30 protein-coding genes, 1 tRNA gene and 2 pseudogenes (1 of these 33 only partly in view) are annotated in these 47,997 nt (G+C 56.6%); 12 read left to right on the top strand and 21 right to left on the bottom strand.

From position 1 onward, the window contains the following. From WJU23_RS10990 to WJU23_RS10980, 3 genes are all read left to right on the top strand, one after another. The coding region (locus WJU23_RS10990; RefSeq protein WP_346332605.1) for a hypothetical protein at positions 1–2,791 on the top strand (2,791 nt) is incomplete at its 5' end. A 45-nt stretch (positions 2,792–2,836) separates the two neighbouring features. Next, entirely contained in the window at positions 2,837–5,053 is a 2,217-nt protein-coding gene (locus WJU23_RS10985) for a ShlB/FhaC/HecB family hemolysin secretion/activation protein (protein ID WP_346332604.1), read from the top strand. Between the two features lie 79 nt (positions 5,054–5,132). Further along, positions 5,133–6,176 carry a hypothetical protein gene (locus WJU23_RS10980; RefSeq protein ID WP_346332603.1) on the top strand — a complete coding sequence of 348 codons (1,044 nt, stop codon included), beginning with the start codon at positions 5,133–5,135 and terminating at the stop codon, positions 6,174–6,176. 33 nt (positions 6,177–6,209) lie between these two features. Here the strand turns inward: WJU23_RS10980 and WJU23_RS10975 are convergent, their stop codons facing one another. Beyond that, positions 6,210–8,243 carry a serine/threonine-protein kinase gene (locus WJU23_RS10975; RefSeq protein ID WP_346332602.1) on the bottom strand — a complete coding sequence of 678 codons (2,034 nt, stop codon included), beginning with the start codon at positions 8,241–8,243 and terminating at the stop codon, positions 6,210–6,212. Positions 8,244–8,460: 217 nt separating this feature from the next. Here WJU23_RS10975 and WJU23_RS10970 point away from each other — a divergent pair. The 5 genes and pseudogenes from WJU23_RS10970 to WJU23_RS10950 form a co-directional block, all read left to right on the top strand. Further along, positions 8,461–8,757 (top strand): annotated as a pseudogene (locus WJU23_RS10970) (PAAR domain-containing protein); the annotation flags it as partial. 189 nt (positions 8,758–8,946) lie between these two features. Next, positions 8,947–9,492, top strand: a complete 546-nt coding sequence (locus WJU23_RS10965) for a DUF4123 domain-containing protein (RefSeq protein WP_346332601.1) — start codon at positions 8,947–8,949, stop codon at positions 9,490–9,492. Then, positions 9,489–12,626, top strand: coding sequence for an RHS repeat-associated core domain-containing protein (locus WJU23_RS10960; RefSeq protein WP_346332600.1), 3,138 nt, complete (start codon positions 9,489–9,491; stop codon positions 12,624–12,626). Before WJU23_RS10965 ends, WJU23_RS10960 begins: the two co-directional genes overlap by 4 nt. Before the next feature lie 57 nt (positions 12,627–12,683). Beyond that, positions 12,684–13,529: a hypothetical protein gene (locus WJU23_RS10955; protein WP_346332599.1), complete on the top strand. Its 846-nt coding sequence runs from the start codon at positions 12,684–12,686 to the stop codon at positions 13,527–13,529. Between the two features lie 112 nt (positions 13,530–13,641). Continuing rightward, positions 13,642–14,496, top strand: a complete 855-nt coding sequence (locus WJU23_RS10950; RefSeq protein ID WP_346332598.1) for a hypothetical protein — start codon at positions 13,642–13,644, stop codon at positions 14,494–14,496. Positions 14,497–14,604: 108 nt separating this feature from the next. On the opposite strand, the gene WJU23_RS10945 is transcribed toward WJU23_RS10950, so the two are convergent. The 3 genes from WJU23_RS10945 to WJU23_RS10935 form a co-directional block, all read right to left on the bottom strand. After that, positions 14,605–15,096 (bottom strand): hypothetical protein, encoded by a 492-nt coding sequence (locus WJU23_RS10945; RefSeq protein WP_346332597.1) that lies wholly within the window; start codon positions 15,094–15,096, stop codon positions 14,605–14,607. 61 nt (positions 15,097–15,157) lie between these two features. Further along, positions 15,158–15,559 (bottom strand): hypothetical protein, encoded by a 402-nt coding sequence (locus WJU23_RS10940; protein ID WP_346332596.1) that lies wholly within the window; start codon positions 15,557–15,559, stop codon positions 15,158–15,160. A gap of 159 nt (positions 15,560–15,718) precedes the next feature. After that, positions 15,719–17,248 carry a class I SAM-dependent methyltransferase gene (locus tag WJU23_RS10935; RefSeq protein WP_346332595.1) on the bottom strand — a complete coding sequence of 510 codons (1,530 nt, stop codon included), beginning with the start codon at positions 17,246–17,248 and terminating at the stop codon, positions 15,719–15,721. A gap of 237 nt (positions 17,249–17,485) precedes the next feature. Here WJU23_RS10935 and WJU23_RS10930 point away from each other — a divergent pair. After that, positions 17,486–17,557: transfer RNA gene (locus tag WJU23_RS10930), tRNA-Thr, on the top strand. 928 nt (positions 17,558–18,485) lie between these two features. On the opposite strand, the gene WJU23_RS10925 is transcribed toward WJU23_RS10930, so the two are convergent. Further along, positions 18,486–19,694, bottom strand: coding sequence for a hypothetical protein (locus WJU23_RS10925; RefSeq protein ID WP_346332594.1), 1,209 nt, complete (start codon positions 19,692–19,694; stop codon positions 18,486–18,488). Positions 19,695–20,058: 364 nt separating this feature from the next. On the opposite strand from WJU23_RS10925, the gene WJU23_RS10920 reads away from it, so the two are divergent. After that, positions 20,059–20,682, top strand: coding sequence for a hypothetical protein (locus tag WJU23_RS10920; RefSeq protein ID WP_346332593.1), 624 nt, complete (start codon positions 20,059–20,061; stop codon positions 20,680–20,682). Positions 20,683–20,919: 237 nt separating this feature from the next. Here the strand turns inward: WJU23_RS10920 and WJU23_RS10915 are convergent, their stop codons facing one another. The 4 genes from WJU23_RS10915 to WJU23_RS10900 all read right to left on the bottom strand — a co-directional run bounded on the left by WJU23_RS10915 (position 20,920) and on the right by WJU23_RS10900 (position 23,612). After that, positions 20,920–21,141, bottom strand: coding sequence for a hypothetical protein (locus WJU23_RS10915; RefSeq protein WP_346332592.1), 222 nt, complete (start codon positions 21,139–21,141; stop codon positions 20,920–20,922). 66 nt (positions 21,142–21,207) lie between these two features. Beyond that, positions 21,208–22,053, bottom strand: coding sequence for a zeta toxin family protein (locus tag WJU23_RS10910; RefSeq protein WP_346332591.1), 846 nt, complete (start codon positions 22,051–22,053; stop codon positions 21,208–21,210). An 18-nt stretch (positions 22,054–22,071) separates the two neighbouring features. Further along, entirely contained in the window at positions 22,072–22,818 is a 747-nt protein-coding gene (locus WJU23_RS10905; RefSeq protein WP_346332590.1) for a hypothetical protein, read from the bottom strand. A gap of 29 nt (positions 22,819–22,847) precedes the next feature. Beyond that, positions 22,848–23,612: a hypothetical protein gene (locus tag WJU23_RS10900; protein ID WP_346332589.1), complete on the bottom strand. Its 765-nt coding sequence runs from the start codon at positions 23,610–23,612 to the stop codon at positions 22,848–22,850. A gap of 100 nt (positions 23,613–23,712) precedes the next feature. Here WJU23_RS10900 and WJU23_RS10895 point away from each other — a divergent pair, with 100 nt between their 5' ends. Next, positions 23,713–23,934 (top strand): helix-turn-helix transcriptional regulator, encoded by a 222-nt coding sequence (locus WJU23_RS10895; RefSeq protein WP_346332588.1) that lies wholly within the window; start codon positions 23,713–23,715, stop codon positions 23,932–23,934. Positions 23,935–24,222: 288 nt separating this feature from the next. Then, a pseudogene (locus WJU23_RS10890) lies at positions 24,223–24,559 on the top strand (type I restriction-modification system subunit M N-terminal domain-containing protein); the annotation flags it as partial. Between the two features lie 134 nt (positions 24,560–24,693). Here the strand turns inward: WJU23_RS10890 and WJU23_RS10885 are convergent. The 12 genes from WJU23_RS10885 to WJU23_RS10830 all read right to left on the bottom strand — a co-directional run. Further along, complete coding sequence (locus tag WJU23_RS10885) at positions 24,694–26,031, bottom strand: hypothetical protein (protein ID WP_346332587.1); 1,338 nt, start codon at positions 26,029–26,031, stop codon at positions 24,694–24,696. 402 nt (positions 26,032–26,433) lie between these two features. After that, on the bottom strand, positions 26,434–28,506 hold the full coding sequence (brxL, locus tag WJU23_RS10880; protein WP_346332586.1) for a BREX system Lon protease-like protein BrxL: 2,073 nt from the start codon (positions 28,504–28,506) through the stop codon (positions 26,434–26,436). Between the two features lie 6 nt (positions 28,507–28,512). Next, entirely contained in the window at positions 28,513–31,041 is a 2,529-nt protein-coding gene (locus WJU23_RS10875; RefSeq protein WP_346332585.1) for a PglZ domain-containing protein, read from the bottom strand. Positions 31,042–31,047: 6 nt separating this feature from the next. Further along, positions 31,048–32,631, bottom strand: coding sequence for a hypothetical protein (locus WJU23_RS10870; protein WP_346332584.1), 1,584 nt, complete (start codon positions 32,629–32,631; stop codon positions 31,048–31,050). A gap of 39 nt (positions 32,632–32,670) precedes the next feature. Beyond that, on the bottom strand, positions 32,671–35,184 hold the full coding sequence (locus tag WJU23_RS10865) for a DEAD/DEAH box helicase (RefSeq protein WP_346332583.1): 2,514 nt from the start codon (positions 35,182–35,184) through the stop codon (positions 32,671–32,673). 29 nt (positions 35,185–35,213) lie between these two features. Next, positions 35,214–37,034 carry a DUF262 domain-containing protein gene (locus tag WJU23_RS10860; protein WP_346332582.1) on the bottom strand — a complete coding sequence of 607 codons (1,821 nt, stop codon included), beginning with the start codon at positions 37,032–37,034 and terminating at the stop codon, positions 35,214–35,216. Continuing rightward, on the bottom strand, positions 37,031–41,452 hold the full coding sequence (gene pglX / locus WJU23_RS10855; protein ID WP_346332581.1) for a BREX-1 system adenine-specific DNA-methyltransferase PglX: 4,422 nt from the start codon (positions 41,450–41,452) through the stop codon (positions 37,031–37,033). The genes WJU23_RS10860 and pglX overlap by 4 nt, the downstream gene beginning before the upstream one ends. Positions 41,453–41,459: 7 nt before the next feature. Further along, entirely contained in the window at positions 41,460–45,086 is a 3,627-nt protein-coding gene (brxC, locus tag WJU23_RS10850) for a BREX system P-loop protein BrxC (protein ID WP_346332580.1), read from the bottom strand. A 9-nt stretch (positions 45,087–45,095) separates the two neighbouring features. Then, positions 45,096–45,671: a BREX protein BrxB domain-containing protein gene (locus WJU23_RS10845; protein ID WP_346332579.1), complete on the bottom strand. Its 576-nt coding sequence runs from the start codon at positions 45,669–45,671 to the stop codon at positions 45,096–45,098. Beyond that, entirely contained in the window at positions 45,655–46,449 is a 795-nt protein-coding gene (locus WJU23_RS10840) for a BrxA family protein (protein ID WP_346332578.1), read from the bottom strand. Before WJU23_RS10840 ends, WJU23_RS10845 begins: the two co-directional genes overlap by 17 nt. Then, positions 46,446–46,955, bottom strand: a complete 510-nt coding sequence (locus WJU23_RS10835) for a BrxE family protein (RefSeq protein WP_346332577.1) — start codon at positions 46,953–46,955, stop codon at positions 46,446–46,448. The genes WJU23_RS10840 and WJU23_RS10835 overlap by 4 nt, the downstream gene beginning before the upstream one ends. 289 nt (positions 46,956–47,244) lie before the next feature. Then, positions 47,245–47,997: the 3' portion of a tyrosine-type recombinase/integrase gene (locus WJU23_RS10830; RefSeq protein ID WP_346332576.1), read on the bottom strand. Its footprint extends 729 nt past the window's final position; the window shows 753 of its 1,482 coding nt (coding positions 730–1,482); its start codon lies off the right edge, out of view — the gene reads right to left on this strand; the stop codon is at positions 47,245–47,247.

Raw genomic sequence — 47,997 nt, 5'->3', positions numbered from 1 at the left:
CTCACTGACCGTGAACACCGGCGGAGTGACCGGCTTTGGCAACGGCGGAGCTGACAACGTGGGAGGCATCCGTGCCCTGGCAAGCCTGACCACGGATGACGCAGGCGTCATTGGGGAGCGGACGGTGTTCAACATCCTGGGCGGCACCTCGGTGACGACCACCACGACTCAGACTTACAACGATGCGGTGACACTGATGCTCGACACCGTGCTGGCCAGCACCGCTGCCGGCAACATCAGCTTCAATTCGACAGTGGATACGGATGCAGCGGCCCTGGCAGTGCGCTCACTGACCGTGAACACCGGCGGAGTGACCGGCTTTGGCAACGGCGGAGCTGACAACGTGGGAGGCATCCGTGCCCTGGCAAGCCTGACCACGGATGATGCGGGAGTGATTGGAGAACGGACGGTGTTCGACATTGCAAACACGGTGGTGACGCTGAATGCAGACGGAACGGTGGCAACGGTGACGACACCGTCAGTTATCACTACGGGAGCGCAGCTTTACGGAGATGCGGTGGTGCTTGCGCAGGACACGGTGCTGCGGAGCACGGGAGCCGGAGTGCTGGGCAACATCACCTTTAATTCCACGGTGGACAGCCTGACAGCCGGGAGCGAGCGGTTGCTGGCGATTGAAACATTGGGGACGCTTACTTTCAGAACATCGGTGGGAAGCCAGGTGGCTCTCTCAAGCCTTACGGCTGGAGTGGGTGCGGCACAGCCAGCTAGGGTCATTCTCAATGATGATCCAACGGATCTCCGAAATGTCGGATACGGGAGCGATGTTGTGACCATCCGCGGCCAGCGGTACAACTCTGCCAATATTGATTTGGGAATGGATCTGGTCTCGACAGAATCCTCCGGATTGCTGGGGGGCATTGTGCTGGGGAATCCCGGGGCTTCAATCGTTCTTGTTAACGATGCCAGTCTGACAAGCGGAAGTCCTGCCACACCTGCGGCAGCTCCCTTTGCACAGGGTAACATTGTGGTGAATGGAAATGTGACCAATCAAGCCGGTGAAACCCATGGTTTGTATATCAACACCTTAGATTCTGATGGGACCATCATTCTGAATGGCAATGTGGGAACGAATGCCAGCGGGTTGAGCTTCTTCGAAGTGAAGAGCAAAAGCACGGTTTCCATCCCGGCTATTGATGTGTTCGCCTCGCTGATCGGGCTGGTGAGCACGGCAGGCAATGTCTCCCAAGATATCACCGCAGGCCATTTCTTGGAAGCTGCGAATCTCTACGTCCAGTCTGGAACAGGGTTTGTGCAGTTGCGCCGTGCCGGAAATTCCTTTGGAAATGTGGCTGGCTCTGCCGAAACCCATATCGTGATCCGGGATGACGATACGGGTTTGGTTCCAGCAGGGTTGACCATTGGTGAGGTTGATTTTGCAGCAGGCCCTGATCTTGTCATTTCCAATGCCAATGTGGCCGGTGCTTCCGCAGGCACACTAACCGGACTGACCACTCCACAAGCTGTTGGAGTAAACTCCATTGCCTTGATCGCCAATGGCTCCGTGAGCACTCTTGGAGCGGCAGCGATTACCACCAATCATTTGGGGGTTTTCGCAGGAGGAGATGTTGACATCACTACCTCGGTGGCAAATCTCACCGTCCTCGCCCGGAATCAGGTCACGACACCAGAAAATGTGTCGTTCTTCAAGATGCCAACTGATGTTAATGTTGAAACGGGTGGTATCACGATTGCTGGCATTAAGGAAAATGGCGGGATCCGGTTTGACGATACCCCTGGTTCCCCCGCACTTCTGGCAGGGAACCTGACCGTCCGCCAGACAGGTGATCTCAAACTGGCGGGCATCGCTATTGGAGAAGGCAAGGTTTTTGACCTTATCACGACTGCTGGCACAGCTCAGACGGTGACTCAGAGTCACGGAATAACCGCTCCAACATTCAAGGTAACTTCTGCCAATGGAACCATTCAACTGGACCGTCTCAATAATGGACCAACTGGAAATCTTGGGTTCTCCCTCAACCGTATTGATACTTTGGGTGCCGTCATGGTCACTGCAGGAGACTTTGTCCTCTTTGATGGCGCGGGCGGCTTGGGTCTCAGCGGGAACATCACGACTGAGAATGGAGGCGTGAAGGTCGTCACCACCGGCGGTATGAAATTAGCGAATAGCCTGACACTGACAGCAGGCAATCAGTTGCTTGCGTCCAATGATCCTAGTGGGAATGCCATGGTTTTGGTGTCCAACCATAACAGTCCTGAAGGTATCGTGAACGGAAACAATAATTTCAATGCGGCTGGTAAGATTCTGACAATTAAATTGGCTAATAATCGCAAGGGTGTGATTTATGTGGATTCGCAATCAAAGAGTAATTTTAACGGGATCAACTTCAGCTCCTTCAGCCCCATTACTCCATATGACAACAACAGTGGTAATACTCTCAATTCGATCAGCTTCGGTGCTGGGAATTTGACCCTCGCCATCGCGGGCCGGCTGGATGTGGTTGACCTTGCAGGTCAGCTGGACACGGATGACATCCTGCGCCGTATCCGGGAACTGAGCGATCCAAGCCAGTATGTGAATGTGGACATTGATGAAGATGAGCTGCGCAAGCTGCGTCAGAAGCTTCAGGCCCAGGCCAAGCGTAAGGGCGGTATCGTCACCCCATCCTCCTACGGCGGCATCCAGCTGACGGGCTTCGATTACATGCTTCGCAGCAATGCTGAGGCGAAGAAAGAGCGCAACGAGCCGCTGACCCCGGAAGAGCAGAGCGATCTCCAGATCTCGGTGCTCCAGGGACTGCCGCTGAACTGATCAGGAAAACCCATCCGGCCCCTCAATGTTTTACTCCCGAAAACTATGAAAGTGACGATCCCATCCGCCTGGCTGATTTCCCTGCTGGCTCTCACGGCGCTGCATCCGCTGCCCGCCCAGCAAGGCCCCAAGCCCTCTGGCTTTCCCACGGCACCCCAGTTTGAGGTGAAGTCCCCCCTGCTGGATGTCATCAAGCCAGGAGAAACCAAGGAAGAGAGCTCCACTCCGGCTAAACAAGCTCCGGCTCCTTCTGCGGCAGAGAAGAAAGAAGTTCCGGCCAAAGCTGTGGAGACCAAGGAGAAGTCCGAAGGGGTGCCTGTCATGGCCAAGGCTCCAGCCGCTGGTGCCCCGGCAGAAGCGTCGGCCCAGGCCCCCAGTGCAGAAAAAATGGAACTGCTTCCCGAGCCGAACTCGCAACCAGTGGCCCTGCCGATCCCTGCTGCCGGGTCTTTGGATGAGCTTGCCAATGTGCCGGCTGCCGCCCCCTTTGTGATGACCAAGACCACGACGCTGGTTTCCTCGCTTGCGGGCATCACCCTTTACAAGGATTCGCGGGTGACCATTGATGACAAAGCCCCTCCGCCTCCCAGCTTTCTGAGTTCCGGCATTCAGCTTTTGGGATTGGATACACCCGCACCGGATGTGCTCAAAGACACGCTGAGCAGCCGCTACCTCGGCAAGAAGCTGACCTTCGCAGTCCTGGAGAAGATGGTGGAAGATATCATCAAACATTTTGCTGATAACGGGCGTCCTACCACCCATGTGTACATTCCTGAACAGGAGCTCAGCTCTGACAAGGTCTGCATCGCCGTGCTGGAAGGCCGCATCGGCCAGATCTCCATGAAGGCGGATGAAGAGGCGAAGCGGAGCTGGTATGACCATGAGAAGCTGCGCAGTGAACTGGCGGTGGAAAGCGGCTCCATCCTGGACAAGCGCCTGATCGAAGATTCCATTTACAATCTCAACCTCAGCCCCTGGTCACGCCTGGGCCGTGAGGATGCGCACCCCTTCCGCACTGCCAGTGTGGAACTGGCCCCCAGCGACAGCGTGCTGGCCACCACGGACCTGTCATTCAAGGTCACGGACCGGATGCCCGTGCAGGTTTTCGCCGGGTATGACAATACCGGTACCGTCCTTCTGGGTGAGCACCGGTTTAACCTGGGTGCCGTCTGGTTTGATGCGTTCAGCCTCGGCTGGAACCATCAGATGGCCGTGCAATTCCAGTCTGACGTCGAATATGAGCGTTTCCACTCAGCCCTGTTCAGCTACCAAATCCCGATCAAAAAGTGGAACCAGTATTTCCAGTTCTTTGCCGCTTACATGGACAGCTCCGTGGAGATCCCGGCTGCGGGTGTGGAGCAGGTGCTGGAGGGCACCACCTGGATTTTGGGTGTGCGCCATCACTTCGGCCTGCCTACCTGGAAGATTTCCAAGGATGAGTCCATCCTCAAAAACGACCGCCTGGCTCTTTATCATGAAGTGGGCATTGGCTTTGATTTCAAAGCCTCAGACAACAACCTGGCTTTCGGCGGCACAAACGTCTTCGCCGGTGAGAACGAGGTGGCCCAGTTCATGGCGGAGTACAATGCCCGGCAGACGGACCGCCTGGGTGAGACCACATTCAACCTGCAGTTCGTTTACAGCCCCGGCGGACTTACCGCCAATAACGACGATGAGGCCTTCCTGGCCGCCCGATCTGAAGGCACGGCCAATTACATCTACAGCCGCGCTACGCTGGGCCGTGTCTTTGAGCTGGGGAAAATGACGGATGTTCTCAATGACTTTAAATTCCACCTGCGTGCCACCGGCCAGGTGTCCAATGAAAACCTGATCGCGAGTGAGCAGCTTGGCCTTGGCGGTTTTGATTCCGTTCGCGGCTACCCGGAACGCGTTGCACGCGGTGATTATGGCCTTTATCTGCAGGCTGAACTTTACAGTCCGGCATTCCACCCGCTGAACAGGCTGGCCGGCCGTTTCCCCTCTGAGAAAAGCCGGGACATCAATGACGAACTCCGCTTCCTAGTGTTCTTTGACTACGGATACGGCGATGTCGTCACTGCCACACCTGCTGAGCCTGGTGACCTTACCCTGGCCAGTGTGGGTTTCGGTTTGCGCTACCGCTTCAACAAAGCCATGACGTTGCGCTTCGACTACGGTTTCCAGCTTGAGGAGCTTGATCCAGCCCAGGTCGGCATCATTGATCCTGTGTTCGGCCTTGGTGACAACGGCTACGCGCACCTTGGTCTCTCCATCAGCTTTTAATGGCAGGTTTTCGCAACTCGTTCGTGCGCGTTTCGTCATGCCGGGGTATGGTTTTGCCCCGAAGACGGTTTTTTAAGCCATGAATGAGACCAATGAGCGTGACTGGGCGGCGAAAACCGCCATGCGCCTGCGCATCGTGCAGGCGGCCATGGTGGAGTCCGAATCTGAGGATCGTGGCAGCGAGGTTTGGGCCTTCATCGCGGAGGCCATCAATGAGCTGGACACGGATGATGGTGAATACCAGCGCCGCTGCATGAAGGCACTGGATGAGGAATTTCCTTTTTTTGAGTCAAGGCCCGCATTGACCGAAGAAGCGGCTGAGCCACCCGCTGAGGCCCAGGAGCCCGCACCAGCCTCCACCTCAGCCCTGGACCTGGTCAGGCAGCTGTCCGGGATGTACTCCAGCATGAGTACAGAAGAGCGGGAAAAATCCTCCCGGATGCTCGCAGAGGCAGGCTTCCCCATCGGACAGGCTACTGCTGCGGCGGCACCCGGTTCCTTGACCGCCGCCATTACGTTGCCGGGTTTCGAAGAGGAGAATGTCCGGTTGAAGCGCACCGTGGAGCGCATTCTGGAGCGGCTCGGCCCTGGGAGCGCCAGCAGCACGAGCCACGGAGACCCCCGCCTCAGCCTCATCCGGTGCATGCAGATGCTGGGCCTCATGTCAGAGCAGTATCTGCTGGTGCATCCTCACATCTGGGCTTTGTGGGACCGTCTCTCATCCAGCCAGCATCACACCACTTCCTTCAACCGTCCCTCTTTGGAGCCCAGCCAGGCACTGGCAGATTTCCTCAAAGGCAGCTCCACCACCCGCCGCTCCGATGTCGGAGACATGGTGACCAAAAGTTTTTACCTGCTCAATGCGCTCGTCGCAGCTTCCGGGGATGCCGGCAAAGACTTCGCCCGCTGGTTCTTCCAGAAATTTGGCCCGGAAAACATCCAGTCCGTCATGAGCTTCGAAACCGGGGTCAGCCTCGCTGGCCCGGCCGAATACTGGAAGCGATACGTCGAGCTGACCCAGCTCCATAATGAAGATGAAATGAAGGAGCAGTTTAATAACCTGCTTGCAAAGGCCATGCAGCGGCATCTCCAGCGCCGCCCTGGCAGTACCTCTGCAGGATAGCGGGCAGAGCAACAGCTGCGGGGCCCTGCAATCTCAGGCGTGCCTCGTTCTGTTGCGATGGGCTGTCAGTGCCTGGGCTGGCAGACTTTCCATCTGCCACAGCCGCATCAGCAAGGATGCGCAGTCAGGCAGCAGCAGCTCTCCGGAGATCACTTTGCCTAGGAGCCGGTTGGCCTCCTCACCCAGGCCGGAAATGTAGCCCGCCCGGCCCCCCATCGCTGCGGCAGGCACGGGCAGACCGCTGAGGATGTGATACAAAAGCCTGGCAAACCGGCAGGGCAGATCCGTCTCCATCCCCATGAAAGCGGCCTCATAGTCCGGCTCCACCCGCAGGATGAAGGGTGGCCATTGATTGGCCGGCAAGGACAGCAGCTTCTGCGCCTCCCGCCCGCTGATCCGCGCACCCATCATGTGCGGGAACTGCAGCGTCAGCCGGTGTGCCGCCAGATCCAGGCTGTTCAGGCCCGCACTCATGGCCAGGTCACAGGCGTCCGCCAGTTGATACAGCACGCTGGCCGCCTCCAGCAGGTTCAGCTTCTGGCGCGCCTTCAGCACCGTCAGCAGGGAAAGACCGTCCACCATCTCTTCGATCAGCACCAGGTGGTCTGTAAATTTGATCAGCGAATTCGGCCGCACAACGTAAACCCCGTCGCAGCGGCTCGCCTGGACCACCATCTCCTCCAGGCCCCGCACCACTTGGCTGTCTGCCGCCAGGCTGCGCTGGATTTGAGTCAACTGCACCATGTCACCCGTGGAAGAGCGCCGCGCATAGAAGGTCCGCCCCAGATCCCCGTGGGCATCCTCACGTTCCTCCACCATGTCAAATTTGGCCGCCAGCGGCTGCTGGATCACCCGGATCCCCATTTTCGGCGACGGCGCTGGCCTTGCTTCTGCCCCTGCAGGCGGCCTCGGTGGCCGGGCATCTGGTGCCGTTTGCGGAGGCGGAGCAGCGTTCACATGGGCCGCCGGGACGGGGGTAGCATTTGCAGGAGTCTGGGTGGAGGATGGCGGGATGGGAGGCATGGTTCCCGCTGTCCCGTGGCCGGGCGCAGCCCCCCGCCGGGATGCCGTGGCCCCGGCTGCCCGTGTCGTGGTGCCCAGATGCGGTGCCGTCGTCGCACGGGACCTCGCTGGCGCTGACCCTTCGGGCAGTTTTTCAAACCGGGGACTCCCCACCAGCGCCCGCCCCGTCCGGTGCATTTGTACCAGGCATTCATCTATCCCCGTCAGCACGATGTGCATGTTGCGCACCCGCCGTTTCAGCTCCGGCTGCATCATTTCTGTCAGCAGCGCCCGCACTGCCGGGTGGATCCTTTTTGGCAGGAGTGTCCCCAGATTTTTCCCGGAAAGCCGCTGTTTGGTGACCTCCTCCGAATTGTTTTTCAGGGGCAGCTTCCCCTCCAGCAGGAACCACAGCGTCACCCCCAGGGCAAAGACATCCGCCCGCTCATCCAGGGTCTGCTCCCTGAGCTGCTCCGGGCTTGTGTAAAGGAGCGTCCCGCGGAACTGGCCGCGCTGAGTCAGCCCGCTAGCCTGGTGCAGGTTCTTCACCAGGCCAAAGTCAATCAGCTTCAGATTCGCCTCCTCTTTTCCCGGCACCATGGCCAGCATCAGGTTGGACGGCTTCAGGTCCCGGTGCAGATAGCCCTGGTCATGCACATGTGCCAGCGCCCGCGCTGCCTGCCGGGCCAGGTGCAGCACCGTCTCCTCCGGCAGCGGCCCCCGGCTCGCGGCCAGCTTCTCCAGGTCCCCGCCGTCGCAAAATTCCATCGCATAAAACAGCACCCCGTCCGCCTCATCACAGTCCACCATCTGGGCGATGTGCGGGTGCTTCAGACAGGCGATGGCCCGCGCCTCGTTTAAAAAGCGCTGCTTCACCTCCGGGTCCCCCGCCAGGTTCTCATGGACCACCTTCAGCGCCACCGTCGTCCCCAGCAGCGCGTGTACCGCCTTGTACGTGTTCCCCGTGGATCCGCTGCCCAACAGCATGGGTTTCCCGTCCGCATGGCGGGCCACCTCATACTTGCCAAAGCGGATGGGGGAATGTCCTGGACCTTCTCGGCTCATGATTCAGTTGCAGCGGACTTGTCGGGAAAAGAGGAGACCATCGCCCCGCCTGCCCCAGAATGCAAATGCTCCATCCAGAGTGATGCGGGCACTCCTGCCTGCCAGGCAGCCGACGCCGCGCTCTAAAAAGAAAAAATCCCCGCATCCCAGGCTTGACGTATCCTGGCCCATCTGACAGGCTTCTCTTACTAGGCAGCAAAACGGCCTGATAAATCTTATGGGAAAACCGGCCGCGCGTCTCACGGACATGCATACCTGCCCGATGGTCACACCGGGCACGCCGCCGATTCCCCACGTGGGCGGCCCCATCAGCGGACCCTGCGTGCCCACGGTTCTCATCGGCATGATGCCCGCCGCCACGGTGACGGACATGTGCGTCTGCGTCGGCCCGCCGGATACCATCGCCATGGGCTCCCCCACCGTCTTCATCGGCGGCAAGATGGCCGCCCGCATGGGAGATCCCACCATGCACGGCGGCGTCATCGTCATGGGCTGTCCGACGGTGTTGATTGGGGAAGTCGGCATGGGCGGCGTGACCCCCATCGTTCCCGCGCCACCCGGCATAGGAAGCTTCTTGGAAAAGACATTTGCAGATGCCAAGTCGGCGGCTAGCGCCCAGTCCGAAGCACTCAAAAAGGCTGCTCAAAACGGCACTCCCTTTTGCGAAGTGTGTCCCTACGGAAAGTAATCCCTTCATTCTGCCATGAGCTGCCTCGCTTCCGCCACCTTTTCCATCCTTGATGCGGCTGCAATGGGACCGGCGTTCAGAGAGGCGGCTTCACTGCAGGCGAATCATGCCTGCCTCTACCGTGGGGAGAGCGAGCAAAACCTGGCTACCGTTGCGCCTTACCTTTTTTCATTCAATGCCTCCACGGACTTCGGCAAGTGGCTCGTGACATCGGGTTGGGGCCGCGCGTGGGGGGTGCATATTGTCACCTCAGCCTCCTCTGAAGACACCCGGCGGCATCTGCGGAAGTTTCTCATCGTCAAGACTGAGGAGGGCAAGGAACTCTATTTCCGATTTTATGATCCGCGTGTGCTCCGGCTCATTCTCCCCACTTTTGGGCCTCAGGAGCTAAAAGAACTTTTTGGCCCCATTCAACAGTGGATCGTTGAAGATGAAGACCCGTCGTTCGTGCTCAGGTTTCAGCTCCATAACTTGCAGCTGCGAACCTTACGGGAACCCGTCTCAATGAGCGGCCGCAAAAATGACTTTTCCGGCCCTAACACGCTCCCGCCCAGTTCATGATCACCGTCAAGGAAGAACAATTTGCCGTTTTCCGGCCCCGGGCCCGCCAGGCTGTTCCTGCAACAGTTCAGCGTGGCCTGGTCCGCAGCGGTGTGGATGTCCGGAAGCGTGACAATCACCTCATCATCAGGGACAAGTGCCAGCGTGAAAGCGCCCTCACCTTCCGGAAAGACGGCCTGCCTGAGCGGATCGAGCGCCCATCAGGACTGACCTGCCATTTTGACCATGATTCATCTGGCCGCCTGGCCGCAATGATTTACCCCAGTGGCCGGCGTTTGGAATTCGGCCGGGACAAAGCGGGTGAAGTCACTTCCCTGCGACAGCCGGGGTTTGCGGAATATGGTTTCCGGTATTCGAAACCGGCAGGGGCAGGGGGAGACCCCTTGTTGCAGGCAGTCACTTATCCGGATCACAGACAGCGGAGTTTTGAATATGACTCCGATGGCCGCGTCACTGCCATCATCGAGCCTTCCGGTGCGCGCTACGTTTTTCAGCGCAACGAACGCGGTCATCTCACGGAGATGCGGGATCCGATGCGAAGGGTCATTCAGATGATCACCGATGAGGCAGGGGCTCCGCAGTCTGTAGGGTTTCCCGACGGCAGCTCGGAATCCTATCACTTCGATCCTGCGGCCAGCATCGCTGTCCGCACCCACCGTGACGGGCACGAAACCTCCTATCTTATCAAGGATGAGCGGATCGCCCAGATAGGGAACGGCCCGGATGACAGCACCCGCTTTGGTTATGATGGGGAGGGAAATCTCACCTCCGTCGAGCGCAACGGCCAGCTCATCGCCTTCACTGTGGCGGATGGGGAAATCCTGGAGGAAAAGACTTCCGCAGGTTCTGTGTTCTACAGCCGGGATGCGGAAGGCAGCCCGTTGTCCCTGGGCACCCCGTTTGGGGACAGCATCCAGTACCGCTATGATGAAGATGGCCGGCTGGTGGGCCTCACGGCATGGGGAGGCCGGGAATTGCAGCTCTCCTACAGCAGTGAAGACACGATCAGCGAAATCCTTTTTCCCAACGGCTCGCGTGTGCAGCAGGAGTATGGGCCTGCCATGCGGTTGACCAAACGTGAAGTGCTCAGCAGCGGGCGTGTCATTCAAAGGTCAGACTATCGCTATGATGCATGCACACGGTTTTCGGGTGCCTCACACCGCGGTCTTTTTCCGGGTGAAAGCAAGATCGCCTACGATGCTGACGACCACGTGGTCCGCGAGGAATCCAGCCGGTGGAACGCCAGTTACACCTATGATGCCAAAGGCAATATGACCGGCATCAACGGAGCCACGATCAAGGTGGGTCCGATGGATGAGCCTCTTGAGTGGCGTGGCACAGCTCTGGCCTATGACAAGCGGGGCAACATGGTCACCCTCCCGGGCAGGGCTGGAACGCTCCAATGCAAATACGCTGCCGACGGCATGCTGTCAGAATGCCGCACCGGGGGCGGGACCCTGCGCTTTCGCTATGATGCCCTGGGCCGCCGGGTGGAGAAAACCGGGGGCACACAAAACTGGCGCTATGGCTGGGCAGGCCACCAGCTTCTGTGGGAGGAGTATCGTGAGCAGCAGGATGCCGCCCCTGTCCGCCGTGACTACCTTTTCCTGCCGGGAACCGTCGTCCCGCTTGGCTTCCGGGAAAAAGGCCGTTGCTACTGGCTCATCACCGATGCCCGGGGCGCGGTGGAAATGGCGCTGGATGACCAGGGAGAAGTCGTCTGGAAGGCCACCTATGACAGCTTTGGGCAGGTCCACCTGGAGGTGGACAAGATCCGCCAGCCCTGGCGGATGCCCGGCCAGTATGAAGACCAGGAGACCGGTCTCTACTACAACTTCGCCCGTTACTACAGCCCGCAGCTCCATTCTTATCTCTCTCTCGATCCACGGTGGATCGAGTTTGATGCTTCCCACTATAGCTACTGCCGCAATGATCCCTGGAACCGTGCCGACCCTTTTGGCGGCATTGCACCGCTCCTGGCCATCGGCATCGCAGCCGTCGTCGGTGCGGCGGTCGGAGCTATCGTCGCCGCCGCCACAGGAGGGGATCCGCTGGCCGGGGCCGTGGAAGGCGCTGTAGCTGGTGCGGGAGCCCTGGTGGCGGTGGTATGTGGTGCCGGAGCCGCTGTCATCCTTGCCGCAGGCGTTATTGCCAGCGCCGTGGGTGCCTTCGCCGGGCAGATGACGGAGCAGGCCCGCAAAGGCGATCAATTTTGTCTCATGTGCGCTCTCAAGGGGGCCGGCGTCGCGGCTCTGACGGACCTTGCCTTGCTCGGGCTGGGCAAGATCCCGGGCGTCAAGAAACTGGCGGGTTTCCTCGGTAAAAAACTGGCTGACCATGCCGGACCGATTACACGGGCCTCCCGGCGCGCCTGGAAGAAAGCCAAGGATGCCGTCTCCCAGGCTGCAGGGAGAAGAGTACGCAATGGCATCAGTCCGCGTCATGCGGAATCCTTTGCGGAGTTTGCCGCTGAGAAGAACCAGTTCGTCATTGTGCGTAACAGCAATGATGCCTCCATGAAGTATCAGGGGCAGCCGGGCTACACGGCCAAGCCCATGAGCTGCAAAGCCAAAACCGCCAAACATGGCGAGGACGCCGGACTCGTTGTGGATCCCACTCATCCCAAGCAGCAAAAGGCATGGGATGATGCGGAACTGGCCGCCAAGGACGATCCTGAAAAACTCGCTCAGGTGAAAAGTGATCGCGAAAATGCCGAGAAGTACTGGAAGAAGTACGAAGAGGACACGCAGAAAAGCACCGGCAAGAAACCCGAAGTGGACGATCAGGGACGTGCGCTTCAGGATGGCAAAAAAATCCATGGCGACTACGACCTCCATGGCGTTTACGACGGCAACAGCAAAGAGCGCGTCAGCTATGGAAGTGGCGATGCCAACAGTCCGGATGAGTCTCTTGCCCGTCAGCGGCGCAAAGAGATGAATGAACATCTTGATCCAGATGGCAAGAGCGAGATGGTGCAGCATGGCGGTCAGGACGATTGGAACAACCCTAACAAGTCACCCGACCCGCCGGTGACCGTGTTCAAGCCCGATGGCACCTCCGAGCAGCTCAAAGATGCTGATGAGATGAAGGACTTTTATGAAAGCAATGGCTTGCCCTGGACCTATGGCGGGTGATAAACGGCGACTTGCGGGGCCATTCAAAACCGACGTTCTTTTACTTACCCTCTCCTCATGACGATCCCTCCATTCGATAAGGCCAGGCGCCGCAGTTTGCTCGAGACCCGGGAGCAGCTCCTGACCCGCTATCATCTGCTGGACGAGCAGCTCCAGTCCCTGCACGAGGATGACACCGCACGCCGCCAGCCCGTGCGCCAGGAGATCCGCAAGATCAGAGACCTGATCGGGCGCAACCGGGATGAATATGGAGAATGTCTGCCGCGCATCCAGGCCTCCATCTGCCCCTTTACCGGGCAGCCGTTGGTCATTGCCTTTGACCCGGTGGATCTGCAAGGCCTGTGGTGGATGGAGTTCACCCGCCGCCCCTATGAAGGGGAGCAGCGCCCACCGTCTTATCGCCTGCTGAAAGGAGCCCTCAATCTCCGCCAGGTGCCGCCCAAGGGAGGCAGGCATGATGCTCTTGTCGGCCCGGAAGTACCTTATGTGATTCCACGCATCCTCCGCGCGCCCGACATGCAGATGGTCATTTCAGAGATCCCTCTGCAGTGCGGTTATGTGGCCTACATTCTTGCTTACTTCTCCTCCGCCCCCCGGCAGCCCGGCCAGCTCTCCTCCCCCTGGCTGGAAAAGGATGAATATGATGTGGCCGATGCCCAAGGCAACCTGCGCTGGCAGGCCGCGAATGACGCCTGGGACTTCGATCTTGAATCCTGGATCAAGCGCGGACGGGTGCGCTGGATCTCTCCCGGTGAAAGCCGCCTGGCCCCCCAGTCCACCCAGCCAGCAGACTGCCCCTACCTGAATCTGCCCGGCAAACGCGTCCCCCAGGTGATTCAAGGCCAGCAGCTTCATGAGCGCTCGCTGCCAAATCCGGACGTGGATGTGGAGCCGTTTGAATAAGCGGCTTCGTCGCGGCCATTGATGGCTGGCAAAAAGTCACTCAAATAATTATGATGTTGAGCTTTGTCAAAATCCATTCCATGCTTTTCGTTAGGCTTTAGCCATTGATTCCATGAGCACCATCACCACTTCTGTTGGCAAAGGCGGCATGAATTCCAAGACGGAGGATAACCGTCTGGTTCAGCAACTGCTCAATAGTCGCATCGGTTCCATCATCGGTTCATTGGTGGTGGATGGCATTGTGGGTCAGAAGACCATCGCAGCCATTGAGTATTTTCAGCAGTTCAAGATGGGCCTGTCCAGGCCTGATGGCAGGGTGGATGTGGGGGGCAAGACCATCAAGGCCCTGACGCAGAACGGCCCGCCGCCGCCTTCGGATCAGGTGGCTCTGCCGCCGCCGACGAATCAGAGCGGAGCTTTTTCAACGGCACAGCAGATCGCCGCATTGAAGGAAGCTGCCAAGCTTTATGATATCGCCGTCAGTCCAGGAAACATGTGCGGAAAATATACTTTTAATTTAGCTTATAACTACATCAAGTCCCTGCGCAGCCAGCCCTTGCATCCCATCACCTCTTACAGCAGCATGCTCGCTGCAGGAGGAAATGCCAAGCAGCAGAGCTATCACAACAACCTGAAGCTTCTGGGCTATTCTGAGACCGTTGTGGCGGCAGACTGTTCCAAAACCAAGCTCAAGGAACTGATTGCGACCACCCAATTTAACATCGGAGATGTCATCGTCTATTGGGGGCTACACGATGATGGTGGGGTTACTTCCAGCGGAGCCGCCGTGGATGGCCATTGGAAGTATGGGCACACCCAATTGTTCACTGACAAGAAGATCCTGCCGTCCTATGATTGGGCTTCAGACCCTAAAAACAATTACGGCGCATCCTTTGTTTACAACAACGCCACCAAATATCCTGGCAATAACTGGGCCTTGAAAGTATTGCGGGCACCTGCCGCGTGATAGCTCTCCTGAGCAAGCCTTGGGGCAATAGTGATATGGCGTTCAGGTGCTATATAAGGTGACAGCACCTGTCGCAAAACTGGGAAATGCAGCGGCAAAGAGGAAAATCTATTTGCTGGCGCTGGCAGTCTTTTTCAGCCCCTTCTGAATAGAAAGCGCATACTGCTTCACATCGGCCGGAGTCCAGACCAGGTTCCAGGTTTTGTGCCATTCTGCATACGTGTCTCCGCCGCCCAGGTGCAGGCCGTTGGCGACAACCGTGGAGCAATTTCTTTTCAAGGTATCCCAGGATTGCAGGGGACCTTGGTACATGACGCCATCCCTGGCCAGACCAAAGGACTGCCACCAGTTCTTGATGGCGTTTTCATCCAGTCCATTGAGTTCAATGACGGAGTCCGGAGGCTGGCCTTCCGCCTCTGTGTCGGCCTCGAAACTGCGGTTTCGATAAGGACTGGAGGCATAAATATTTTCGTGGATGCCTGAAGGAACCTGTCCAGGCTTTTCCGGCCACCAGGAAATGTAATTGCTGCCCACTTTCATGGAGGCATGCCCCCAGGCTTCTCTTTTTCCCCGAAAACTCCAGATATAGACGGTGACCATAATAGTAAAGGCAGGTGATGGGTTGAATGATGGATCGTGAACTGGCGCGGACTGATATGAATTAACCAAACGTTGCTTCAATGAAGGGTTTGCCGCGTGCCTGGCCGCTGTCCCAGGCCACGGGCATCAGGCCCAAGGCCTTTCCGAGGGAGACCAGCACCTGGCCGAGCACCGTCTCAGCAGGCGGCTTGCCCTGCTGGAGCTGGGCCAGCGTCGGCTGGGTGTCGAGGATGTTTGACAGCCGCACTTTGGACGGGCGGCAAATGCCCACCACACGGAAGGCATCCGCCAGCATCTGACCGGCCGATCCTTTGGGCTGGTTGGCATCCCGGAAAATATCCGTCACGATCACACTTGTGCCTTCGACGGAAAATAGCGCAAAGGCGCGCTGATAACCGGGCCACTCCACCCGGTAGCCATCAGGATGATCTTTGACAATCGGCGTCGTCGGTGAGGGCGTCATGGCCTAAAAAGAGCGCAAAACCCCCCAGCGTGTCCAGCCAAAAATGCATGGATCGCGTAAGAAGGATGTTACAAGATAGCCCGCTAAGCAAGTTGCATGGTCTGCTGCCGAGTATATCCAGCCTTTTCCTCAGAGCTGCGACCTTGGTAGGCAGCGGTATCACCTCTCCGCCAGTTGGAAGCCCAGCACCGCCAGTTGAGCCAGGCCTTTTTGCACCAGTTCACGGGCTTCCTGCAGTTCCTTGTTCATGTCCAGATTCCCATCCGGTCCCGGTTTCACCGTCGCCGCCATTTCATGGGCGATCTGGTCCGCCGTCCGGGTCCCGTCCATCTGCCCTAGCAGCCACAGGCCAAAATCATCACGGATATGCAAGGTCTGGTGGCGCAGATTGGTGATGCCGCCGCCGAACTGCCGCTGATACAGCGCCCACGCGCTCGCCCGTGGCCTCTCTGTCGGTCGCGTGGCAAAGGGGGCCGGCATCGCATGCGCCTCCGCCGCCCCCATTTGCAGAAATTCCGTCATCACATGCTCCAGGCTGCCCTGCTCTGGCAGCGACCCCAGTGCACCGCCTGCCGCCTGTGCCAGGTCATGCAGGCTGACCCGGTCTGGCCAGTGCAGGCCCAGGTAGGCCAGCGTCACCTTGGCCAGCGGATGGCTGGTGGTCAGTTGCAGGCTGCCTTCTCCCTTGAAGGTCACGCTGCTGCCATCCAGCAGATTCACCGCGTCGCTGTCCGGTTTGGCGGCGGAGGCAAAATACAGGCCCTCCAGCACCTCCGGGGGCACCTGGCGCAGCACTTTCACCTCCTGGTGGCACAGCAGCGACTGGCGGAAGCGGCGGCATTTCAGGAAATCCAGATACTGTTCCGCCCGGATCACATCGTCCCCCAGGCCAGCCAGCACATCCCGCACCTCCGGCGGATAGCGAAGTGCATGCATGGACGAATAATCCGCATCTCCCAGGTACTGCAGCCCGTGCGCCCCGGCCAGATCCGCAAACTGATGCAGGAAAAACGGCTCATTGATCTCCGCCAGGTCATCATGATAAAAGTGATTCGAATCGTATTTCAGCACCCGTTGCGCCTCACTGCGCATCAGCGCCCCGTATTCATCATCCGTGCCGTGGCTCTGCGCCAGAAACTGCATCAGCGCCCGCCCCTGGGAAATCTTTGTCGCCGGGTCCTGCGCATTCTCCGTGTGATAAGCCAGCATGTCCCGCACCATGCCGCGCAGGTGGCTGCCCGGATGCGCATTGTAGCTGATAAAGGCCACCCCCTGCGGGGCCAGCACCTCCCGGCACAGCGCCAGCAGCCGCAGCCGCACCGGTTCAGGCACCCAGGAAAACACGCCGTGCGCAACGATGTAATCCCACTCCCCGATATCCTCCCGGCTCAGTTGCATCAGGTCCAGCGCCTGGAAATCAATGTTCGTCAGCCCAAAAGCCTGCGCATGTTTCAGACCCGCTTCGATGCTCGTCGCCGCCAGGTCAATGCCCAGGAAACGGCTTCCCGGCAGCACATACGCCAGCGGCAGCAGATTGCCCCCGTCCCCGCAGCCGATCTCCAGCACCCGGCACTGCTCCGGCGCCGCCGGGTCCAGCCCATGCAGCCGGGCGATCATCGCCAGATGCGCCGGGTGCGTTTGCGCATAGGCATTGCAAGGATAGGGGACCTGATCGTAGGGAGTGGACATGGGCAGGGAGAGGAAAGCCAGAATCTGTGAACAATCCTTCCGAGGCAACCCTTTACGCAGCCTCCTTCGCGAATCCTGCCCATTGGCGGCGCAGCCTGGCCCCGCATCTTCCTCCGCGCCTGGGTCCATAGAACGGCCCTCCTGAAGTCACCGCCAGAAAGCAGCACTCTTTTTTGCAAATCCGGTTGCCGAAAGACCTTCCCGGTTTATTCTCGTAACCCCGCCGAACAGGCGCCTGCCGGGATAGCTCAGTGGTAGAGCAGTTGATTTGTAATCATCAGGTCGTCGGTTCAAATCCGACTCTCGGCTCCCTTTAGTATCAACGATTTACGTTGGTTTACAGCGATTCATGAATCTGCCACCGTGCAATTTCTGTGCACTTCCAGGCTCGGAGCTTGGCCTGCTGTTAAGCCTTTTCCACGGTCCTTCCCCCACCTGACCCGGTCAGGTGGTGACCCGGTCAGGCGGCGACTGGTCAGGTGTGACCCGGTCATGGTGATGACGGGTAGGAGGTGACCGGGTCAGGAGGTGACCGGGTCAGGAGGTGACCGAGTCCAGGGCGGTGAGAGCCTTCTGCGCCTCCTGGACAGGCCTCGCACGCGGCCCCTTGGGCGGGGTGGAGATCTCCGATAACCGCCGGGTGGAATCCGTCATCGCTGACGAGGGGCCTCTTGCCCGCTTGAACCCCGGGAGTCGAGTCTGGGTCGCCAGCTCCCTTGCCTACCCTGCCATTCCTGAAGGCGTCCCCAGCCTCGGGCCTCCGGGAGGTTCCTGTTCCCGTTCTTTCGCCTCCCCGGTGATGTTTGATGGGACGTCGGGTTATGGTCAGCATCGTAGCCCGGCAAAGCGCCCTTTCCGTGCTGCTGACCGCTCCAACAGGCGATTTGCGCCCTATTAGCCCGTGTTTGGGTAAATCCAGTCCAAGCTCGCCCTGGGCCACCCTGGTGGCGTGTAGGGGCTCTCTAACAGACTTTGGGCATAGGGGTCGGCTTGCCGGTCCTGGCTTCCTCTTCTTTCAGCTTCCTCACTGAGTCTTCCATGATCTTCCATAGCTTTCGATCCCGGCTCCGCCGTCTCTCCACACCAACCCGCCGAATGTGGCTCTAAGTGCCGCCCATCCACGGACTTCGGTATTGGGTCTCCTTCTTCATCTTCTAGACGGTACGTTCACCCGCACATTTGCAACCGCATTTCGTGCCCGGCGCTCCCCTGCCGGGTTTCCAAGAGCCTTTCTATCTCAAACCAAGCGCCAGGGAACTTCATACTCCCCATCTGCTTTGGGATTCAGAATCACAAAGTTGCGATTGAACCGCTCGGGCCTAAACACTTTCAAAACGCTGGCGGCGGCTTCCTCCCATGTGGAGGATTCGCCGATGTATTGGCCTTCGTTGTAATCCCACTGGTATCCTGAGCCATCATCCTTGGGTGACACCACTGCGACGGTCTCGCGTTCCATGACCAGATTCTGTTCCAGCCATCGTAGAATGCCCTGAAGCTCGGCCTCCGAGTATGCATGCAAACGCTTCTTGAACGGGTTCTCGGGGTAGCTGGGGCGAGCCGTTTTATCCACCGCTGTCTCTGGAATCAGGGCTAAGGTAGCCTGCCGTCCCTGCGGCCAGTCCACTCCATGCCAGCAGAGGAAATGACGTATTTTGATCGTCTTCTTCCGAGTTCTCCTCGGCTTCTGATCCTGGTATGTCCGCTCATCCAGTTTTCTATCGATATGAAGTCCCTCTTGCTCCGCCTCCCCCACACTGATTTCTGTGGCAGTATTCTTTCCCCCTCCCCCAGTCGCTTCTCGCAAAGCGCTCTGCACTTTCCATCTGCCAAACGGGTGTCGATATAGTGAGGCATGGCTTATTCCAAGTGCCTCGGCCAAGGCTGGGACTGTCAGTTTTTTGTCAGTCTCGGGGTTGCCGTTTATGTCATGCATGACGCGTGACTTTTGAATGCGAAAGGCTGCGTTACTCAGAATATAGGGCGCAAACAGTTTCATCAATGTCCTGTCATTCACCTGAAGTAATTGTTGAGCAATAGCAGTCTCTCGTTCAGGGCTGTCTGACTGCAACGGGTGCATGGCGTGGTCTGCGCTCTGTTCTTCGATAAACTGTTGGAATAGTCCATCCACGTCCTGCCACATCCATGGGGCCGAGACTCCATTTAGTTCTTCTTCCGGGTTAACACTGACATGTCCTAACTGGAAGGGCATAGCCGTTCTGATCTGCTTTCGCTGAAACACCTTTTCCAGGGCTCGTTGTAAGCGGCATCTGAGAAGCGAGTAATCCCCTTTTGGTAGCTCAACCGACCAATGACCGCCTTGGCTCTTTGTCACCTTGACTGTGCTATTGGCGGGCCAGGTCTTCAGCCAGCGCTTGGCTGAATCGACACTGCATTGCAGAAGCTTCGCAAACTCTGCAATCGATAGGGTGTAGGGTAAATCACGCATGAGTGAGAGGGTGCCGAGTTCTTGAGGAGCCACAAGCACTCATGAAAATACATAATCAACCACTCACACCTTTCCAAGACCAGAGTCTTAGCCCCGCTGCCCTGGCAGCACGCTGGGAGTGTTCTGTCGTCACAGTTAAGCGTCGGATCAAAGCTGGACAAATTCGTGCCCATAAGAACGGTCGGCTCGTCCGCATCCCGCTCAGTGAAATCCTCCGTTTTGAATCTGAGATCACTGTCTAGTCGTGCGAGACTTTATCCTCGATCCTCCCACATCAGGGAGTCTGCCGAATCGCGCCAAAAAACGTCGAATCGTGCCGCCAAAGCCAAAGCCTGGCGAAAGGGGGGCAAAGCCGTATTCCGACATGGACAAAGATGCCTTGCTGGCCACTTCTCTCGCGTTCTCGTCGATGGCTCTGGTCACACTGACTGCTCCGAGTCAGAACAGGATTCTGTCCTGGATACAACTCAGGGCATACATCAAGAAACTGAAGGACACCCTATCAAACTGGCATCGCCGAAAGGGCTTTCCTGCTCTGCTCTTTGTCACCGAATTTGATCCACCGCACCGCGAAGAAATTGGTGCTCATTTTCATATCGGGCTGGCCTCGCCATTGGATGAAACGCAGATCTCTGCTTTTCGTCGGCTTTGGCTCGACCTAGTGGAGGCTCAGAACAACATGGGAAATTTGTTCGATTACTCAGCTAGTGGGGGTGGAAAAGGTCTTCAGCTTTACCTCGCCAAAGATGTAGTGTTAAAAGAAAAAGCGTTCGTGAAATACCCTGCGCCCTGGTTGCCCGAGCGGGTCAAACCGCGCCTTTGGTTCTGCATTGGTATAAAGCGCAGGCCGTCAAAGGAAGGTGCGAAGATACGATCCAGGCAAGGGAAGCGTCGTCGTCGTTTTGATGATTTTCCTTGGCATCGAAGCCAAGCTCGGGAAGGCGTTGCGCAAGCCACTTTGACAGTGAGCACGCATGCGCATACATAACCTCCTATTGGGTCGAAAACGAACCGCGCATTGCGGGGATGATATGCACCCCGTTACGGCTTAACGGGCGGATAAAATTCTGGTAATGGCGAGGGCGTCGCTAGCTCGTCCTCCTCTCCAATGTCCTCCTTGAACAGGTGTCTGGCTCCGCTGATCAAGAGTTCCGTGTCCTCCTCCGTGAGATTGAGATCTTCCAGTGTGATGGGTATGTATGGCGTTTTCATGAGTATTATTTTGTTAGGCTTTGGAATCTGATGCCAGGGCATAGTCCCAGTGGATCTCGCTCGGCAAAGGGTATTCAACGGCATCCAGGTGATATGTCCCAAATGGGACTAAGGGCAGATCCAGTTCCCGACGTTCCAGCCACCAGCTTTCAAAGGCTGAACGTTGATCAGGAAGTTCAGCTTCCTCTTCGAACACCTCCGCCTGAGAGGCGACTTTCGAATGACTTTCTTTCACGCCTTAATATCGTGCTTTTTCGTCAAACTGCAATAAAATCGGGCACGAAAATGCCCAGCCATTCGTTTACCGCAGCGCCGGATGATTTGGGTAATAGCTGGCAAACAGACTTGCTCGCGAGTCGGCATTCTCGTCGAGAATGCTGCGTGCTACGGCATGGAGTCGCTGGTCCATTGCCTCCGGGCCTACAGGAGCGAATGAAGAGGCAATGGTCACAAACCGCTGTCCCTCTCCCCCGTCGGAATAGACCTCGGTGCCAAACATGACGCCCTTGAACTCGTAGCTGTCGATGAGGTGAGGATGGCGGGTGTATTCCTGCCAGTCGGTGTTAACCTTTTTGTGCAGTTTTAAAAGGACATTCCGGTCTAAAACACGCTTGGTTTCTAGCATCCTGAGGCTGGAGCGAGTGAGGGCCTCCCATGGGTCAATCAGTATCCCTCTCACATGCACGGTGTATCCAGCGGCCTTAAAGCGCTGCATGGCTCCTAATGCCTGTTTGAGCGAGGTCAGTGTGGTGTCCCACACGAGATTGGCTCTGAACGGAGCATCCAGGATATCTTCGATGATGGTGTCCAGGAGCATTAGTGATTCATGATAAACCGGCCAGAGAGTGTGATGCCCTTGGGCGATGAGCGATTGGGCCTCCGGCAGTAAAAAGCGGATGTCATCGGAGCAGAGCACCAACAGCCTTTCTCCGCATGGCAATTCCCCCTTGCTCTGGAGTTCTTCAATAAGGACGTTTGCACCTGCCGAGGGTCCTCCCATGGTGAACACAACCTGTCCCTGATCGCTCTTCGCATTCCAGAGTCTTACCGCGTAGCTGTCACGAATGACCTGGTGCAGCCGCTGGCGTGAAACTTCTTCTTCTGCCTTCACTTCAAGAGGTGGCAAAGAAATCTCGTTCTGCATCATGTATAACAAATAATACCGCTAAAATTTCACATGTCCACCGTGTTCGTTTTCTCTTTCTTGAACAGTCTTTGCAGTGATGAATGCGAAAGCCTCCTTCAATGCCTGGCTCGGCTGGGCATTATGAGCTTTTGACTGTGCTGATGCTGAAGACATTTCTGCCGCGTCAAGCAATTCAAGCAGCAGGTCTGTCGGGCTTATTTCTTGTTCCCGCTGGCTGTCATAAAAAAATCCAGTCTTGGTATTTGGCATGGCGTATTCCAGCACGGCAAGACCTGCGTCAGTCCAGATGACTTTGCCAGCAGCTTGGATCACAAGAGGCGCTCCACTCGTGTCAGTTGCCGCAAAAAGAATACCGGCCTGTTCTGGCGTCAGGCTTTGCCCCATTCGCTGCCTCATGCTTGCATCCGCGAAAGCCTTGAGGTCTGGGTCACTGATACCATCCACTTCCAGAATTGCAGATCTCGCGCCTCGCAAGATTTCCTTCTGTGCTTCAACCGTCCTCTTCAGTTTTGCGCTCACGGTTGTCTGTGATGTATCCACAGAGAACGAATTTCCCCAAGCTCTTTTTAATGCCAGTAAGCTGACGACGTATGCGTCAATGATTCCCCGCTGTGAATACTTCCGCAGCGCTGCCAATTCTTCACAAGTCAACGGTTCCTGCGGTAGGAATTCATTCAAAGTTTCCACCACGAAGGAGTCGGCTAGTTCCTGCATCTCCGCCAATATCTCTTCTGGCGTGTCACGTCTGGGTGGCGGCTTCTGCATGGCGGTCATCAAGTTGGCGCATTGGCGTATCACCAACTGTTCCGATACATCCAAATCTCATTTTTAATCTGCTGAAGCTGTCTTGCCATATCTTGCGCGGCTTCGGCAGTCGCCTCTGCTGCTTCCACCTGGCGGCGCAGAAGGTTCCGCTGCTCTTTTTGGAGAGTTAATTCGCTGCGCTTGGCGTCCGCCTTTTCAGCATTTTCAATGTCACCAACCCTTCGATACTCAGCGGCATTCCATTCAATGGCCTCAAGCTGAATCTCGATTTCGTATTGCCCTGCTCGAACTGTATTTTTAAATTCATCAAGCAATCGCTGATTCTTGCCGCCATACGTCGAAACATTGCCATAGATGTCCCGCAGTTGATGGGACAGCAGCCTCTCTTTCATGTCCGCCGGGGTAATCAGGCGTGGGACAGTGGCCAGTTCTTTGATGAATTGGTAGTCCTCTTGCGACAGATATTGGAGTTCGAAGGTGAACCGGTTTCCATCTTTCCTTTTTACGGTGACGGTCTTGCCTGGCCAATCATAGCTTAACAGAACAGCCTCAATTTTGCGTCCATCTGCGGCTGTCCATACACGCCCCCTGTTTGACTCCACCCAGTCGTCAAAGTTGTTGGCGGTGACAGTTCCTGCGAGTGCCAAAAAGATACCAACCAGCCACACCCTGAGTCCGGGCTTCGGCAATCCTAATTCCCGCCCGGCTCCGTTTACCGAGAGATCCGCATCAATGTGACCGGGGTTCAAAAGAACCCCGCTTTCGTCCAGCCTGCAAAGAAAAGGGAGCTTCATAACATCACGGGCATTTTAATGCCCGTGCATTGTCCCATGCAACACCAATTTTCAGGGTGTGCCAGATGCGTCCCAACTTCATCCCATCGAAAGGCGGCTCGTGCTGCTTCTTCGGGAGGAAAGGCTGCGCCAAAACATCTCCGCCACCGCTCTGGCTGCTGCCATCGGCTTGAGCCGCACCACGATCACTCACATCGAAAACGACCAGGCAAGACCGACTCTTTGGGTGCTCATTCACATCGCAGAAGGTCTCCAAGTGAACCTGCCAGAGCTGATGGCGAGGGCCTCAGCACCCCCAAAGCGGAAAAGCAATGCCCCTTGAGACAGCAGATGCCCCCAAAAGGGCCAGAAACGGCCTTTCTAGGCGTTTGAAGCTGACCCGAGAGGGTGCACCTCTCCTGGCAACCACGTCGCTCCGACGACCTCTGAAGGAAGGGATTCAGTGCCAGCCCTGATCCTGGCAAAATCAATGGATGGTGTTCGTTCCCTGGGCAGTTCATAGAGACCCCGCTGAGCACACTCGTTGGAGAGCTTTCTTGCTATCGTGGATAAGAACCGCTTGGATGCGCCGTCTCTACCTGTCGCTCTCCGCCGGCCTTTTTGATACCCCATGCCCGATCCGAATCTCTCCTCCTTCATTTGGTCCGTGGCGGACCTGCTGCGGTGATTACAAACAACCTGAATACGGCAAGGTCATTCTGCCCTTCACCGTTCTGCGTCGCCTGGACTGCGTGCTGGAGGGCACCAAACCCGCCGTGCTGGCAGAGAAGGAGAAACGCAAGAAAGCAGGCCTCAATCCTGAACCCTTTCTCCTGCGCAAATCCGGCCTGCTCTTTTACAACACCTCGCTCCTGGACCTGAAGAATCTCATGGGCGACTAGGATAACCTCGGCGAGAACCTCCGCACTTACGTACGGGTATTCTCCGCCCCCTTGCGGGACCGATTCTCGTCCATCCAGGCAACCAGCCCAGACGTCCAGGTGCTGAGTGCTCTGACACTCGCGTAAGTTGACCCCATACATCTTCAGCAGGTGTTACGTGGCCCCGCCTCCTGTCATACATTGTCCCACCGGGCGTAAGCTTATCCCGGCCACACAAAATCGGCCTTTCCGGTGTAAAACTTCGATTTTAGCCATGCCAGATCCTGCTCCCAATGTAGGCAAGCAAGCCGCAGCCCCTTCCGCCCCTGGTTCCTGCCAATGTTCCGGCAGATCTGCAGAGCGATCTCTTTTAGCCTTTGCGGTGTGCAGGGAGAGCCCCATTCACGTTTGCGATCTGCGGGGTAATCGGCAGAGAAAGCCAGACGATTGCTGTAGATTTTAGCAAGCCGCGATCTTCGTGCGAGCCCCCTCGGGTATTCTTCTCCCACATGATATCCCATTATCGTTAGAGGGCTCTGCTCGGCCGAAAAGCTTCCTATGATTAATACGTCAGACTCCTGTTCTGCCGGCAGCACTGGCCACTCGAATCCCAACTGCATCAAATATGTGATTGCTGGGTGCACTTTCCCTAGCTCTCTGAGGACTGTCAGCGGACATGTGACTAGCGGGTCATCACCTGTTGCTAACGCAGCAAGCGCCAGCTCTTGCGTCCAAATTTTGGGCGTGTCTTTCCCTCGGATCAATCCGTCCAAATATGCAGTCGAAAAGCCCTCAACTCCCACAACCACAATCCTCGCGCTTCGGCCATCTGGGGAGCGGTCACAGCCGGCCTCGGTGAAGATTTTATCCATCTGCCCTTCCGTAAAGGGGCTGTTGCCATGAACAAAGACGCGTCCCATTTCCGCCATACTTGATGCCGATGACTTTGCTTTTCGCAACCAGGTCCAGAAAGATTGAGGCGCGCCGGCTGCAAGGGGAGCCGCCTCTGCCATGGTTTGGTGCGCGTTGACGTTTACTTCTCTGATTCGCTCCCCCAGCCTGAGGTTTTCTTCCTCAAGGTGGTCGAGGGTCAGATTGAGTTCGACAGCATCTTGTTCCAGCTGGCCGTTGATCGACTGGATATCCGCCATCCGGGCCTTCACGGCTTCATGGTCTTCTTTTTCAGCAGTCAACAGCCGTTCCAACTCTTTTATTCGGTCGCCCCGGGCTTGCGATTCCGACTTCCAATACCTGATTTCCAAAGCACGTTTCTCCTCTAATTCGAGGAGGTCAGGTGCTTTCGGTGGCGTCTTTCCCCTGGCCAGTGCCCGCCACTTTTGCAGTTCCATGTCCTTTTCGCGGAGCAATTTTTCAAGGGCAGCCCTGACTCGTTGGGTCTCTTGATATGCATCTGCCCGGATTTTCGCGGGATCAGCTGCTTCCGCCTCTGCAAACAGCTCTGCAGCCGCCTCCTTCTCTTTCTTTGCGGCCTGCTGGAGTTTCGCGGCTTCGATGATGGCCGACTCGGCAGCCGAAAGAATCGCCTTGGCTTCCGGCACGACCCTTCGCTGGTCTTCCTGTCCTCCCACATCGGATGCATTGCACGTGCGATCTTTTGAAGAGTTGCGGGATTGTAGATCTCTTCTCTGAGGGTCCTTTCCTCAGGACTGATGTTTCGAAAGTTGCTCATGATTGCGGGGATGGCTGCGCACCAAGGGGAGACACAACGGCAATAGCTGGCGGCGTTTTGCTTGGTGGTGGGGAAATATGCGTCCCGCTAAGGGCAGCACGGATTCGCTTGCGACTGGAACTTCGTTTCGCTTTGGCGCAGACCAAAAGCAGCACGAAGACCGGGACTTTTTGACCCCGCCCCTCCAGGTCCCTCAAACCCAGGTTCTGCAGGAGCCCCGCTCTTGTCGTTCCTTCGCCTGGGCTTTCGGGTTGCGAATGGAGCGAAATACCTAAAGCAGCCCATTTTCGCCTTCAACCTGCTTGAAAATGCTCACTTTGGTCTCCATGCAAGGTCGCAGGTCAAAGTTCGTCGCGCCTACTTTAAGCCGAGTCATCGGGCCTTGGTAGATGTCGAGGCCTCGTCCGATCTGAATGTGCCAGCCTGTATCGGTTCGCACTTCCCGATCATGAATTTTATCATCAAACCTGTAGGATAACGTTACGTCATAATCCGCAAGGCCTTCCTTGATCTCGTCCAACCTCTTCACTGCATCATCTTTTTGGGCTTCATGCTCGGCAGATGTGACCAGTTCGACCGCCTTGATAGTGCCCCCTTGCACAGCTAGCTCGCAAAGCTGCAGAAAATTCCGAATCTGGTGATCCCTGCGAATGTAGGGATCCTCAACTACGAGCTTCTTTGCACCTTGAAGGTATGCGCCAAAGATTGCTTGGTAAGAGTAGCCGCTATCTCCATACCGGATGGTGAAGTGTTTGTCCTTCAATTCGTCAGCTGCCTTGGCAACCGCTCCGGTTTCCTCGTCCGAAACTGCCCCAGGCGGAGCAACGGGCGGCAGCAATCCCGGTGGTGTCAATGCTTCAGAAGGTCCGCTCCGAGGCCTGAGTGTGGCGTCCACGCCCTGGCTTTCAGGACAATGAACCTCCACGTTCTCACCTCGAGTGTTGGTGTAAGACAGCCGAATCTCGCCGAATTCCTCATCCTTTTTCCGTTTGTTGAGCTGTTCCTTCACCCGCCGGCGACCTTCAATTGCATAGGCCAAATACTCTTCAAACTCATCATCACCGCACTCCCCATCAGGATGCAGCAATTTGATCAGGCCGGCCACTGTCTTGTAAACCGCAGTCTCGTCACGCCCCTGAAACCCAGCTCCGAGTTTCGCGCGCTTTTTAACCGCCGGAAAGTAGTTCCGGTGCTTGAACAGGTAATGGAACGCCTCAGCCAAGTAGTCGGTGATGAATCCATACTCTTCCGTCAACAGGTGATCGGCATTTGCAGGGATTTCCCACCCCGGAAGGTATTGATGGAATCTATGGATGACAGCGAGATCAAATTCCTCTGGGAGTGGTTTGAAAAGATCAAACTGTGACGACCGGACAATTTCGGAAATCGAATCGTCGATATTGCCAACAAAGGCCAAACTTGCTGGCGCAATAACCTCGGCTCCGAGATTGAATCGTCCGTTCGCCATAAAATCCTTGAGGATTTGAATCGTTCCTGGGTCTTTGACACGGATGCCAGCCACCTCGTCAAATGCAATACTGTCCCAGTAACCAATGATCCCGACCTGCCGGCGGGTCTTGTTGTAAAAGAGCGTGGCTGTCGTTGTTTGGCCGCCACTGATAAGCGTTGAATAGGGCGAGAACTCAGAAAAGGTATAAGACTTACCCGTTCCGCGAGGCCCGAGCTCCACAAAATTGTAATTAGCCTCTACGAGAGGCACCAATCGCGCCAGATATAGCATTTGTTGGCGTGGGGTGAGATGGTCGGCCTCCAGTCCCACTGAACGAAGGATGGTCGTCTTCCATTCTTCTCTGGTAAACTGCCGCCGGGCGTCAATGAATGTATCGAAATCGAAGCGCGAAACTTGGATGGGTCGCAGGTCTTCGATGTGGAATGCATACTCATCGTCTTCAATAGTATTGTAGCCGACAACGACCTCACACCACAAGCCACCTTCGAGCAGGCGTTTGTTGTCGCGATAGTGGCGTTCGTTGATGGCGATTCGGCGGCTGCCAAAATTTTCCATTTCAGCCCAATGCCGCTTTTCTTTCTCATTGTGGGTCACGCGGACCTTGTCGATGAATTTGTGACTTCCTTGCTGTTGCACGATGGATTGCGCAGCATTGGATTCGTTGGGTCGAACGAAGTTGCCTTGAAGAGTCTCATTCACTGCCACCAAGCCCGACTCGATCTCGTCTGCGTCGTCGGTAGCGCAATAGCGCGCAAGCAGGAACTCCAGAACAAAGGTCGGGGCATTGGTTCCCTTCTTGACCCGCTGGACCAGGTCCTTGCGCACGACGCGTCCCGCAAAAAGTTCATTCAATTTCTGGTTCAGGGCAATCATAGCGGTTTAGTGGTGAAAGGCTGTTTCAAGTTTGATTGTTGCGTAAGTGGTTCCGCTCACAGGGTCAATGGCGACCACCTTGAACTCTCCCTCAAATCCTTCTTTTAGGCGCAAAGGCACTTTGATCGCTTTACCACGCTCCAGGTGAATCTCCCTGCTTGCTGGATCTACCGCTGCGCTTGACGCCGCCTCGCCTACAAGCGTGCCGCTTTTGTCCACTCCATGCAGCAACAAGCACACGCTGGCAGGGCCAAACAAGTCCGCCGCAGGATAGGAGAGTTCGAGCGCTGGAATCAGGGAGGTGATAGTGCCACGAGATGCTCCCCGATAGGTCAGTGTGATGTCCACTCGATGGGTTGGCATCATCGTGTTGGCAGTTTTCAAATGCACATCAAGTACTGGCAGGATGCACTCCTGGGGGGAAATGCCGCCATGGAAATAGGTCACCCCGGCGGTATAGGTCGCCATGCCCTTGGGAATTGCTATTTGTTGGAGGCTGGACCGGATGCCTGCATCAGATGTGTTCAGGACGAGAGAGAGTGTGTCAGTGGTTCCTTCACCGAGCAGAACACGATCCTTTGCCATCACCCACTGCCCCGGTGGTTTACCGATAGCATTCCCTGCACTGGTGCTCTGCATCCAGGCGAATCCATGATCACTCGTCAAAATCGCTCGTGTGAAACCCGCTTCGGCGAGTTTGTTCACGGCAAGCTGGATTTTCCGCAGAATGCTGGGAAGCATTCCGATGAAGTAGAGCGGGTTGCTTTCTCCAAGTGAGTCAATGTCATTGGTCTTCACTGCCAGCACCTCGATCATTTCGATGTCATTGGGCAGCTTGCCATTGGCCAAATCTTCCAGATCTACCAAGCGTGTTCGGCTAGCTCCGACATAAGAGGCCAGCACCTCTGCTCTCGCTTTGGGGCCATCGACAGGCTTTCCATATATCACCGCCACTGGCTTTCCGGCATCGACTTTGATCTCCATTGATGATGCACCGGGCAATAGTGCGGCCATTCCTACGGGGGTTAAGCATGGGAGGCTGGCGCATGCCATATCGAGCCTCGTGCCGTGGTGGGTCCCGAGAGCTGCCTCCAATGCTTGCGCCAGTTCATAGCGAAGCGCATCGATCCAGAAATAAGCAACGCGTTCACCCGACTTCCAACGTGGCTCGACCCAGCGGTCGAAAATGTCCACCGAACGCGCTTTGGTTGTGGATGGCCAGCCAGTCTTGGTCGCTTCCTCCTGCATCCCTCGAGCCAGTTTGTCGCAGGCTTCGCGATGTGCCTCTCTAGCCTGAGTCAGGACACCCGCAAGAACGGCTTCTATCGGCAGGATCTCGGCTGCGACTTGTTCCATGCATCGGTGGATGGTGTCCACCATGCCAAAGCGACTGGTGTAAAAATCGATCCACTCATCGAGTGAGCGCTTGACGGTCAGCTCAGCCTCAAGGCTCTGAAGTTCGAGCATCAAACGTGCAGACAAGTCCGCCACCTGCCATTCTGCGGAGCGTTGCGCATCCCTTTCCACCCAAAAGGAGCCTTGCCGGAGGGCCACGATCTCCCGCGCATTCTCAAACTGCCCAGCCCCTAATTGCTCAGCAAACCGACGCAAGAATCCACGTTCCTCAAAAGAGAAGGTGTCTAGAACGCCAAAGTCCTCAATGGAACCGCATTGCGCTTCGAGACCCAATTCCGTTCCTGCCACCCGGTTTGCCGCCTCCTCGTAGGCAGCTTGAGCGCTCCCCAAATCTCGCAAGGTCCCGCAGAGGGACCTCACAAAAGGCTCATGCGAGATTCCTGCTCGCGGGACAGACTGAAGACCCGCCGGCAATGTCACCGGTAAATCGGCAGCAAACTCGGAAAAAAGAAGGTAACGCCAAAGTTGCGTCTGCAGATCCTCTACGGCTTCCTTTGCACCGTCCAGTTTCAGCCCCAAGGTGCGCGCTACCAGATCCTTCAAATCCTTCACCCATTGGGTCGTGGATCGCAGCTTCTTCAGGGTTTCGTCGCTTGCCGAAAGAAACTTCACCAGCATATCCTTGGGCCCCTCTGCCTTGAGCAAATCGCGCAACATGGGGGAGTCCACCGCGCCGCTGCGCATGCTGTTGATCAATGAAATGGCAGGCGGTTCACCTGAGGCGAATATTTCTTCGATTTGGCCGGCCTGTTCGGGGAGAAACTGAAGACAGAGCTGTCGGAAATCGTCCCCGGCACCATCTGGAAAGCATGCCCCGGCTACCACGAAACCAGCGAAGGGGTCCGAGCAACGGTCTGCATCCTCCAACGATCTTACTGCTGGCACATAGAGCACAAGCTTCTGCTTGCAGGAGGCGTCTTCACCTAGCGCCGCAAAAGACTCCAGAGCAGCCTCACGTGCCTCCAGGAGGTCACCATCGCAGTCGAGGACTTGGGTGTACTTGTCCCTCAGGCTAGCGACGATGTCGCGGAATCGTTGATCGGGGTCATAGACCACGAGCAGCCGGCGCTGGCGTATGCGGGTTTCAAGCTGTTGGGCAAGGAAGGTCTCGAAAGTCATGTTTGTTCAGCTGCTCAAAGTGTCCAGATGCTCGCCCGCGTGGAGGATGATTATCTTTTTCTGATCAGGCTCCCATTCAAAATAGAGTCGAAAACAAAGCCTCGGGTCGCGAGCATTGCCGAGAGCAATGTGTTTGTTGAGAGCATATTTTTTTCCATTGTGGATCCGTTCGTAACCATCGAATCGCCCAGCCGTGACCTTGCTATTGTTGCCGGCATACTCCCCTGGCACCAATCTCAGCTCTTCTATGGCATCCTGCATCTGCAACTGCTGAGTAAATGCCCCATAAAAGTGAGTGGCGAGCACCTTGAATGCTGACCATGCTCGACCGACATCCTCATAAGGCGACTTCTTCATGGTCCGCTCTGCGTTCCCCGTTATCTCCAATTGATCACCGTAGTGAGACTGAAGAGCGGACGTCATCTCGGCCAACGAACCTGGTACAAGGTCGGTTTCTTGCAGGACCTCCTCCCTGTCAGTAGACTCCCGCGCCTGCTTGAGCTGAAATTGGAGGGTTCTGATCTTCTTGTCCAGATCTCCGATCTGTTGCTTCAGTCCTTCATTGGCCTCTTCGGTGGCGAGCAGTCGGAACTCCAGTTCATTCACATCTTGAAGCGCTTTATTTCGATCCTCCTCGTAAACCTTCACTATCTCATTCAGGCTCTCCACTGTGGTGGCCTCTTCTCGCAGCTTCGCGAGCTTGAACGCAACGAGTCGCCGGCTCACCACATCATGACCTGTATGCCGCCGGCTCATCGACAGGTTGCTTCGGTGAGTGATTTCCTCGAAAAGATACCGTTCAAACGAGAACCCCGTATCGTGGCATATTGCCTCAATCTCGTCGTTTTTGTAAACTCTTCCCAGTGCTCTACCCTCTCCCATTGGCCCGATTACCGTGATCGAGCCATCCCAAGCTGTGTGATAGGCAGGAACAGACTCCCTCAGTCTCCAGGCCGATCGTTTGTCTGGGATCAAATAAGTCTGCGCCAAACCAACGAGTCGCTTTCGGAGGTCGTTGGTATCCACTAGGGCCTTCTCGGAGAAATCATCCGGGCTCACGACGAGGATCGGATAGCGACGATTGACGTTCGCGATTTCGGACTGGAATTCAGCCAAGAACTCGGGGTTCAGCGTTTTAATTTCCTTACCAGGCGTTCGGGGATCAACTTCACAGCGGTTGAGGATTTCAGAAACGACTCCGGGCTTGCTGGGCGATACCGGGTTCAGTGCCACTTGAGGGCTAATCTCGGAGGTCTCCAAGAGCACGGTTACACGCATGGGTGCATCTGGCGAAGGCCTTTCGAGACCAATTCGCGTGAACCAAGCACGACCGCTCACCTGGCTGTCATTGTGGCGGAAATTAATCGAAAGACAATAGTCCAGGGCGTGGTCAGGTGTCCCAATGATACTGATGTCATTGATGCCCGTCTTGGGGTCTCTGATGATCATGTTTTCCGCGAAAGGAATGATCTTCGTTCTGTGGAAGGCGGGGCCAATCTTGCCATCCAGCCAGTATTTGATCCCCTCCTTCACCTTCTTGAGATGGTCAGGGTTGGCTTGGAGATAGAATTCGTTGGCGTAAACGAGCATGATTTTTCCCCGGGTTGTGGTGACCTGTCTTTTAGATTCTCAGGATGCGATGGATTCTTCCTCTCCTGTCTCGGTGTTGTAGCGGATCAACCTTGTCTGTCCATTGATGGGTGAAACCGCCGCTGCATCCACGGTCCACTCCACGGTTTCCTTTGTATGCCTCAGTCGATATTTCAGTCCGCTTGGAGCTGGAACATAACGCAAGACAACAACCTCAGCGGACTGAGCCGAGGATTGCAGTATGGCCGTCTCCCCGGGTGCTATTACCGTGATCCACCCATCTCCAACGGGTGAGTCGGCAGTTGGAGCGACGACATGGGCAGGGCTTAGTGAAGCCGCTTTGGTGGCTAGATCACGAAGTGCGCTCGCCGCGTTGATGTCCCCTTCGTTGTTGGCCAGTAAGATTGCCGTTTCGACGATCTCCCCGAAGTGATCCGCCAGCCGTTCTGTGAGGCGAAGTCCGCCGGCGACATCGTCATAGATGCACAGACCTTTGCAATCGCCGGGTCCCTGCGGGGATACGTTCGAACTGAACCTGCCGAATCCGATGTCTCGTGCATGAATTCCCTCGGTCAGACAGAACGCATCCACTAGGTAGCGTGTTGATGCCTCAGCTATCACTCCGGTGTTCCCGAAACACCAGATCACTCCTGTGGTCTTGAGAAATCGTTGTACTGGCCTTTGAGCCCAAGGCGACCCCATGCCATAAACATGCGGGGTAGACGCGGTGCCCCGGATCTCCGTAAAGCCAGTGACCCGTTCGGCCACCTGCACGTCGCACTCCTGCATGAATCCGTCGGGAGATGTCCAGCGCTTACCACCAGCACTAAAATTTGGGAAGACCGTGATCAGGGAGGTTGGCTTGGTGGTGCCAAATTTCTCTTTGGTGGCACGCAGCACCCGCTCCTTTGGCCTCGTCTCGCGGATCCGGTAGGCGTTGGCTCGGTAGTAGTAAATGGCCCCGGGGTAGGCTTCTCTAACGAGTTGGGCCATACTCAGCGTGCCAAGGTCCATGTCATCCGGGCTGCGCTTCACCTGATAATTCGCTTCCATTCCACCGCGAAGAGGAAACTCATGATGTGGACCGTTCTCTCCACGCTGCTTGAGCGTGTAGAGATCATCAGGGATCACCTGGGTAGGGGTCACTTCGTTGGTTAACATCGGCAAAAAGGTGGCCGGCAGACCTGGAAATAGCTGCCATGTTTCTAGCTTGCCGCCGCCTTCCTGTATCTCTCTCGCTGCGCTCAATGCGTTTGTGTATTGGACGTATCGATTGCCCAGATACAGATAGTTTCTCTCGGCTGGTTTGCCAAGATACCCAGCCAGTCCATCTGCACCTGAACCGATGGTGCCTGTGTCATCAAGCAGCAGACATTCACCTGGCCGGGATCGGCGTCCGGCACGGCCAAATCGTTGCCAGAAGGCTTGGACCGAGGGCGGCGTATTGAGCAGCACCACCAAGTCGATGTCACCGATGTCCACGCCGAGTTCGAGCGCGCTGGTCGATACCACCCCGCGAAGGTGGCCATTGGCTAGGGCTGACTGAATTTCCGAGCGATCTGCTGCCTCATATCCAGCCCGATAGGGCATCAGAATGCCCGGAATCGAAATCTCCGGTTCATCGTCATCATCCTGTCCCGTGACCGGTGAATTGGCCACGTTCGGACTGCGGTGCGCTGCCGCAGTCAGACGCTCGACGACTTTCCTAGAATCAGCAAAAGCAAGAAATCGCCCCTCATACGTGTTCGCCAAAGTGCGCAGCAGCGTCGCTAAACGGTCAAATGATCCCTGTCCTCCGATCCGGCTGAGCACGATCCGCTTCTCAGGAATCTGGGAGCCTTCGTCCTCGCGTTTGTAGATGGTGACTTCGCGACCTGTTATCTCACGGATGAAGGACTCAGGCTCACCGATAGTCGCAGTCGAGACGATGACTTGAAAAGGCGGGGTAAGCACCGAAAGCCGGCGGAACAAGTAGGCCATGTTAGTGCCAAACACGCCATTGTAGGAATGGGCCTCGTCGAGAACCACCAAGCGCAAGCGTCCTAAATTGGCAGCGTTCTCCCCCGAATGATTCATCAACCAAGCATGAATCACATCCGGCGTCATAACCACAACATGGGAGTCCGTTAGGATGGATGCCCGCTGGGCGACCTGCACGCTGCCATCGATCTGGCCAACCCGCACACCTAGGGGAGTGCAGAAGGACTGCCACTTCTCCAGCTGATCTTGAACCAAAGCCCGCGCGGGATAGACGGCGATGGTCAATGCCCTCGAGTCCGACAGAGCCAGATTCGCTGCCGCCGCCATGAAGACCAAGCTCTTCCCCGAAGCTGTCGAGGTGGCTAGACACACATCCTGCCCATTCAGCACCGAGGCGAGGGCATTGGCCTGATGGCTGTAAAGACCATCGGGGAAAGCTTCGCTGAGACGTTGCTTCACACTCTCGTGCAAAAGTGCTGGGACTGGCAGCGTCACTGCTTGTCTTCCAGTAATAGTCACGGCCTGCGCGACGGTGATGCCTAGATCGGAGAGGATGGTATTGAGGTTAGACATAGAGGTATAGACAGAACATGCAGAAGCATTCAAGACTCGTTTACAGCGGACACTCCTAGTAGGTTTTTAAGTCGCTGGCGGAGCCTTTCCTTGCGGCGGTTGAAGAAGGATTCGAAATCCACGAAATCGAGGCTGACGTCAGCGGGTATGTCGTTCTGAGCTAGATAGGCCTTCTGAGCCTCGGAATTGGGAAGGTAGATCGGAAGCCAATCCTTGAATGCCTTGGCCCGCTTGTAGTTGTTTTCACCTTCCTGAAGCAACTGAATGTTGGGGAGCTGATCCTTCCATTGGTGCCAAAGTGCTTCACCTTCACTGCCCAGTTTGAATTCCTTTAAATCTGCGAAACGGGAGCTTGGGTGAATGTGATCTTTCTGAAAGGCGTGCTGATGCACCGCATGATGATGATGCAGAAGTGTCAGAAGAACATAGGTCCTTGAATCTCCAATGTGGATGGTCAGCAGCTTTTCCAAGTCCTCTGGCGTTATTCCCAATCCCTGCCCAGAGGGAAGCTCAAAGACGGATTCAAAGTGGTCGAGCACGAATACGGAGCCTAAAGCCAAATGATCATCAGCGTACTCTTGGACAAGTGCCAGCGTGCGTTCGGGCCGTCTATAAAGCTCACAAACAAGAGATCGGAGCACAAACAATCGAAGGTGATCATCAGAGGCTGGTGTCTTAACTCCCGCTCTCAGAAGGATGGCGAGTGCTATGATTGAATGCTGACGAATTCCGTGATTGCCTGACAGCCCCCATCGAACGGCCATGTTGGCGGCTGCCTGTAGAGTCTCGCAGATCGCCGGCCAACATTCCCGGATCGTATCCACATGAGCGGGCTTGAAGGACTCAATTCGCAGGCGGATCGGGCAGCCGGAGAGCGCCAGACAGGCCAGCATGATGTGGGTGATCTCGAACTGAAATCCGTTTCCCAGGTCATTGATAGAGTCTCTTAACGCCTCAATCCTGGCTCTGCCTTCCTGCCAATGGGCGATGATGGTGGAGAAGATCATCTGCGCATCCGTGACTGTGGTGCCTCCGTTGTTTGCGCGGATGAAAATCTGCAAGGCTTCAGTCAGGTCCCGCTGACGAATTGGGAAATACGTAATGAGCTTTTCGTCACGAATGCGCCGCCGCAATAACTCCAGCGTTGAGATTGCCTTTTCACTCTGATTCTCTGTTAATTTATCTCGGGTGCCAGTCTTGGTGACATAATGCATCCATTGCCGTTCCACCTCTTGCTGACAGGTAGAATGATAAATGGCCGACACAGGGAACCAATAATGCTTCGCATCAAAGCGCACAGGTGAACTCTCCCACTCGGTGAGGAACCGGAATTGGTAATGCTGCTTATCGTCTTCAGCCGGGGCAAAGAAGACATTCAGATGAAATTCACGGCGTGGAAAACTATCCAATCGAGCCCTGAAGTTCCCCTGGCCGCCGATGAAAGCCGAATAACTTCCTTGTAGCGCCACATACATGGAATTGAGACGCTGTTGACCATCTAGCACCCCAGTCAGTCCTGGTGGCAGGGTGCGTGGGGCCGTGCGGTTGGCACGATGGTCCGCGTGTTCGTTGTAGTCGCGGATGAACTCGTAAAAAGCGTAGTCGTTTCGCAGCTCGTCAGCCACTTCCCAGAACAGGAAAGTCCCAATCGGATAACCGCGCATCATTGAGTCAAACAGCTCGCAAATCTGTGCCATGCCCCAGACGAATCGTCTTTGGATGGCGGGCAGGTAAAGCGGGCGCTGTTGCGAGCTGTTTAACCGCCCGATGACCTCATAAATGCTGAGGGACTCAAACTCTGAGGTTTGAACGGTTCCTGGACTCTCGACTGCGGCTAGGTTGGGAGTCACAGCAGGTCCTCCTGTTCACTAGATTTGCTTTTCTTCTTTGCCGTCTTCTTCGCGGCCCTCTTCTTCGGCTCACGCGCCTTCACCTCGCAAAGCTCCTCCAATTCGTGGGCGATGGCTAGGGAGCGATCTGTTTTACATTTTTCCCGGACCTCTCTGGGGCGGATAGTGAGAGCGAGGTGAGCCCAATCGTAGCTGCCCATTTCCAGTTCTTTCCAACAGGTTTCGAGGTCTTTGCGCCACTTAGGCAGGCGGAAGAGTTTCCAGAGAGGGCAGGCGGTGATGAGGACGCCGTCGTTGAGGTTGGGTTTCCATTTGGGTGCCCATAGGCTCAGTTCGACGTGCATCTCCTTCAGCTCGTTGAGGAGGGTTTCGGCGTTCTTCAGTTGTTCGCGTTCCTTGCTGCCGCCTTCGTCGGAGCTGAGCATGGTGCGGAGGCGGTGGATGTCCTGCTCCACATCCTTGATCTTCGGCTCCACGAACTGCTGGAGGCACTTGTAGAGCGTGTCCGGCGTGAGGCGGTGGTAATAGATCCAGAGCGTGTAGCTGCCGGAGGCGGTGGACAGCGGCCAGTAGATGGGCGCTTGCCGGCGGCTCTTGGAATAGCGTTTCAGGTGATCGGCGAAGAAGCCGGCGGGCTTGCGAAAATAGTCGCGTAACGATTTCACGTCGAGGATTTCGCAGGCTTCGTGTTCGATGGCTTCGGCAGTTGGGCCGCCCTCTTGGCTACTCCAGATGATTTCAATGACCTCGCGGACGCGGTGCTCGATGTCCAGCGGATGATTCGGGTCATCCACGAGGATGCCGTCCCACGGGATGCGGACGGGATACGCGGCGGGCACTTCCTCCGGGCAGGCGGGCAAGCCCTGCGCGTTCTGCAACTGGCCGGGCGGACATACCGGCAAAGGCGCAAACGGGTCGGGCAACTCCGGCGCGGCCTGCTCGCCCGTCGCATACCGGATGTCCCAGCGGCCGAAGGCGCTGCCTACGAGCCAAGACACAATACGGGCAGCAACCCCAGCCTCCATGTCCGGCTCTCGGAACAAATGCTCTGCAACAACTTCGGCGACATTCCGCGCATCAATCTCTAAGGCGTGGGCAACCAATTCATAACGCCGATTCGCAGCATATGACTTCATCGTCAATTGACGGCGAGCGCCGTGTTTCGACGTGGCCACTCGGATGAGATCAGATTCCGATAATTTCCACAGGACTTCTACATGGGCGATGTCCTCTGGGAGAATGGTCTTTACGTATGAGCCGGGGTGAGGGCCGACCAAGGCATTGACAGTCCCCCGGTCAGTTTCATCGAAACCAAGCTCATCAAGCACCTTGGCGTCCACTACCGCATGATCGTCGATCATCCGGGACAATCGCGCTGATGCTTCTACGATCTCAACATCAACATGCTGACGGATCAGTCTACCGGCGGCTGCACCACATGAGAAGTATCGCGACGTTTCATCACTTTCGAAAAGCCTCAATCCATCGCTCACAAGACGCAGTGCGTGTTCTCTAATCCCATCCGCACCCGCCCATAACGGAGCCGGAAGCATTTCGAGAACGCCAGACCGATAGTGTGTCCCCATGGCTCCCGGTGAAGACGCATCTCCAGAGCCATACACAGCATCAATAATTAACTTGAACGCTCGCGAGTATGCTCCTGCAATATAGGCGAGGTTTAGATTCGCTGTCCCGCAGAATATACCTAGGCCAACGACGCTGAAAATACACCCTTCCGGAAGCACTCTTGGTGAGAAATCGCTCGACGTGCGTTCAGGCCATGTCACGCCGGCATTGAAATAATACGGTAGGTTTTGTGGTCGCGAGCGAATCTTCCCGTTCTCATCAACAAAGTTCCGAATCTCTGCCCCATTGCTGGCCCAGTTCACAACCAAATGGATGTCATCCCAATAGGGCTGGTATTCTCCTCCCTTGGCGTAATAGGTCCAGGCAGCACCTCTACCAACTCCCTCGGAGGGTATTTCCCATGCGAGCCGCACAAAGCGAAAGTTGTCACTGGGCTGCAATCCGACCACAGCCTTTCCTCCCAAAGCAGTGAGATTAACTCCGCCTGTAACTCGACGAGCTAATGAAAGCGGAAGTTGGTAAGCCAACACGTGACCGGGTAGTGCGTGAAAGCTGTCTAATTGATGGTAGAAAATGCAACCTCCACGGACACGCCCGCCGCCTACGAGCAGTTCAGTCGTGGCTGTTTCCTTGTCGGGGGAGTCAAGAACCCGCACGAAGGTTGATTGAGAGCATTGGGTATTCCCACGGTCGATTACAAACGCCGCCGCCTCTACCTTTGCACCGTCAAGAACTCCGTATCCCAAATCGAGCAAGCAATTCAAACCAGATGTCGCACCTAATAGATAGGCATCACGCCAAGTTTCGAGCATCTCATTTGCGACGAACATCCGGCTGGTTATCGCACCCAAACGGCCATGCTGGTCGAGCCTTGCAGTGAAACAATTAACAAAGGCCATTCCGATATCGCTCTTAGATTCAACATATGAGTCGCCGATGTAGTCGCGTGCATTAATAGGCACTTCTCCGAATGGTGGATTCATTTCTACCACGTCGTAGCGTTTGCGGCAGACATCAATGAAGGCGAAGCCCCGCGCGGCGTCCTCGGCAAAGAGCCGGCGCTGGAAGCCGCCGCCGTTCTCGGCCTGCTCGGCGTAGTCGCGCAGGGCGGCGTAGATGCGTTCCTCGATGCGCTCCCAGAAGTCGGTGGTCAGGTGTAGGGAGTCGGAGGTCAGGGAAGAGACGGCCTGTTCCATTCCGGTCAGTTCGGGAGCGGTGGAGATTTGGTTCAGTTCCGTGGTGGTGAACAGCTCCGGCGGTTTGGTGGCGAGATTCTGCCACGCCTCGCGGGCGTCCTCGATGGCGCTGCGGATTTCCTCCTCGATCTTGAGCAGCGAGCCGGCCTCGCCGGCCAGTTGCATTTTGTCGAAGATGGCCTCCAGCAGCCGCAGGCAGACGGCGCGTTCCGCTGCTGGGAACTCGCGCTCGACGAATTCGCGCAGCAGCGCCTTCTCGCCGGGCATCGGCTCGGCGCAGACGATGTTCGAGCGTTTGATGGCCGGGCGTTGCGCAGGCGCAAGGCCCATGTCTTTCCAGGCCCGCTGCGCCCGCAGCCAGAGGGAGAGGCCGGCGATCTGGGCGCAGCGCGGGTCGATGTCGATGCCGTGGAGGTTGTGCTCGATGATGAGGCGGGGCACGTCTTTCAGGAAGGCGTCCTTGCCGGCATAGGTGGCGTGCAGGGATTTCATCCCCGGCGGCCGGCTCAGGGCGTCCGCGCCGAGCTTTTCCTCCAGCGCCCACGCTTCTTCGTAGATGACCTCGAACAGGTCGAAGGCGTAGAGGCCGAAGTGCATCGAGCCGCACGCGGGATCGAGCATGAGGATGGTGCGCGGGTCCTTGAGCGGGCGGTGGGGGATGAAGAGGGGCGCGCGGAGCAGGTCTTCTTGGGAGAGGTTGTCCTGCTTTGGCTGTTCTGGGGCGGTTTCGCCCGGCTGGAGGAAGATTTCGTTCGGGCGGCGGACGAGGTAGCGGCACTGCCCTATGAGCGTGGTGATGCCCTGCGTCATCTCATACCAGATGCGCCCCAGCGTGTTGTCGGTGAGGAACTCGACCACGTAGCGCGGGGTGAAGAACTGGTTGCGGACGGCCAACTCGCGGCTGTTGCGCGGGGCGGCGGAACCTCCGCGTTTAGGATCCCGCATAAGGGCACGTTCTTCGGTATCGTTATAGTATTGGTAGATCCAGCCAATGGTTTCGTCCTCAGCCCAGATGGCATTAAAAGCCTCGGGAGTGATATCCTCACGGGTCGCAGCGGTGCCAGTGCCGTTGAGTTCGCGCAGCACGGCTTCTAGGGCTTCCTGACGTGGAAAAAGCAGGCCGGCAGGGTCCCAGCGGCTGAAGAGGACGCCGAGATCGATGGCCAGCTCGTCAAACAGCAGGAAGAGGTAGGCACGGTAGGACTCGAAGTTGCCGCCCAAGGCCCCGCCAGCGCTTTGCATGAACAGTTGAAATCCCTCCGAAGCGGTGCCCTGGCGCACGCACTCCAGCACAATCTCCCGCTCCTCTGACATGCGCAAAGCTGCCAGGCGGTTTAGCACGGTGAAGGCTTGTTCGCGGGTGACTCGACCCACCGCTTCCTTCCGCGCCTTGGCTTCCTTTTTGCCCTGAGACACCAGGCCGGCGACGAGGTGATCCAAGCGATCACGCAGGAGCCTGGCCGTCTGCATGTCTTCATCCGACAAATGGCTCAGTGTCTCCAACGGAGCGGCGGTGCCGTCGTCATTGATGCCGAAGATGCTGCGGCGCTGGGCGGCGAATTCGGTGTCCAGCAGATTGCGGCAGGCGCTGACGGTGCGCTGGAGGAGGTTGCGGGTTTTTTGGTCGAAGGCCATGAAGGAATTAGTCGAGGTCAAGGGTGATCTCGGAAGCGGTCTGGGCCTTCAATGAAGCGAGGCCGGAAGTGAGCTCGCCAACGGCCTTCTCCAAAGCTGGCTGATCCGTGGAAGTGTAGTGGCGACGCAGGCGTACCTTGAGAGCGGGTTTGGGCTTGGGCTTTTCACCGGGAGTTTCAGGTTCGGGTGTCGGGGGACGATTCTGCTCCTCCTGCCACTTCCTGTGACGCTCGATGACGGCGCTACGAACCTGGGTGATGGCCGCATCGATTTCCATGCGCCGATTCAGCAACTGGCTGATGCCTGCAATGTCCTGCGACTTTGGAAGCACCAGTCCGTCGAGACGTGACGAGAACTCTGCACGATCTTCTTCAGGCAGGCCAGTCCACTCCTCCATGCTGGTGATGGAATCACGCTGGCTGGCAACGTGGTTTTCAATTTCCTTAACCAGCTCACCAGCGGCAGCCTTCACATGCTGACGCAGGGAGGTGAGACGATTGCGGATGTCCGACGCCGCATGGAAGAAGTCCTCCCGGTTCAGGCATTCCTGAAGCTCATCCCGAATGGAGGAAGTGGACGATGCCAGCTTCTCCAGAGTGCCCACCTTCGGAAGCGAGGCGATGGCATTGGACAAGGACGAGGCTTCCTTGGCATCGTTTCCAAGACCGTCACTCAAGGATGCCCGGACCTCGCGAGCCCACGCAAGGTTATCAACGAGCGTGGATTGCTCGGCCCCGAGTGTGACTGGCGCATCCGATGCGTCGCGGTCGAGGATCTGTGACAACTGCTTGGACAAAGACTGAGCGCGGTCCGCTCCCGGGAGACTGGAGGAAGTCAGCTCCACAGCCAGGGATGCATATTCGTTGCGGAATGACGGGAAGTGCTTTAGCACCGCCTGGCTGATCTTTGGAGCCATTGGCAGCACCTTATCACCCGTCAGATCTAGCAAACGCTTGGCGGCACGATTCAGCGTCTCTTGCGGGATCTGCTTGTCGTTGGTGGCGATGTCGATCTTCGCAAAGGTGTTGTTGTTCTTCAGGGCTTCGATGGCTTTTGGGCCTACAGCCTCCAGCCATTGGCTGCCGACCTTGATTCGAATGGCCTGGGAGATGAGAAGACCCGAAACGATGTAGCGAGTGGTGTCCTTGAACCAGCCGTAAGGAGCACGGTTGAAGTCGTCGATTAACTTTTTGCCATCGACTTCGCCGCGTGTGCGCAGGTAGTCGAGGATGGCAACGAGGGCCGGATGATCGAGACGAACCTTGGTGGCGTTGCCGGCTTTTTCGACAATGCCCAAGGGATCAATGCCTGACGAGATGACAGAGAGATCGGGAGCCAGCAGAAGCTTCTCCGCGATGTTGGTGTCCAGATTCTGGGGGGCGTGCTTGTAGGAGGGAAATACTTCGGCAGCCATCAGGCTTAGCTGTGCATTGCACGCATGACGCAACTCAGTGCCTCGTGTGCTGACGGCGATGTTAGTGCCCCGGAAGATGAAGGAGCCTTTCAGAAAGGCGTTCTGCAAGGCAGTGTCAAGATCACGCTTGAGCTGATCGGCACGGTTCTTTTGAGCGACGATGAACTGCGACACTTCCTTTTCGGCGGCCTCGGTGCGGTGCCGGCGATGGATTTCTTCACATCGATAGATGCGGGTGATGATGTCACCAATCGTGTGCGAATCCTCGCCGAGCAGGTAGAGAACATTACGATTCGACGGAATGCGGGAGTCATTCAGCCGATCCGTGGTGCGGGTGGTGGTCTCAGCGGCGGGTGCCAATTCCAAGTGAATTTCAAGGTCCTCTTTGCTGTGCGTCACCGCGACGGGCATGGTGCCGTGAAGGAGCTTCACCTGCGCCTTGACGTTCTTGGTGTTTTCCAATCGAGCACTTGGCTCTGGACTGAAGATTTGCTCACGCAAGATTTCGTTTAAGATGGTGAGTTGATCATTGGTCGATGGCCTGAGCGTACTCTGTTCCGTGAGGATATGAGACACGGCCTCACTCATGAAGCGCAGTGAGCCGTCGATGATTTCGAGGGGAAGTTCCTTGTCCTCCAGCATGTCCTTGACCGCCTTCTCCACGGCTTCGTGCTCAGGCGTGGCGCTGGCGGAAGCGTGCAGCATTGCAGCGGCATTGTGCGTGCTGATGGGAAAACCTTCGACGAATTGCAGAACGGCAACGGTCTTTGCCACCCGGTGATGCACGGAGCCCTGACCGTAAGCGGTGCCAACTTTGGCCACCGTCTCAACCAAGGGACGATTCGCACGTTCAAGATCTGAACGCAGCGTGTCGAAAAAGATGTCCGCAGTAGCCAACGTGCCCACGGGACGGTCGGCGAGGTGGACGCCGGCCTGCTGGCCTTTGATGTCCACGAGCACGTCCTGAATCACTTTGAGCGTGGAACGGAGGCCAATGCCGCCGGTGGATCTGGCCAGACTGCGCAACAACTCCATGAGGATATTGAAATGCTGCGGCAGGAACGGATAAAGCCGGGCGAAAACATCCGCATCCAGATGTGTCTGAAGATGCTTGGTGTTCTTCAACTGCGTGGCCGAGGTGATCGCGCCAGAGTGCTCGTTGAAGCGTTTTTTGAGGAGCGCTACTGCCTCCGGGGACTTCTTGAGCAGACGGCGATAAGTGATCTCCCGGATGTCGGTGGACTCGATGTCGATGCGCAGAGGATCAGGGAAGCGGTCCTTGAGCTTGAACAACGGCCCTGCCATGGGGAGGGTCTGTTGCGCGGTGGCAATGATCCAGGCCTGTCCACGGCCAATGTTCTTGAGGTTTTCCGCGAAACCCTGGATGTTCAGAATCAGCCGGTCCGTGCCCTCAATGAACTGGCCGACTTCGTCGAGAATGAAGAGAACACGCCGGTTTTTGGTGCGGCGCTCGATGAGATCAAGCATCTGTTTCAGCCGTTCATTCTCGCCATAGATCGAATCGACTTTTACACGAGAGAAGCTGGCCTCGTCCTTCCAAAGCTTGGGGTAGAGTTTACAAGCCACCCGGCTGACAATGGAGTTTGCAGCCAGGAGATCGTCCTGCAACTCCTTCCACTCAAAGCCTTCCTCATTGAGCAACTTAACGAACTTGTCCCTGAGTCCATCGCGCTCAATCATGAGTTCCAGGAGAGCGATCTTTTCGTCCTTCGAGTAGCCTGCCCATTCCAGCACCTTGTGATAGACGAGGCGGGATACGCCCAAGCTGGCAGCATCAGCCGATGCCACGGAAGCGAGGTCGATCATGATGACCGTGGCCGGGAAGTTCTTCGCGAGCGTGCCGAGCTGTGAGCGCAACGCCTGACTAGGAAACTGATTTTGGAGGTAAGTCAGGAAGGGCTCCGAGCCGATGCGCCGGCGTGGATCGAGGGCAAACCCCAAATACTTGGTGAATGAGCTTTTACCCGATCCATAGAAACCTGACACCCACACGCCAACTTCGTGGCTGCCGTCTCCTTTGAAACCGGCATCCAGGCTGATCATGAAACGCTCGTAATGGCGGGCGAGACTGTCGGTGATTTCATACTCACTGATTTCCTGCATGAGCAGGTTTTCCGCATCGGCTGCGTAGTTAATAACGGCAACAATTTGCCGGTCAATCGGGCGGGTCTGGTCGAATAGGTCGCGAATGATTTTCATGCGGAAGGATCAGCCTATGTGGATGGATCGGTAATTGCCGTTTTCCTTATGGATGCCAAGGAATCGAAGACTTTGGGAACCGCCACGAGTGCCTGGGTAGAAAACAACGGTGGGCACGCAAAAGCGTCCTGTGAGCTGCTGCTCAATGCCACTGATGTGGAGGAACGGATGAAGGGCTTCCAAATCTGTGATCAAGAGCAGTCCGTGGGAATCGCTCTTGAGTTCTTCCAGTTCTTTTAGAATTGCGTCTACGACCACGCGCTCTTTTTCGAGCTTGTTGGAAAAGGTCGATTTGAACTGCTGCCTGTCGTTCTCCGAACTGCTCAGACCTGCCTGCCATGCCTTGCGCAACTTGTGCCTACGAAACCATTCATTGAGCATTCGCGTCATCGAAAGGACACGCGGGTGGAATCCGTCGAGTTTCAGTTGCGCTAGAATCTGCGGGAGCGCCTGCTTGGCGTGAAGCATCTCCTCGGCAGGGAAGACGAGATAATATACCGGGTCGAAGCCGGTGTGTTTCATAGAGCTGATGCCACCCTTGAGGTGCTGGCGCAGTTCGTTGAATTTTTCAGTGAGCGATTGCATTGAGGGCGTGAATCATGTCGGGGTATTTCCATTCGATCCGGAGAATCTGGCCGGCATTTTGAACCTGCAGATGGTCTTTTGATGCTTCGCGTTCCAGCAGAGTAATCACGGCCGGGGGCATCAATCCAAAGAGAGCCCAGTCCGTATGCCGGGGGATGTCCCGGTCCTCCACTTGGCGGAAGTGCAGCTCGTAAGCAAGGAACAGGACCGTCTCCCCCAAGATACTGGGCGGCGTGGCGTGCCTACGGCCATAACGGTTTTCTCCAATCATTTGAAAATCTTCCAATGTTCCCAGCAAGTAGCGGGTTACACGCTCCATCATGCTGTCCGCCCAACGAGGCGCGATGTGGCCCAGCAGAACGGCACGTTCCAGAAAGTCTCTCGTGTCGGATTTGGTCACTTCCCCGGTGCCGGAGGTGGCTTTGCGCCAGTACACACTGGTGATGAAATCATGAAGGATGATGTTGTGCCTAGCTGTGTAGATCAAACTGATCTGGCGCAGCACGGAGCGATTGACATCTGATTGGACGAGATGTTTGAGCCATTTGGCTGGTTTCCCATCCTCTACCAGATAGCGTTGGGCGAATCCACGAGTGACCACATCGGTAAGCCGCGTGTCGGTAGCTCGGTCCAGAGCCCCAGTCTCTTTCACCAGAGCCTTCAAATCCACTGCCGTCATGCCAGGCTCCCAGAGCCTCAAAAGCTCAAGCGTCTCAGGGACCATTCCCTGAGCTTTGGAAAGATTGGTATTGTAACGGGAAGGGGTAGACACGCTCATGTGCGCTGGGCTGCAAAATACGGGAAAATTCGGTGACCGAATTTAAACGCTGCGTGGTAGTGACGGGCAAGCTCGATAATGCCACGCTCCGTGCCGGCCTGTGCAAGCGTTCCCACCTGAACCGGGCCCTCTGGGCTGTCGATCTCAGTTTTAGCTATTCTGGCCAATTCGGACATCAATGCGCCAGCATTGAACAAAAAAGGCTTCAGGACCTGCGCGCCTTCGTGGTTTGCAGCACGCTGAACCAATATTTCCAGGTCTGGATCAAAACGGAAGAGATGGGTGACGCCGGTGCGTCCAATGCGCTCGTCATGGAATCGCTTGGCTGCCATGCAAGTAGCTGAATAGGCAGCCGCGAGGGGTGCTCTTGAGAAATTGTAAGCGAGTGAATCCAGTCCCGCTTCGGAGAGGAAACTGCAGTCCCACCAGGTTCCATGGCCTTTTTGGCCAAGAAACCCAACCGCAAATCGGAGGAAGACGAGGTGGTGAATGGCTTGGTGTGTCATGCTCAAATGGCTTTAGCTGTGTCGAACGCCTGCACCTCTCATTGCAGGGTTTGCAAGTCAAGGTGGGATAAGCTCACCCTCTAGATTGATGAGGAAGAATATTATATACCCGCCACCTTCTGGCATGTGTTTGTAGGATTCAGCCCGGCAGAGAACAGCTTTCTCCTGAGGTCCAGGAGAGCCCCGCCACCGAACGTCGATGCGCAACAGCTTTCCGGGGTCCAAAAGGACCCCGCATCACCCTCTGGCCGCAGGTAAACCGCTTGGAGGAACTCGCTTCAGCGCCGTCTTACCTCGCAGACACCTCGCGCCTTGCTGGCTGAGTCCGTTTGCGAGCAGGCTCGGCCTGTGCGGAATCGTTCTGGAAAGGCAGAATGTTTTTGCCGGCGGGGAGCATCATTGATCCGAGTCCCACCGTCACCCTTTTCTTTTGCGCTGCGTAGTGCTGTGCAGTGATGGCCACATCCGCATGTCGTAGGAAGCGAGAGGCGGCGAAGATGCCTTCTTTCTCGGCGATCAGGGAACCTGCCTCTTTCCTGAGGGTATGCAGCGGTGTCCGGGCTTTGACACCATTGGCGCGTAGCCAAGTGGTCAGCCGCGTAAAAGTGGCGTTGGCGCGATATTTGGCCCAATTGAGCTTGTCCGTTGAGTCCTTTTTTAAGGGCGGTGGAGTTTTGAACTTTCGTTTGGGGACATCTGCCGCCAGGACATAGATGGCGTCGGGTTCCCTCGCTCTTAATCCTCGAAGGATGGCAGTGACTTCGGCATCCAGGGGCACATCGTCGAGGCTAGTTTCTGCTTTTGGGGCGAAATCCGACTGCGATTCAACGCGAATGACACCAGTGTCAAAATCCACGGAGGTCCAGCGTATCTTGTCAGCTTCGTTTCTCCTCAGGCCGCCGAACATGCCCAGGAGGAAAGCTTTGAATGCTTCTGGGTCGTTTACCGCCAACTCGTCACGGGCGGAAGTGAGCAGCTTATCCACGTCCATCGTCGATACATAGCGCATGGACTGGCGTGGGAAGAGATCAACCCCGTCAAA

This window comes from Prosthecobacter sp. SYSU 5D2 (assembly GCF_039655865.1).
In the GTDB taxonomy this organism is placed as follows: domain Bacteria; phylum Verrucomicrobiota; class Verrucomicrobiia; order Verrucomicrobiales; family Verrucomicrobiaceae; genus Prosthecobacter.
The sequence above is the reverse complement of the archived record's forward strand: the minus strand, read 5'-3'. Positions and strand labels throughout refer to the sequence as shown.

What these genes read in the sequence shown, in the direction of transcription:
- WJU23_RS10905 (WP_346332590.1), bottom strand. Translation starts at nt 22,818, where the DNA reads ATGCAGAAGCCGCCACCCAGACGTGACACGCCAGAAGAGATATTGGCG.
- WJU23_RS10965 (WP_346332601.1), top strand. Translation starts at nt 8,947, where the DNA reads ATGAGCTGCCTCGCTTCCGCCACCTTTTCCATCCTTGATGCGGCTGCA.
- WJU23_RS10900 (WP_346332589.1), bottom strand. Translation starts at nt 23,612, where the DNA reads ATGAAGCTCCCTTTTCTTTGCAGGCTGGACGAAAGCGGGGTTCTTTTG.
- WJU23_RS10870 (WP_346332584.1), bottom strand. Translation starts at nt 32,631, where the DNA reads ATGCTCGTTTACGCCAACGAATTCTATCTCCAAGCCAACCCTGACCAT.
- WJU23_RS10925 (WP_346332594.1), bottom strand. Translation starts at nt 19,694, where the DNA reads ATGCGTGATTTACCCTACACCCTATCGATTGCAGAGTTTGCGAAGCTT.
- WJU23_RS10955 (WP_346332599.1), top strand. Translation starts at nt 12,684, where the DNA reads ATGACGATCCCTCCATTCGATAAGGCCAGGCGCCGCAGTTTGCTCGAG.
- WJU23_RS10945 (WP_346332597.1), bottom strand. Translation starts at nt 15,096, where the DNA reads ATGGTCACCGTCTATATCTGGAGTTTTCGGGGAAAAAGAGAAGCCTGG.
- WJU23_RS10935 (WP_346332595.1), bottom strand. Translation starts at nt 17,248, where the DNA reads ATGTCCACTCCCTACGATCAGGTCCCCTATCCTTGCAATGCCTATGCG.
- WJU23_RS10950 (WP_346332598.1), top strand. Translation starts at nt 13,642, where the DNA reads ATGAGCACCATCACCACTTCTGTTGGCAAAGGCGGCATGAATTCCAAG.
- WJU23_RS10980 (WP_346332603.1), top strand. Translation starts at nt 5,133, where the DNA reads ATGAATGAGACCAATGAGCGTGACTGGGCGGCGAAAACCGCCATGCGC.
- WJU23_RS10985 (WP_346332604.1), top strand. Translation starts at nt 2,837, where the DNA reads ATGAAAGTGACGATCCCATCCGCCTGGCTGATTTCCCTGCTGGCTCTC.
- WJU23_RS10940 (WP_346332596.1), bottom strand. Translation starts at nt 15,559, where the DNA reads ATGACGCCCTCACCGACGACGCCGATTGTCAAAGATCATCCTGATGGC.
- WJU23_RS10875 (WP_346332585.1), bottom strand. Translation starts at nt 31,041, where the DNA reads ATGACTTTCGAGACCTTCCTTGCCCAACAGCTTGAAACCCGCATACGC.
- pglX (WP_346332581.1), bottom strand. Translation starts at nt 41,452, where the DNA reads ATGGCCTTCGACCAAAAAACCCGCAACCTCCTCCAGCGCACCGTCAGC.
- WJU23_RS10975 (WP_346332602.1), bottom strand. Translation starts at nt 8,243, where the DNA reads ATGAGCCGAGAAGGTCCAGGACATTCCCCCATCCGCTTTGGCAAGTAT.
- WJU23_RS10920 (WP_346332593.1), top strand. Translation starts at nt 20,059, where the DNA reads ATGGACAAAGATGCCTTGCTGGCCACTTCTCTCGCGTTCTCGTCGATG.
- WJU23_RS10835 (WP_346332577.1), bottom strand. Translation starts at nt 46,955, where the DNA reads ATGACACACCAAGCCATTCACCACCTCGTCTTCCTCCGATTTGCGGTT.
- brxL (WP_346332586.1), bottom strand. Translation starts at nt 28,506, where the DNA reads ATGATTGCCCTGAACCAGAAATTGAATGAACTTTTTGCGGGACGCGTC.
- WJU23_RS10840 (WP_346332578.1), bottom strand. Translation starts at nt 46,449, where the DNA reads ATGAGCGTGTCTACCCCTTCCCGTTACAATACCAATCTTTCCAAAGCT.
- brxC (WP_346332580.1), bottom strand. Translation starts at nt 45,086, where the DNA reads ATGAAAATCATTCGCGACCTATTCGACCAGACCCGCCCGATTGACCGG.
- WJU23_RS10960 (WP_346332600.1), top strand. Translation starts at nt 9,489, where the DNA reads ATGATCACCGTCAAGGAAGAACAATTTGCCGTTTTCCGGCCCCGGGCC.
- WJU23_RS10910 (WP_346332591.1), bottom strand. Translation starts at nt 22,053, where the DNA reads ATGATGCAGAACGAGATTTCTTTGCCACCTCTTGAAGTGAAGGCAGAA.
- WJU23_RS10865 (WP_346332583.1), bottom strand. Translation starts at nt 35,184, where the DNA reads ATGTCTAACCTCAATACCATCCTCTCCGATCTAGGCATCACCGTCGCG.
- WJU23_RS10845 (WP_346332579.1), bottom strand. Translation starts at nt 45,671, where the DNA reads ATGCAATCGCTCACTGAAAAATTCAACGAACTGCGCCAGCACCTCAAG.